This is a genomic window from Nocardia sp. NPDC051463 (genome assembly GCF_040681975.1).
In the GTDB taxonomy this organism is placed as follows: domain Bacteria; phylum Actinomycetota; class Actinomycetes; order Mycobacteriales; family Mycobacteriaceae; genus Nocardia.
The window spans coordinates 1-49,974 of the sequence record NZ_JBFBAB010000039.1 but is presented as its reverse complement, the minus strand read 5'-3'; the positions used below and the strand labels follow the sequence as shown (position 1 = coordinate 49,974).

The following is a 49,974-nucleotide window of genomic DNA, read 5'->3' as shown; positions in this document are numbered from 1 at the left end:
CAAAACGCTCGACTGGGATACCCCAGCCGAGCGCCTGCGTGATCTACTCACCGCCTAACACCAGGCAGTGTTGCGACGACCCCTTGAAACCGCCCCTCGGGGGGCCGGTTGCGCGGTGCTCGAAAGATGGGTGCCCACTCGAGATGACGACACCCACTGTGGCAGTGGGCGACTCGCTTGATCGGCTAGTGGCTTGCGACCTTCCGGTAGCGCAGCAAGGCCAGCGGGACAACGATGGCAAGAATCAGCAGCGAGCAGCCGACGGCGTACTCGATGCAATGCTCAGCGGCCCAGCCGGTCGGGGGGACGAACGAAGGTGGCGCGCCGTTGTCGAACAGTTTTCGGCCGGCGGCCGAGACCGCGGTGATCGGGTTCCACTCGGCGACAGTGCGCAGCGGGCCGGGCAGTGTCTCCGCGGAGATGAAGGCGGAGGAGATGAACGAGAGCGGGAAAAGCCAGATCAAGCCCGCGCTCTGGGCTACTTCGACGGTCGGTGAGAGCAGACCGGTGAGAGCCCCGACCCAGGACATCGCGAAGGCGAACAACAGGATCACCCCGAATGCCAGTGCGGCGTCAGCGATCCCGCCATTGATCCGCCAGCCGACCGCGTAGCCGCACCCGACCATCACGATCAGGCTCAGGACATTCACCACGAGGTCGGACAGGGTGCGCCCCATCAGCACCGCGAGCCGCGACATCGGCAGCGTACGCATGCGGTCGATAATGCCCTTGTGCAGGTCGCCTGCGAGCCCGACAGTTGTGAAAGCCGCATTGAAAGCGACCGTCTGGGTAAAGATCCCCGCCAGCAGGAATTCGCGGTACTGGCCGCCACCGAGCGAAGCACCGAAGATGTACGCGAACAGGAACACGAACATCAACGGCTGGATCGTCGCCGTCACCAGCAGTGTCGGAACCCGCAGAATGGTCAGCAGGTTCCGGTAGGCGACGATCGCGCTGTCCCGAATGATCCGAGCCCGCGGCTTGTGCGTAATCCCTTGGCTCGCTTCTTCTTTCGCCATGGACGGCGACTTCGGCGTTTCATCGAGCGCCAGCGTCGGGGTAGTACTCACCACGTCACCTCGCGAGTACTCGGCACGGCGGTTCGGTCACTCAAGACAGGATCTCCTCTTGTGCGTCATCGGTTTCCGGCGCGAGGCTTGCGGGACTGGGCGCCGCAGTGCCGGTGAGGGACAGGAATACGTCGTCGAGACTGGGACGGTGCACCGTCGCGTCCACGACGCACACACCGGCGTCATCGAGGCGCCGCAGCGCCTCGACCATGGTGCGCGAGCCGTCACCGACCACCACCGAGGCCATGTCGGCGCCATCGCCGCAGCTCGGTTCGCCGATGCCGACCTGGGCGAGCACGGTCAGCGCGGGCTGCACGTCCTGCCCGGCGGCCAACGTGATGGTGAGCCGGTCACCGCCGATGGAGGTCTTCAGCTCATCGGCCGAGCCACGAGCGATGACCCGGCCGCGGTCGATGACGGTGATCCGATCGGCGAGTAGATCGGCCTCCTCCAGATACTGGGTGGTGAGCAGCACCGTGGTGCCGTCATCGACGAGATCGCCGATGACGCGCCACATGTCGATCCGGCCGCGCGGGTCGAGCCCGGTGGTCGGTTCGTCGAGCACCACCACCGCGGGCCGGGCAACCAATGCCCCGGCCAGGTCGAGGCGCCGCGCCATACCACCGGAGTAGGTACCCGCCCTGCGATGCGCGGCATGGTCGAGCCCGAAGGCACCGAGCAGTTCGGCCGCGCGAGATGTCGCCTGGCGCTGCGACATTCCGTACAGCCTGGCTACCATGCGGAGGTTCTCGTAGCCGGACAGGTTGGCGTCCACCGCCGCGTATTGACCCGACAAGCCGATGCGCCGCCGTGCCGTCGCGGGATCGCGCAGCACATCGATGCCTGCAATCCGCACCGTACCCGCGTCCGGGCGCAGCAGCGTGGTGACGATGCGGACCGTCGTCGTTTTGCCCGCACCATTGGGACCGAGCAGGCCCAGCACCGTTCCGGCCGGGATCTGTAGGTCTATCTCGTCGAGCACCCGTACCCGGCCGTAGCTCTTGACCAGGCCGAGCACCTCCACCGCCAAACTCACGATTGCACCTCGCTTACGGTCGGCTCGCTCACCTGTGTGCCTCCTTCGCAGGGCCGCTGCCGAGAACCCGAGGCCGCGCATCGAAGTGCCTGCGCAACACCGGCCCGATCACGGCGAGCGACTCCGGTGTCGTCATGGCCGAGTGTCGGCACGGCAGGTGGTGGTCATGGATTTGCCCGGTGACGAACGGCCCCCAGGCCGCCGCACAGCGAGCGGAGTCGGTTCGGTTGATCTCGTCATCGGCGGCGGTGAAGAACAGCAGGTCGCCGTCGAAGGTGCGCGGCCGGAATCGGTGTGCCTGCACCGTGCCGTTGGTGTAGCCCGCGTAGAGGCGTTCCAGGTGTTCGACAGTGAGCGCCGCGAACGGGCCCGGCTGGGTCCGCAGGAGTTCCGCGGCGTCCCTCAGATTGATTGCCGGGTCGAGCTGCGCGCCGTCCGCGAGCAGGTCGGCGCCGAATTCAGCGATGATCTCGGCGACACCGGGGATGGCGTGTTCGAGCCACTCGTCGGAGAGTTGATAGCTGTCCATCATCGCCAGCAGCGCGACTTCGTCGCCCGTCTCCTGCAGCTGGACAGCCACCTCGTGTGCAATCAACCCACCGAGCGACCAGCCGAGCAGATGGTACGGGCCGGCCGGCTGGATCGCCTTGATGTGTGCCACATAGTGGCCTGCGGCCTCCGCGATGGAGGCGAACCCGTCCTCCCCCGCAACATGCGGCGCTTGCAGCCCGTACAGCGGCCGGTCCGGCGGCAGATGCGCGAGCAGACCCGAATAGCACCAGGCCAGCCCGATCGCGGGATGGATGCAGAACAGCGGCGCCTGCGTCGAAGCCGTGCTCGGGCGGATCGGCAGCACCGGCTCCAGCGCTGCGGCGATGGCAGTCGCGGCGGTGCCGGGGCCGTCCAGCCTGGCCGCGATGGCGGCCGGGGTGGACTCGCCGAACATCAGCTGCACCGGGAGGTCGATCCCGGCGGCGCGCAGCTGCGCAACGACTTTGGTGGCGAGCAGCGAATTGCCGCCGAGTTCGAAGAACCCGTCGTCGGCGCCCACCGACGCGACGCCGAGCACATCGGCGAAGGCCGTGCACAGCGCGGCCTCGGTCGGCGTCGCAGGCGCGCGGTAGTCATCCACCGCACGGAACACCGGCTCCGGCAACGCTTTTCGGTCCAGCTTGCCGACCGGGCTCAGCGGCACCTCGTCGATCAGCATGATCGACTGCGGCACCATATAATTCGGCACCAGCTCGGCGACATGCTCGATGAGGTCGGCGGCGGTGACGGCGGTCCCGGCGCACAGCTTCACATACGCCACCAGCGCGGTGACGCCCGCGGGTGTGCGATATCCGTTGGTGGTGGCGAATTCGACGGCGGGATGGCGGGCCAGCGCGGTGTCGATCTCGCCGAGCTCGATACGGAAACCGCGAATCTTGACCTGATGGTCGGTGCGGCCGAGGTACTCGATCTCGTGCGCCGTCACGGCCTGCCCGCTCCAGCGCACCAGGTCACCGGTGCGGTACATCCGTTCCCCCGGTTTGCCGTAGGGGTTCGCGACGAAACGCTGGGCGGTAAGCCCCGGCCGATTCAGATAGCCACGGGCCAGCGCATTGCCCGCCAAGTGCAGCTCACCGGTCACGCCGATCGGCGCGGGGTGCAGGCGGGTGTCCAGGATCGTCGCGTTGACGCCGCGGATCGGTCCGCCGATGGTGATCGGCCCCTGCTGCACCATCGGTTGCGAGATCGCCGTGAGGATAGTCGTCTCGGTGGGGCCGTAGGCGTTGTACAGGTTGCGGCCCGGCGCCCAGCGGGTGACCAGGTCCGATGGCAATGCCTCGCCACCGACCAGCACATGCGCCAGCTCGGTGACCCCGGTCGGGTCGACTGTGCCCAGTGCCGAGGTGGTGATGAATGCGTGGGTAATGCGCTCCTCGATAAAGACCTGTGCGAGTTCGCCGCCGCCGACGACGCCGGCGGGCGTAATCACCAGCGTGGCCGCGCCGCCGAGCGCGAGCAGCAGATCGAGCATCGCGGCGTCGAAGCTCGGCGTCGCGAAATGCAATACCCGGCAACCGGGTTGGACATCGAAGCGTTGCGCGGTCTCCGCAGCGAAGTTGGAGATACCGCCGTGGGTGACCACCACACCCTTCGGGGTGCCGGTCGAACCGGATGTGTAGATCACGTACGCCGGATTGTCCAGGCGCAGCGTGGACGTCCGCTCCCCTGCCGCGATCGGTGTATCCGAGGAGTCGAGCACCGTGGCGCGGAAATCCGGATCGTCGAGGACGATCCACTCCGCCTCGGGCAACTGTTCCCGATACTCCGCGAGCGTGATGCCCAGTGCCGCACCGGAATCCGACAACATGTGCCGGATGCGCTGTTCGGGGTACAGCGGGTCGATGGGCACGAACGCGGCACCGGCCTTGGCCACCGCGAGCACCGTCGCCACCGATTCCACCGAGCGTGGAATCCCCAGCGCCACCAGGGTTTCCGGCCCGACACCGCGTCCGATGAGCACCCGGGCCAGCCGGTTGGTCCACCGATCGAGGGCATCATAGGTCACCTCGGTGTCGTCTGCGCGCAGCGCGACCGCCTTCCGGTCGACCTCCACCGCCTGTGCGAACAGCTCCGGGAGGGTCACCGGACGGTCCGGTTCGCTCCCGCGCACGGGAGCGAGCTCGGACCACTCGGCGGGATCGAGCAGTTCCAGATCGCCGATGGCGGTGGTCGGATTGGCGGCAATGGCGCCGAGCAGGCGTGCCATCCGCTTACCGAGTCGGGCTGCGGTCTCTTCGTCGAACAGATCGGTCGCGTAATTCACCGACAGCGTGATGCCATCGGGTTCCCGTTGCGCGTTCCGCGACTCGACGAGGGTGAACTGCAGGTCGAACTTCGCGATCCCGGCGTCCACATCGACGGCCTCGATCCGGAGGCCGGGCAGCTCGAGCACCCGCGGCGGGTTGTTCTGCACGGACAGCATCACCTGGAACATCGGGTGGTGCGCCTGCGAGCGGGCCGGGTTGAGCACCTCGACGAGTCGCTCGAACGGCAGGTCCGCATGCGCGAAAGCGTCCAGGTCGGTGTCGCGGACATGGTGCAACAGATCAGTGAACCTGTCATTCGGATCGATGTGGGTCCGCAATACCAGCGTGTTGACGAACATCCCGACCATCCGATCCAAGGCGGGGTGGCCGCGCCCGGCGATCGGTGTGCCGACGGCAATGTCATCGGCTGCGGCAATCCGGTGCAGCAGCACCGCGAGCGCGGCGTGCAACACCATGAACATGCTGACGTTATTGCTGGTGGCGACGGTCTGCAGTTCCCGGTGCGTGAGCCCATCGATCGCGCAGTCCACGAGACCGCCGCGATAGGACGGCGTAGGCGGACGCGGCCGATCCGCGGGCACGGACAGCAACTCCGGCAGCCCGTCGAGGGCGCCACGCCAGTAGTCCAGCTGACGACTCACCACCGAAGCAGGATCGGACTCGGTGCCGAGGGTGTCCTGCTGCCAGAGCGTGTAGTCCACGTACTGGATCTCGGGGTCGGACCATTCCGGGCTCTGCTCGTCACAGGCTGCCCGGTAGGCCATCGCCACATCAGCGGCCAGCGGTTCCAGCGACCATCCGTCCATGGCGATGTGGTGCACCACCAGCACCAGGACGTTCTCGGTCGACGCCGCGGGCGGCACCGTGCCCTCGGCACCCACCGGATCGGTGTCGGAATCCACCGTGATCAATCCGGCCCGGATCGGCACCGTTTCGGCCAGATCAAATCCCGGCGCGGCGAAACGCCGCACCGCATCGGCTATGTCGTCACCTCGGGCGGACGCGACGAACAAGGTGACCGCGGCCGCCGCTGGATCGAGGACGACCTGTGACGGTTCCCCGTCGATCTCGGTGAACACGGTGCGCAGGGTCTCGTGCCGACGCTGGACCGCGTGCAGCGCGCGGACCAGTGCATCGACGTCGAGCTCGCCGTGCATCCGCAACACAACCGGAATGTTGTAGGCGCCCGCGGTGTGGTCGGCTGCCGCGCCCTCTGCACCGACCTGGTTGAAGCGGTTGAGGAACCACAGCCGACGCTGCGCCGCCGACAACGGAACTCGTTCCGGGCGGTTGCGCCGGACCAGCTCCGGCCTGCCCACCTCGCCTGCCGGACCGGAGTCGAGCAGTGCGGCGAGCTCGGCGACCGTCGGCGACGCGAAGACGGTGCGCACCTCGAGCCTGATATTCGTCGCCGCGGCCAGTCGGGCCACGAGTTGGGTTGCCAGCAGCGAATTTCCACCGATGTCGAAGAAGCTGTCGTCGGCGCCGACCGCGTCCGCACCGACCAATTCGCCCATCACGCCGGCGACGAGACGCTCGGACTCGGTTTCCGGCGCGCGATCGACGGTGTCGGCGACCAACTGTGGTTCGGGCAGCGCGGCGCTGTCCAGCTTGCCGGTCGGCGTCAGCGGAATCCGGTCCAGCACGGTGATGATCGCCGGAACCATATGCGCGGGCAGTTGTTCGGCGGCCTTGGCGCGAAGCTTGTCGATATCCACGCCCACCGCGTTGTCGGCTGCCTGCACGAAGGAGACGATCCGATCCACCCCCGCGATATGCCGCACCTCGGTGTGTGCGAACCGCACATACTTGCTCTCGGCGAGCGCCGCGGTGATTTCGCCGAGTTCGATACGGAATCCGCGCACCTTCACCTGGTGGTCGCTGCGACCGAGGTACACCAGCTCGCCGGTACTCATCCAGCGCACCACGTCACCGGTACGGTACATCCGTGAGCCCGCAGGGCCGCAGGGATCGGCGACGAAGCGGGATGCAGTGAGCCCGAGGCGCTCGAAATAGCCTCGGGTCAAGCCGAATCCGCCGAGGTAGAGATCGCCCGGCACGCCGACGGGCACCGGGCGCAACCGCTCGTCGAGCACCAGTGCCCGCGCACCGCGCACCGGCGTGCCGATGGTGATCGGTTCGTCGACCGCCATCGGGCTCGAGACCGTGATGACAACGGTGGTCTCGGTAGGACCGTACCCGTTGAACAGCTGCCGTCCCGGCGCCCAGTTGGCCACCAGATCCGGGCCATAAGCCTCGCCACCGACCATCAGCCCACGCAGGTTCGGCAGGGGCCACCGATCGTGATCGATGGTGGACAGCGCGGCCGGGGTGATGAACGTGTGTGTGACGCGCTCGCGCTCCATCAGCGCGGCGAGTTCGTCACCGCCGTAGATATCCGGCGGGCAGATCACCATCGTCGCACCGGATCCCATCGCGAGCAGCAGGTCGAAAATCGCGGCATCGAAACTCGGGGAGGAGAAGTGCAGCGTACGGGAATCCCGATCGACCAGCATGCGTTCGTGGATCTCGTCGGCAAAGTTCGACAGACCGCTGTGCGTAACGGCCACACCCTTGGGCTTGCCGGTGGAACCGGAGGTGTAGATCAGGTAAGCGAGGTCGGCGACCTGCACTGTCCGCAACCTCTCCAGATCGCCTACCAGGCTGTCGTCGAATCCGTCCAGCTCCGTGAGGAACTCGGGATCGTCCAGCAGCAGCCACTCGGTGCTGGGTGCGGTGCCCGCCGACAACTCGGCATCCTCGGCGGCGCTCGCCCGCAAAGCGTGGGCGTGTTCGGACACTGTCACGCCGACCGAGCAGCCGGAGTCGACCAGCATGTGCCGGATCCGGTCGGCCGGGTACTTGGGATCGATCGGAACGAACGCCGCGCCGCACTTTGCCACCGCCAACATGGTGGCGACCGATTCGATGGAGCGGGTCAGCCCGAGCGCGACGCGATCACCCGTGCCGAGGCCGCGCCCGATCAATGCGCGCGCCAAGCGATTCGAGCGCCGGTCGAGCTCGGCGTAGGTGAGGGAGGTGGCGCCGTAGCGCACCGCCGTACGGTGCCCGTGTACATCCACGGTCGCCGTGAAGTAATCGGCCAGGGTGCACGGCGGTGTGGTAGGACCGCCGTGAGCCGGTGCGAGCGTGCGCCGTTCGTGCTCGGTCCGCGCGTCGATGTCGCGCACCAGCACCCTCGGGTCCGCTGTGACAGCGGCCAACACCCTGAGGAAGCGGTCGGCCAGAGTCTCGATGGTCGACGCATCGAAAAGTTCGGTGGCGAAGACGAATTCGAACTCGCGGCCCGGCTCACCGGGCCCTCCGTCACGACCGAAATGCGCGACCCGCAACTCCAGGTCGAACTTGGCAAGCGCAATGTCCAATTCCTCGGCGCGCAGCGCGAGGCCGGGCATTTCCAGGCTGGGGGCCGCCGCGTCCTGCACCGTCAACGCCACCTGGAACAGCGGGTGACGACTGGTGGCCCGCGCTTCGCGACCCAATTCTTCGACAACACGCTCGAACGGAACATCCGCGTGTGCCATGGCGGCCAGCTCGGTGTCCCGGTCCGCGCGCAGCAGTGCCGCGAACGAGGTGTCGGGGTTCACATCCGAGCGCAGGACCAGGGTGTTGACGAACATGCCGACGAGCTCGTCGAGTTTGGTGTCGGTGCGGCCTGCGACCGGCGTGCCGATCACCACGTCACGACCACCGGTCACGCAGCGAAGCAGCACCGCGAGCGAAGAGCGCAGCACCATGAACAGGCTCACGCCTTGTTCACGGGCCAGCTCACCCAGTGCATGCTGCACCGGCTCCGGCACTGTGAAACGCACCGTGCCTGCCCGCAACGTCGGGTCGGCGGGACGCGGGCGATCGTAGGGCAGCGGCAGTTCGTCGGGCAGCCCGGCCAGCGCGGTGCGCCAGTACTCCAATTGGGTGCCCGCGACGCTCTGCGCGTCGGACTCCTCGCCGAGGCAGGCCCGCTGCCACAGCCCGAAATCGGCATACTGCACCGGCAGCGGTGCCCACGCGGGTGCACCACCGTCGCGTCGCGCCGCATAGGCGGTAGCCAGGTCCTTGGTCAACGGATAGAGCGACCAGCCGTCTGCGGCGATGTGATGCACCACGATGCCGAGCAGATGACGCTCGGATCCTGTGCTCAGCAGCATAATTCGCAGCGGCACGTCCTTGGTCAGATCGAAACCGCGGCGTGCGAGCTTGTGCAGCGCGAGGTCCGCGCCCGTCTCGTCGGTGACGGTCGGTGTGAGGGTGGGCATAACCCGCGAAGTCGGCAGCACGATCTGCTGAGCGCCGATGTTGTCCTGCGGGAACACCGTCCGAAGCACTTCGTGTCGGTCCATCACATCGGTGAGGGCCGCACGCAGTGCCCTGACATCCAGATCGCCGTCGATTCGAATGACGAATGCGATGTTGTAAGCGCTCGATTCAGGGGAGAATCGGTTGAGGAACCACAGTCGCTGCTGCGGCAGCGACAATGGAATGCGTCCCGGACGTGGGGTGTGTACAGCCAGCGCCATCCGTTGCGTCCGGGGCGCTTCCGTAATGCGCTCGGCGACGCCGGCGACCGTCGGCGCTTCGAAGATCTCCCGGACCGGCAGGTCGACACCGAATTCCGCGTGCAGCGCGGCGGCGAGCCTGGTGGCCAGCAGCGAGTTGCCGCCGACATCGAAGAAGCTGTCCTCCACACCGGTCACGGGCCGCCCGAGGATAGCGGCGAACACCGCCGAGACGCGCCTCTCCAGCTCCGTGCTCGGCGTGCGAGAGGACCCCAGCGCGGCGAAGACCGGTTCCGGCAATGCTTTTCGATCGAGCTTGCCCGCCGGACTGACCGGCATCTCGTCCAACACAATGACCGACGCAGGCACCATATATCCCGGCAGTCGCTGCCGCGCGGTCTCGCTGACGGCGGCAGCGTCTACCGCCGAATCAGTGGTCAGGTAGGCCGCAAGGCGGGGCTGCCCCTGTTCGTCGATGTGCACGACGGTCAGCGCCGAGCTCACCCCTGGATGCGCGCGCAGCACGTGATCGATCTCGCTGAGCTCGATGCGGAAGCCACGGATCTTGATCTGGTCGTCGGCGCGGCCGAGGAAGCGCAATCGACCGGTCGAATCGGCGACCACCAGGTCACCGGTCCGGTACATCCGTTCACCCCGCCGGCCGTGCGGATTGGCCGGAAAGCGTTGTGCGGTAAGGCTGTAGCGACCGTGATAGCCGCGAGCCAGGCCCGGGCCCGAAAGATACAACTCGCCGGGTGTCCCCGGCGGGACCGGATGCAACCGCCCGTCCAGCACGAACAGGCGCATGCCACGAACAGGATGGCCGAGCGGCACGGGCGCGCCGGCGACCATCGGCTTGCTCGCGGTCGCGGCGACGGTAGCCTCCGACGGTCCGTACATGTTGTGGATGCGGTGTTCGGCCGACCAGGTCTCGACCAGATCCGCTGCGCATGCCTCACCGCCGACGATGACCGCCTCGAGCTCGGGCAGATCTCCGGCCGGCACGGTCGCCAACGCGGCCGGGGTGATGAAGGCATGGGTCACCCGCTCCTCGCGCAGCAACGTGGCGAGTTCGGTACCACCGTAGATTCCTGCGGGCGCCACCACGATGGTCGCGCCCGCCGCGAAGCCGAGCAGCATCTCCAAGACCGACGCATCGAAGCTCGGCGAAGAGAAGTGCAGTGTCCGTGCCGAATCCGTCACACCGAACAGATACATCTGCTCGCTGGCCAGGGACGCGAGTCCGGCGTGGGTGACGATGACCGCCTTCGGCTGTCCGGTGGATCCGGAGGTGTAGATGAAATACGCCGGATGACTGGTGCGCATCGGGTGGTGTCGATCCGCGTCGGTGATCGGACCGGTGGAGTAGTCAGCGCATTCGGTTTCCAGCACGTCGGAGCCGAGCACCAGCCAGTCGACGTAGGTTTTCTTGTGGTGCTTACCACCGGCGGAAGGCCAGGCCGGCATGGCGGGCAGGCAGTCCGGGACGGTCAGGCCGAGCATTGCGCCCGAATCGGAGATCATGTGCCCGATCCGCTCGGCCGGATAGCTGGGGTCGATCGGCACATAGGCGGCGCCGGTCTTGGCGACGGCCCAGACCGCGGCGATCGAGTCGAGGCCGCGCGGCAGTGCGATAGCGACCACGACCTCAGGACCCGCACCGTGCTCGATCAGGGCCCGCGCCAAGCGATTGGACAGCTCGTCGAGTTCGCGATAGGTGGTGTCGACGCCGAGGTAGCGTACCGCGACCGCGTCGGGCAGGCGCTCGGCGATATCGGTGAACAGCCGGGCCAGGCTGACCGACGGCTCGGCGGGCGAACTGGCGATCGGCACCAGCTTCCCGGCTTCGCGTCGGTCGAGAATCTCCAGATCGCCGATCGGCATGGTCGGCGCGGCCACCACCGCGTTCAGCACGGCGACAAACCTGCGCGCAAAACTCTCGACCGTACGCCTGTCCAAAACATCCGTGGCATAACCGAATTCGACGTCCAGTGGCCCATCGCCGACGCTGTCGTGAATCTCGAGCTGCAGATCGAACTTGGCGACATCGGAGTCGATCGGCAGCACCTCGGCCCGAACGTCGGGCAGATCGATGCGCAGCTCCGGCGCACGGTCGTAGGACAGCATCACCTGGAACAGCGGATGGCGCGCTGCCGAGCGCTCCGGGTTGACGACCTCGACAAGACGTTCGAACGGGACGTCGGCGTTGGCGAAGGCGTTGAGGTCGGTCTCGCGCGCCACATCCAGCATCCGGTCGAAGCCGGCGGCCGGATCCACTTCGGTGCGCAGAACCAGGGTATTGACGAACATGCCGACCAGGTCGTCCAGCGCTGGGTCCGAACGGCCCGCGATCGGCGTGCCGATGGCGACATCGGTTGTCGCGCACAGCCTCGCAAGCAATGTCGCCAGCGCGGCATGCAGGACCATGAACATGCTCACGCCTCGTGCCGCCGCGAGTTCGGCCGCGGCACGTCGGGTCTCGGGGGCAATCGTGAACTCCACCCGATCACCGGTGGTCGACCGGCGCAGCGGGCGCGTCCGGTCCAGCGGCAGATCGAGCTGATCGGGCAGACCAGTCAGTGCCGTGCGCCAGTACGTCAACTGGCGGCTGAGCGCGCTGGCCGGATCGGCTTCCTCACCGAGCAGCTCGCGCTGCCACAGTGCGAAATCGGCGTACTGCACCGGCAGCGGTGTCCACTGCGGCGTGATGCCGCTCGATCGGGCGGCAACGGCCGTCATCAGATCCCGTGCCAGCGGCGCAATCGACCAACCGTCACCGCAGATGTGGTGCAGCACAACGAGAAACACATGCTGATCGGGCCCGGTGTGCCAGAGCGCGACCCGGATCGGCGCCTGACTGCGCAGATCGAAACCGTACCCGGCAAATTCGGCGGCGAGCGCAGCCACGTCCGCACCGACCGCACCGATCGGGTCGAGGGTGAGCGGGATTTCGGCGGCCGGATGCACGACCTGCCACGGCCCCTCGGTCGAGTCGGGGAAGGTGGTGCGCAGGCTCTCGTGGCGTTCGATCACGTCGACGAGTCCGGCCCGCAGTGCCTTGTGATCCAGCGGGCCGTCGATCCGGACCGCGAGAGGCATGTTGTAGGCGGCGGCGTGTTCGGCGAATCGGTTCAGGATCCACAGCCGCTGCTGGGCCAGCGAGAGTGGGATCCTCGCCGGGCGGCCTGCCGCGACCAGTTTCGGGGAGAACGTGTCCGGGTTGTGCGTGGCGAACCGCTCGGCCAGTGCGGTGATGGTCGAAGCCTCGAACAGGTCGCGGATGGTGAGACCGGTGCCGAGCGTGGCATTGATTCGGGCCACCGCCCGCGCGGCGATCAGCGAGTTGCCGCCGAGGTCGAAGAAGCTGTCCTCCACGCCGATATCGTCGGTATGGAGAACCTCCGCGAAGATGTCCGCGAGCACCCGTTCCACCTCGGTGCGCGGCTCGGCGGCGGTCCTGCCCGTAGGACGATGGGCGTGAGTCGGCGCAGGCAGCGCCTTGCGGTCGATCTTGCCGTTCGGGCTGAGCGGCAGTTCGTCGAGCGCCACGAGCACCGAAGGCACCATGTAGCCGGGCAGACTACGGCGCAGCACCGCGAGTAGTGCACCGGTATCCAGGCCGGCAGCGTCGATCTTCGCCGCCGGAGCAGGCACGACGTATCCGAGCAGTTCGTCACCGGTTCGTCCGGCCCGCGCCACGCATACCGCGCGGGCGACCCGGTCATCGGCGAGCAGCGCCGCCTCGATCTCGCCGAGTTCGATGCGCAGACCACGGATCTTGACCTGGAAGTCGCTGCGCCCCAGGTACTCGAGGACACCGCGGTCCGTCTCGTCGGCCTGCCATCGCGCGAGGTCGCCGGTGCGGTACATCCGGGCGCCCGGCGTGAACGGATTGGCCACGAAACGATCGGCGGTCAGCCGCGGCTGACCGAGGTAACCGCGAGCCAGCTGAACACCAGCCAGATAGAGCTCCCCCGCCACGCCCGGCGGTACCGGTTGCAGTCGCGAATCCAGTACATAGGTCTGGGTGTTCCACACCGGTGATCCGATGGGCACACTCGCCGGATCGGCCGGGCACGGCCAATAGGTGACATCGACCGCGGCCTCGGTGGGTCCGTAGAGGTTGTGCAGCCGAGTTCCGGGCAGCACCGCGTGGAAATCGCGGACAGTGGCCGCGGGCAATGCTTCACCACTGCAGAAGACCCGACGTAACCCGGTGCAGCCGCGCACATCGGTGTCGGTGACGAACACCGACAGCATGGACGGCACGAAATGTGCTGTGGTGATGCTCTTTTCGGCAATGGTGTGTGCCAGATAGGCGGGATCTCGATGCCCGTCCGGTGCCGCGATCACCAGTCGGGCACCGATCTGCAAGGGCCAGAAGAACTCCCACACCGACACATCGAAGGTGGCGGGGGTCTTCTGCAGCACCGCATCAGTGGCGTCGAGCGGATATTCGTGCTGCATCCAGCGCAGGCGGTTGATGATCGCGGCATGAGTCACGCCGACGCCCTTGGGCTTTCCGGTCGAGCCCGAGGTGAAGATGACATATGCCAGGTGATCGGCGCGCAACGGCACGCGCCGGTCGATATCGTTGATGGGGCGCGGGTCGTAGTCCGACAGCTCGACGGTGTCGATGGCCAACTGTGGGGTGTCCGCGGGCAGAGTGAGCTCGTCACGGGCGGCGATCAGCACGCAAACCGGTTCGGCCTGATGCAGGATCTCCTCGATCCGCTCGGCCGGGTGGTCGGGGTCCAGCGGCAGGTAGGCCGCACCGGCCTTGACAATCGCGTACATACCGACGAGCAGTTCCATGCTGCGCTGCAGGCACAGTGCGACCACGGATTCCGGACCCGCGCCACGCGCGATGAGCAGCCGGGCCAGCCGGTTGGTGCGCTCGTCGAACTCGCGGTAGGTCAATGCCTCGTCGCCGAATTCCAGCGCCGTCGCCTCCGGGCAGATCGCAGCGCGGTCATCGAACAGGCCGGCGAGGGTGCCTTGTCGGGCCGACGTCGCGGTGGCATTCCATGAGGTCAGCACACGTTCGCGTTCGGCATCGGTGATCGCCGCCAGCGACAACGCCGGAGTGCTGGGATCGACCGTGAGGAACCTCGTCAAGAAATCGAGGAAGCGGCTGTGGTGGGTGGCCACTTCGGCATCACCATAGAGCCGGGGGTTGGCCTCGAAGTCGACATGGATGCGGTTGCCTTCGCCGTTGTACAAGTTGATCGACAGGTCCTCGACCGGACCGGTCGCCAGCACATGCAGCGAGCCGAGCAGGCTGCCGAACTTCAGCTCGGAATGGAACAGCATGATGTTGACCATCGGTCCGAAGAATCCGCGGGCGTCGCGGGAGTAGCCGCAGTCTCGGCGGATGTCGTCGTGCTGATAGCGCTGATGCCGCAACGCGCCGGTGATCTGCAGTTCGGCGGCACGAACCGCGTCGCGCACGGTGGTCTCGGGACCGAACTGCAACCGGATCGGCACCACATTCGACACCACACCGGCCGAACGACGCAGCGCGACGGTGGTGCGCGCGGAGACCGGCAGGCTCAGTACCACGTCGGGATTACCGGTCACCGACCGCACATAACTGGCCAGCGCCGCGACGAAAAGGGTCGAGTTGTGCGTTTCGCACGCGGCCATCGTCGCGTCCATCGCCGCCGAGGTCTGCTCGTCGAGGACAGCCGTGGCGCGCCGCCTGCCCGCTTCGAGCCCGGCGGTGGTGTCGTTGACATTCGACAACGTCATCGGCTCGCCTGCACCCGCCAGCTGCTCGAGCCAATAGTCGCGATCGGTGCGGAACCGGCTCGAATCGCGGTAGGTGGACGCGTCGGCGTAGATCGTGGCCAGTGGCGTTGCCCGCGAGACCACCGGTTCGGTGTGGCCCTCGATCGCGGTGTAGATCTCGGCGGTGCGGGTCAGTGCGTTCATCGCACCGTAGCCGTCGATAACAATGTGATGGCCACGTGCGTACCAGATGTAGTCCGAATCGCCCGTCCGCAGTACCACATTCGTAGTGAGAGGATCGTGTTCCAGATCGATCGGCGAGCTGGCATGCTCGTTCATCCAGCGCATCGCGGCCGCGCGCGGATCGGCCTCCTCGCGCAAATCGATCCTGGCCCAGCCTGGACGCCGCTCCGGATCGATCACCTGGTGTGGAACTCCGTCGATCTCGACCAGCCGGACGTGGCCGACCTCGGTTTCGGCCCCGAAACGTTCGATCGAGTAGAGCAGCATGCCGACATCGAGATCACCGTGGAGCTCGACGTACTGAGCGATCGTGAGCGGCACATCGGGGCGGATCCGCTGCGCGTACCACAGGGCCGTCTGCGCGGGCGAGAGTGCAAAGGGCTGGGCCGAGAATTCACCGGAAGAACATTGGGCTACACGGTCCGTGGCCAATGAACTCATCAATCACTCCATTTCTGCCGCTGTTGACGCACTCCCCAAGCACCGCCACAGCAGACGCGCACGCGCCAGCCGTAGGACGTGATCCACGCCCTATGATTCGGAGCATCACATCGGCCGGATGGCCGACGTTTTGGATTTGTTTCACATCCAACGCCGTTGGCGGCAAGCCACTTTCATCAGCTACGTCTCCGCAAACTCGACGTTTTTGACGAAAATAGGCCCGATACGGCGGGATATGGCGACAAGCGGAGCGGCGACCATCAGTTCTAGCTACATACTGGCGAATGATGCGCAAAGCCAAGGGGCGGGCATCCGCCAGTCACACCAGCCCCAAAAGATACCGAACGTTCGGTTATGGACGTGTTATAGCAACGTAGAGAAGATCAACCGCCGCGTGGAGCCATCGGCGGCCGCGTGGATCGAACGCGTGCCAAGATCAAGCGACCGGCTCATCGAGGGAAGTATCCGCACCGGTCGCTGTGCTACCGCGGGCCATGCGCCGCCGCGTAGTAGTGAACACTACAGCGGCAGCGGTCAGGATAACCGAGAGCAGTTCCGGCGCGGGTCCGATTCGGGTGGCAAATGTCATCGAGCTGCGCAACGGTAGCTCAGCGACCAGCGCGGCGGGCACAAATTTGGCGGTCTCCTGCTGCACCACACCGTCGGCACCGATGATCGCGCTGACCCCGGAGGTCGCAGCGACGACCAGCGCGCGGCCGTGCTCGACCGCGCGCACGCGCGACATGGCCAGCTGCTGGTAGGTCATCTCACTGTCACCAAAGGTCGCATTGTTGGTCGGCACGGTCAGCAATTGAGCGCCTGCCCGCATCGAATCACGGAAAGCCCGATCGAAGGCCACCTCGTAGCAGGTGGCGACGCCGATCTCGACGCCATCGGCGCGCACCACACCGTCACCGTGACCGGGCACGAAATATCCGGCACGATCGGCGTATTCGGAGAACAGTCGGAAGAAGCTGCGCATCGGCAGGTATTCACCGAACGGCTGGATGATCTTCTTGTCGTGCCGCTCGCCCGGACCGGCCGCGCTGTTCCACACGATCACCGAATTGGTCGTCGTGCGGTCGGCGTTCACCAGCACCGCGCCGACCAGAATCGGCGCATCGATCTGCTGCGACGCCTGAGTGATCAGCGCGCCCGCGTCGGCGTTGCGCAATGGGTCGATGTCCGACGAGTTCTCCGGCCAGATCACGATGTCGGGCTTGCGCACCCGCCCCTGCGCGACTGCCCGAGCCAGTTCCTCGGTGCGCCGGACATGGTTGTCCAGCACGGCGCGCCGCTGTGCATTGAAGTCCAACCCGAGCCGCGGCACGCTGCCCTGGATCGCGGCGACCGTGATCATCCGGTCGCCATCCTCCGGGCCGGGCAGCGCGGACCGGAGGATCGCTCCGGCGCAAGGCATGCTGGCCAGCGCCACTGCCACAGCGATAATTCCGAAGCGAGCGGGCCGGTCACGGGTTGTTTCGGTGTCCGCACGCGCAGCCGACCGCAACTGGAGAACAAGTGCTGCCCCAGCAGCGCCGGTCAACGCCACCGCGAAACCTATCAACGGAGCGCCACCGAGCATCGCCAACGGCAGATACCATCCGTCGGCCTGACCGAATGCCACACGGCCCCAAGGAAATCCGCCGAAGGGAAAACTGGATCGGACCCACTCCGTCGACGTCCACGCCAGGGCCACCCACAGCGGCCAAGCGGGCAATGTGCACAGCAGGCGCGCCAGCAGCCCGAAAAGTCCGATATACACCGCGCACACCGTCGAAAGCGTCAGCCACGGCACCGGGCCGACGTATATCCCCGTCCACGGCAGCAGTGGGATGAAAAACCCGAGGCCGGCGAGGAATCCGTAGCCGAATCCGCCACGCAGCCTGCCACTGCCGCGCACCGTCAGCGTGAGCACCGCGATGCCGAGCGGCGCGAGGAACCACCACGGGCGCGGCGGGAAGCTACCGAACAACACCACACCCGCAAGCACCGCAGACACCGACCGCCACCACACCGGATGCCGTCCGATACCGGTCGTGAGCTGCCGCCATCGCGCAGCGCACCACTCGCGATTCACCGGTGGCCACCTTCCGCCACCACGCCCATCGGCCCGTCTCCCACCGGTTCCCTACTGGTCATCGACCACAAATCCGGCCGCGTCGACCCGCGGCCCGCTGCGCGTGTCACGGTCGCGCACTCCGCGATGCGGGCCGCGCGGCGGCATCGAGATCCGATGTCGTTGCGATACTGCCGGTTTCACGCTTCATGAATCGTCACTCCGCGGTGCACGGTCCGCAGACAGGTCGGCAGTGCCGCATCCAGCTCCAGCGGAGGCAGTCCGGGGACCCGAGAACGCGGGTCGGTGGACCAACGCTGCACCGTATCCGCGGCTGCGGCGACGACGAGTTCGTCGGCTTCCCACACCGCGTAGGAGGCGGGAGCTCCGGGTACCAGCGTGCCGGCGATGCCGTCGCGGACCCCGCCTGCTCGCCACGCTCCCCTGGTGGCTGCGGCGAAGGCGGCGCGTGGGGACAGGCCGTGGCCTGCCGTACGGTGCTGGACGGCTGCGCGGACGGCCGACCAGGGGTCCACAGTGGTGACCGGTGCGTCCGATCCGATCGCCAGCGCGATACCGGCAGCGGCCATCGCGGCGAAGGGATTCAGGGTGGCGGCGCGTTCACCACCGAGGCGGGCGGCATACATCCCGTCCTGTCCACCCCAGGTCGCATCGAAAACTGGTTGCACGCTGGCGATCACACCCCAGGCGGCGAGTTGGCCGATCTGCTCGGCATCGATCATCTCTGCATGTTCGACCCGGTGCGCGCGCGCGGCGACGGCCGGTCCGCCCAGAGTCGTCACCACCCGCTCGAATCCGGCGACGACCGCGTCCATGGCAGCGTCGCCGATAACATGGAAGCCCGCCTGGATGCCTGCCTCGGTACACGCCTGCACGTGTGCTGCGATCGCATCGGTGTCGATGTAGCCGATGCCGGAGCCGGTGGAGTCAGCATACGGCTCGCGCAGCCAGGCGGTGTGCGAGCCGAGCGAGCCGTCGACGAACAGATCGCCACCCAGCGCGTGCACACCGAGTTCACCGACCAGAGCACGCGCCTCGTCCGCGGTGCGTACCAGCTCACCCCAGTACACACGAACGTCCACGCCGTGCTTGAACTCGAGCAGTTCGCGCACGTCGGTCCGGCCCGCGATCTCCGGCCCCGCGCACTCGTGCACCGCGACGATGCCATGAGCAGCGGCGGCATCCAGGGCCGCCCGGCGAGCCCGATCACGGTGGGCCCGATCCAATCCCGTGAGCACGGTCGCGCGCACGAGGTGATGAGCGGTGGCGCGCAAGGGCTCACCCCTGGTGAATCCGGTCGCTCCGGTCAGCTGGGGCACGGCGTTCAACAGCTCGGTGGACACCACCGCCGAATGCGCGTCGATCCGAGACAGATAGACCTGACGGCCCGGCCCGACCGCGGCGTCGATCTCCTCGACAGTCGGCGGCCTGCCCTCGGCCCAACGCGTCTCGTCCCAGCCGTCACCGAGTATCGCCCCGCCGGGATGCACGGTCGCGTAATCGCGCAGCAGCTCCAGGCAGTGGGTGAGCGAACGCGCGACCGACAGGTCCAACCCGGTCAGCTTCAAGCCGAGCGCCGTCACATGCACGTGCGGATCGACGAACGCCGGTGCCACGAACGCTCCACCGAGGTCGATGATCTCCGCATCGGGATGCAGCGCCCGGCCCGGTTGCTCGGCGCCGAGCCACACGACGGTCCCGTCGGTCACCGCCATCGCCGTCGCGTCGGGTGAACTGGAACTGTAGAAGCGACCGCCGATCAGCAACTGGGTACTCACGGGAGACCAGTCTGCCGTATGTGGCTCGTCAGCCTTTCAGCGCCGCTTGCAGTGACTCGTCGGGCGGCAATGCCAACAGCGCCATGACTTCGGCATATGCAGGCGGCGACGCACCATGCCCACTGCCCGACGCGCGGCAACCCGCCGCCACGGCTATGAGCTCCAGCCGCAGCGCTGCGGCCGTGAATCCGGAAATAGATTGTCCCGCAGCCGCTGCCGCCTGTCTCACGGCTGCGGCCAGCTCCTGGCTCACCGTCACGGTGAGCTGCTCGGTGGCCATCTGGGCACGATAGCCCTTCGGACCGCCGTGCGGAAGTAGGTATCGGCCCAGCGGTCGAAAGCTCTACGTGCCGACCCGGTCGCGAATCGCGGCCTGCTCCGCCAGTTCGAGTTCGATGAAGGCGCCGATCATTGCCCGCCATACCGATTCGGCGACCACGGGCGACAGCCCCGCCGCTGCGGCGCGCTCCTGAGCCAGGGCGACTACCTGCTCTACCCGGCCCGGCGCTCGCACGGCTTGCTCGTCGGTCTTGTGCGCGGCGGCCATGCGCACCAATTTCTGGCGGTCTGCCAGTAGCCGCACCAGGTCCGCGTCGATCGCGTCGATGAGGGAGCGGACCTGGGCAAGTGACATCGGATCGGACATAGCGCAAGACGCTAGGGCACGGCACGCCCTTCGGCAGACCGACCTCGACCGATCAGTCGCCGATCGCACGCCGAGTCGACGGCGGTCCGTCGTCGTACCACTCGGAGACGACGGCGCCATCGACGACATCGTCACCGTCGATGACTACACCGCGATAAGGCATCGCCGCGGCCATGCGGCCCAGGCGCCGAGCGCCGAGCGTGGTCACGAACGGCCGAATCACGAAGCGGGTCGGTGGCAGTAGAAATAGCAGGCCGACAACCGAGGTGACCAAGCCGGGGATGGAGATCAAGAAAGCGCCTGCGGCGACGAGTACGCCGTTGGCGACAGCGGCACCGGGGACAGCCTCACCTCGGCCCGCGCGACCGAGCTGCGCGAACACGCGCCGCCCCTGGGAGCGGATCAGCAGCACGCCTGCGGCCGATACCCCGATCAGCACCAGGATGGCGGGAAAGGTGCCGATCAGTTGGCTGAGACCGAAGAGCGCGGCGAACTCGACGACCAGATAGAGCACGAACAACACGGCAGGCATGGTGCCCCTTTCGGACGATCTATGTCATTCCAACGCACCAAGGGCCTGCTTTTCTCCCGAACCAGCCCGATATCTCGCTGAGATCGCCTGCTTACCCGCCCGGCCGGACGAGACCGGTCTCGTACGCCAGCACGACGGCCTGGACTCGATCGCGCAGACCGAGCTTTGTCAGCACCCTGCCCACGTGTGTCTTGACAGTCGCCTCCGAAAGGTACAACTGTTCGGCGATCTCCGCGTTGGAGCGACCGGCGGCAATCTGCTCGAGTACCTCACGCTCCCGCGCGGTCAACACGTCGAGGATGCCGGGGTCACGCATTCCGCCCGGATCGTCGGCAATGAGCCGGTCCAGCAGCCGCTTGGTCACTTTGGGCGACACGACGGCATCCCCCGCCGCCACACTCCGAATGGCGGAGATCAGATCCTCGGGTGGGGTGTCCTTGAGCAGGAAGCCGCTCGCCCCCGCCCGCAGGGCCCCCAAGGCGTGCTCGTCGAGATCGAACGTCGTCATCACCAGCACTCGGCTGCCGTCGCCCGCGCCGACGATCCGCCCGGTCGCGGTGACACCGTCGACGACGGGCATCCGCACGTCCATCAACACCACGTCCGGCCGCAGTTCCTTGGCTCGTGACACCGCCACGGCGCCGTTCTCGGCCTCTCCGATCACCTCGATGTCGGGATGCGCACCCAGCACCATCTTCAACCCCATGCGCATGAGTTCCTGGTCATCGACAACGAGAACGGTGATCGGCACCTGCCCAATCTATCGTCCCTGCGGGCCTGCCCCGCCGGGCCCGCTTCGTCCATCTTCCGATCCCGCGGCGCCCTGTTTTATTCCCTGACCGCCATTCTCGCCTGCGACAGCGCGAAAGCCGTTGCACTGCTGGATGATTCCGGCCCCGCCTCAGGTCGCGTCGGAGATGCCGAGCGGAATAGTCGCGCACACGCGCCAGGCACCGTCGGTAGTGCGGCCCGTTTCGAGGGTGCCGCCGAGAACGGCCATGCGTTCACGCATTCCAGCCAGCCCCATACCGCCGCCCTTGATCGCATTGCCGTTCAGTTCCTGGACCGGGCTGCCGCCGGAGTCGGTGACCTCGATCAGGACATCGGACTCGCGCCGAAGCACCCGGACCCAGGCTTTCGGGTGCGGGCCCGCATGGCGCAGGGTGTTGGTCAGTGATTCCTGGACGATGCGGTGCACACCCAGGCTGACCTCGGGCGGGATGGTATCGAGTTCCCCGGTCAGCTCGAGTTCTACGGCGAGGCCGGTGCCGCGCATCATCTCGACAAGCTTGGCGATGCCGGCAGTCCCGTGCTGCGGCACCTGCTCGAGTGCTGGTTCGACGCGCAGCAGCGCGACGGTGCGGCGCAGTTCGCGCAGTGCCTCGCGGCCGGTGCTTGCGATGGTGGTGAGGGCTTGTTCGGCGGCGTCGGGGTCGCGGCGCAGTGCGTACCTCGCGCCGTCGGCCTGCACGATGATCACGCTCACCGCATGCGCGACGACGTCGTGGAGTTCACGGGCGATACGGGTGCGTTCGAAGGACACCGCGTCGTGCGCACGTCGTTCCCGGTCGTAGTCGGCGACCGCGAGTCGCGCCGCGACCTCGGTGTCGTAGGCGTGCCGTGCACCGATGAACTCTGCGAGCGTCCAGCACAGCGTGAAGAACATCGCGGTGAAGAGGGCGTCGCTGCCCGCGGGCTTGTGTAGCAGCAGGAAGGAAAAGCTACTGTCCACCGCGAGTCCGACGGCGAACCACAGACCCTCACGCCTGCCGACATAGGCGACCAGTGTGTAGAGCATGATGCCGAGCCCGAACAGTGCGATGTGATCGGCTTTGTCCTCGGACAAATATCCGACCACCGTGGAGGTGATCGACAGCGCCAGCATCGCCGCGGCCATCGCACGCGGATACAACCGACGCAACGCCACCGGACCAGGCAGTAGCACACCGATTCCGAGGTAGGCGAGCTTGTGATCGGAATTGGCCACGCCCAGCACCTCGAGCAGCAACAGCGCCATGGCCAGCGCCGAATCTGCGACTAGGGGCCTATCGCGGAGCCACAAACTGAATCGGCGCACGAATATCAGCCTATGTCGGGGTCGGGATCTCCCGATGGGCCCGTCGGGAGATCCCGCGTGTCGGCCGGCCGAGATCGGCTCGGCGCGCCGGTTCGAACCTTTTACCCATGTCGGCCCAACTCGCACAGACCGGCGCGGCCGCCGATCTCATCGATGCGGCCGACCCCGGCTCGGGCCTGCCAGGTGATCCCAGCTCCCACATACCGAGCGTATGGAGATCCGCGCACAGCGGCAGGCCGACCGCGGGAGCGCATGGGTGGTGACGATCCGACCCGCGTCCATCTGGTTTCCTGACCGCGTGGATTTTGCAGACTGGGCGGCCTTGCTGGTTGCCGCGACCGCCGCGGGTTGGGTCGACGCGGTGGTCGGCGGCGGCGGATTGATCATTTTGCCGACCCTGTTCCTGGTCTCGCCCGGAATCGTGCCGCAAACCGCGCTCGGCACAAACAAATTCGCGGCCGTCGCGGGCACCGGAGCCTCGGTTGCGACCTTCGCGCGGAAGGTTCCGATGCGCTGGCGGGTGCTACTGCCCGCCGCAGGCATCGCCGCGGTGGCCGCGGCGACCGGTGCTGCCGCGGTCTCCCTCATCGACCGCGACCTGTTCATTCCGATCGTGATGGTGGTCCTGGTCGGGGTCGCGATCTTCGTCACCCTGCGCCCTGCGATCGGTGTCACGATCGCGACACATCCACCGACGCGGCGCAAATTCATCTTGGTGGTCGCGCTGGCCGCCGGGCTCGTCGGTTTCTATGACGGCCTGCTCGGACCGGGCACCGGCACGTTCCTGATCATCACCTTCGCAACACTGCTCGGCACCGAGTTCGTGCGCGCGGCGGCAATGGCGAAGGTGATCAATTGCGGGTCGAACGTCGGCGCGCTGGTCTTCTTCGGCGTGACCGGTCACATCATGTTCGGGCTCGGCGCGGCCATGGCCGTGTGCAACGTGGCAGGCGCCATCGCCGGCTCGCGCATGGCCTTGCGCAAGGGCGCTGAGTTCGTGCGGATCGTGCTGCTCGTGGTGGTGATCGTGATGGTGATTCGGTTGGGCTGGCAGCAATTCGGCTGACGCAGGGCGCGCGGTTCAGCCGACCGGATGAGCGTGCATGGTGGAGTTCGAGGCGAGCCAGGGTTGTAGGACCCGCGAGGTCGTTTCATGGATACGTCGGTGCAGTCGCTCGCCGTCCTCCGCACCGACATGCGGACCCTGGAACAGCACGGTCAGCGCACCGGAGACCGCACCGACGACCGCACCGACCAGCGCCGCGGCGCCGACCTCGTCCAGTTCCGAGGCAAACGCGTGGTGCAGTTGCCTGGCGATCTCCCGCTGGGCAACCAACTGCGCATGCGCCGCACGCCCGCTCACCGCGGGCACAGTCCGCGAGACCTGTGCGCGCAACGCGGCGATCCGCGCGCTCAGATCGTCGACGAGATGTTCGCCGGGATTGTCGCCCGCCGCGCGCAGCGCACGCAGCAGCACCTCCACCGGACGTTCGCCGTGGCGACGGCTGGCAATGGCGGCCACCGCCGCGCGCACGCGCTCGTCCTGCTCGGGGAACAGCAGTTCTTCCTTGCTCGCGAAGTAATTGAAGAACGTGCGGGTGCCGACCTCCGCCGCGGCGGCGATGTCGGCCACCGTCGTTTCCTCGTAACCTCTGTTCTCGAATAGTTCGACGGCTGCCTCGAGGAGGGCGCGGCGGGTACGTTCTCGTTTGCGATCGCGGAGGGCGGATGGCGGCACGCGGGCACAGTACGGCATTTGACGACTCGGGTACGGTAGGCAACGGTTTCGCGCGTGCCGTCACCCATTTGCGATGGTCGAAGCCCGATCTGCCCCGATTTGCGGCGACCGGCGCGTCGTCCTGCGGCCTGCGCCTCCGATCGCAGCGGACCTCCGATCCCGCGCGTCGCGGTTCACCGGGGCGTGGCCGAACATTCGCCCGTTCAAGCGTTTTGGGCGGTCGCGATACGGGCATCGCGCAAGCATCGTGTGCCGCTTTGCAGTTCATGCAACATTGCGCCGTGGGCATATTCGCGCGGCGTGTACTCGCGGTGCTGCGCCGCGGCACCGAGGGGAGCGACTAAGTTGGTGCGGGTGAGCATCGCGACTTCCAAGGATGTGGACGCCGAGTTCCTTTCGCTGCCGCTGACCGCGCTCGCCGATGCTGCGTTGTCCGCGGCGAAGGCGGCGGGGGCCGAGCACGCGGATCTGCGAGTACACCGGCTGGTCACCCAGTCGATCCGCTTGCGAGACGGCCGGGTGGAGGCGATCAGTAATGCGACCGACCTCGGTTTCGCCGTCCGCGTAGTGGTCGCCGGCACATGGGGCTTCGCCTCGCACGCCGCCCTCACCACCTCGGCCGCGGCCGAGGTGGCCCGCCGCGCGGTAACGGTGGCAACGACACTGCGCGCGCTGAACCGTGAGCGCGTCGAGCTCGCCGCGGAACCCCGCTACGACAATGTGCGGTGGGTGTCGTCCTATGACCTCGACCCGTTCGCCGTGCCGACCACCGACAAGGTCGCGCTGCTGCAGGACTATTCCGGCCGACTGTCCGCCGCCGACGGGGTCGACCACGTCACCGCCGCGGTGCTGCAGGTCAAGGAACAGACCTTCTACGCTGACACCGCGGGCTCGGCCATCACCCAGCAGCGGGTGCGGCTGTATCCGCAATTCGAGGCGATCACCGTCGATTCCGCAGCGGGCGTCTTCGAAACCATGCGCACCCTTGCGCCTCCCGCCGGACGCGGCTGGGAGTACCTCGCCGGTGCGGACCGCATGTGGGACTGGGGCGACGAGCTCACCCGAATCCCCGAGTGGCTGGCCGAGAAGGTAAAAGCCCCGACCGTGCAGGCAGGCCCGACCGATCTGGTCATCGACCCGACAAACCTATGGTTGACCATCCACGAGTCCATCGGCCACGCCACCGAATACGACCGCGCCATCGGCTACGAATCCGCCTACGCAGGCACCTCGTTCGCGACGCCGGACAAGCTCGGCACCCTGCGGTACGGCACCCCGATCATGCACGTCACCGGCGACCGCACGCAGGAGCACGGTCTTGCCACCGTCGGTTACGACGACGAAGGCGTTGCCGGGCAGCGCTGGGATCTGGTGCGTGACGGCGTTCTCGTCGGTTACCAACTCGACCGGGTGTTCGCTCCGCGTCTCGGGCTGGACCGCTCGAACGGCTGCTCCTACGCCGACTCGCCACACCACGTTCCGATCCAGCGCATGGCCAACGTCTCGCTACAACCGGACCCCACCCGCGACACCACAACCGAAGAGCTCATTTCGCGCGTCGAGAACGGCATCTACATCGTCGGCGACAAGTCATGGTCGATCGACATGCAGCGCTACAACTTCCAGTTCACCGGCCAGCGGTTCTTCCGCATCCGGAACGGCAAGCTCGACGGCCAGCTCCGCGACGTCGCCTACCAGGCGACGACCACCGACTTCTGGGGCTCGATGGAGGCGGTGGGCGGCCCGTCCACCTGGCGGCTCGGCGGTGCTTTCAACTGCGGCAAGGCCCAGCCGGGTCAGGTCGCCGCGGTCAGTCATGGCTGCCCGTCGATTCTGGTGCGCGGCATCAATATTCTCAACACCCGGACGGAGGCGGGCCAGTGAACGCGATCGGTACCGGCCAGATGCCCGCAGGCGCGGTCGTCGAGCAGGCCCTCTCTCTCTCACGGGCGGACGAGGCGATAGTAATCGTCACCGACGCCAACGAGGCCTCACTGCGGTGGGCGGGCAATTCGATGACCACCAACGGCTCCTCGATTTCCCGCGACTGGGCGGTGATCTCGGTCTTCCGCGACGGACCGAACTCCGCGCGGGTCGGCAGCATCAGCTCGACCAGCGTCGACCCGAACGACATCGAGGCCGTGGTGCGTGCCAGCGAGGCAGCCGCCCGCACCGCCGAAGCCGCCAAGGACGCGATGCCGTTGCTCACTCCCGATATCGACGACGCAGCCGACTGGGCAGCGGCGCCGGGCAACACCGGCATAGAGGTTTTCACCGACCTCGCTCGCGACCTGTCCAAGGGATTCGACGGAACCGATCGCCTCTACGGTTTCGCCCACCACCAGATCCACACCACGTGGCTGGGCACCTCCACCGGTATCCGACGCCGATTCGTGCAGCCCACCGGTTCGGTGGAGATCAATGGAAAACGTGGAGAGGGTACCGATCTGGCCAGCGCCTGGGTCGGTGTCGGCACCGCGGACTTCACCGATGTCGATATTCCCCGCCTCCTCACCGAGCTCGCACGTCGCCTCGATTGGTCCAAGCGTCGCGTCGAGCTGCCCGCAGGCCGCTACGAAACACTGCTGCCGCCCTCGGCAGTCGCCGACCTGATGATCTACATGGCCTGGGAGATGGAGGGCCGCGGGGCGCAAGAGGGCCACACCGCCTTCGCCCGCGCAGGCGGCACCCGAATCGGCGAGCGGCTCACCGACATTCCGCTGACCCTGTACTCCGACCCGTGGGCCGATGGTCTCGAATACCGTCCGTTCGTCGCGACATCCGCCTCCTCGGAGACGCTCTCGGTCTTCGATAACGGTATGTCCGCGCAACGGGTCGACTGGTTGCGCGACGGCGTCATCGAATCTCTCGCCTATCCGCGCGCCACCGCCACCGAATTCGATGCGCCCACCACACTGCCCGCCGAGAACCTGCTGCTGACCGGCGGCTCCGGCGCCGATCTCGACGACATGATCGCCCGTACCGAACGCGGCCTGCTGCTCACCACGCTCTGGTACATCCGCGAGGTCGACCCGGCGACACTGCTGCTGACCGGACTCACTCGTGACGGCGTCTACCTCGTCGAGAACGGGGAAGTCACCGCTGCTGTCAATAACTTCCGCTTCAACGAAAGCCCCATCGATCTGCTGCGCCGCGTCAGCGAGGCGGGTGCTACCGAGACCACGCTCCCCCGCGAATGGAAGGACTGGTTCACCCGAACGGCCATGCCGCCGTTGCGGATTCCCGACTTCCACATGTCTTCGGTCAGTCAGGCCACCTGACCGGCACAGGAGGTGGCCGACGGCTGACCGTCCGACCGTACCCGGCGATGGTCAGGCGACGGGCGTGATTTCGATGCCGATGGTGGCCGCTTTGCCACGGCGCAGGCTGCTTCCGAGAATGACCAGCGGGCCGAGCAGCCAGTATTTCTTCTTGAGCAGTTTGCGGACCCGCTCGGTGCCCTCCGCATCGAGCACCCGTCCGGTGCCCTCGATCACCTCGCCGCGCGGCTTGCCGGAGGCGCTGCACGGCTGCACGGTGACGGCCGCGTTGCGGCGCAGCCGCTTCACCTTCCAACTGTCGGTCACCGTCCACACATACAGCTTGCCTGCGTCGGCCGCCGCCCACACGGCGGTGCCGACGGGTGTGCCGTCCTTACGGAACGTTGTCAGCAGAACGTAATCCGCCTTGCCGACGGCCCCGAGCGTGTTCGTCATGAGGGCAGCGTATTCGGTCGCTCCGACATCCGGTATTCGCCCGCTTCCAACCGTTCGAGCAGGCCGTCGGTCCAGCCCGCCAGGTGGCCGAACACTCCGCTCCACAGTTCGAGCAGGTCGGTGGCGTGTGGCGGTTCATAGCGGCCGGGGAACGAGGGGATCATGGCGAGCAGGTCATTGCGGACGGCTTCGCTGCGACGGCGCTGTTCGCGCAGCTTCTCGATGACGTGCGCACGCGGCAACGCGTCCATGAACGCGATGGCGGCGCCGAGTTCTTCCATATCGATGCTCACCAGCGCCTCGTCCATCAGCGCGCGGAACTCCGCCTCACCAGCTTCAGTCACTTCGAACAAGGTGCGGCCAGGGCCCTGATCGCTGCCCTCGGTCCCGAAGGCGCTGAGTTTGCCTTCCTGGGTCAGTTGCCTGAGCGCGTGGTAGATCGAGCCCGGTTTGACGTTCGTCCACGTTTCCGCACGCCAGGACAACAATTCGCGGCGCACCGCATAGCCGTAGGTGGGTTGACGCAACCGCATCACACCGAGGACGAGCAGCCGCACGGCCGACATCGACGAACTCCTTTCAGCACAGAACAGCGATGCTACTCAAACTTGACTTGCGCCAAAACACCACCCTAACCTCAGGTAGTCAAATTTGATTACAGCAGTGCGGAGGCAGACATGGGAGACACGGCGGTTCCAGTGCTCCAAAGCGGCAACCTGGCCGACACCCTGGACTTCTACCGAACCCTCGGATACACCGTCACCTACCAGCAGACCCGCCCCTACAACTACGGCGCCGTCGAGGCCAACGGCTGCGCCCTGCATTTCGCATCCGAACCTCGAAGCACCGAACTCCCTACCGAACAGGTCGCCTGCCTGGTCATGATCGACGATGTCGCCGCCAGACACCGCGCCTTCACCGAGGCGCTGCGCACCCGCTACGGCAAGGTCCCGGCAAAGGGCTGCCCGCGCATCACCCGATTTCGGCCAGGCCAGAGCAGATTCACGATGGTCGACCCGGTGGGCAACTCGGTGATCTACATCCAGCGCGACGAACCGATGGAGGTCGAGTACGGCGGTTCGCGTGAACTCGAAGGCCTGGCACGAGTGTTGGACAACGCGCGCATTCTGCGTGATTTCAAGAACGACGACGAGACCGCCATTCGCGTACTCGAGGTCGGACTCGGGCGATTCGGCGCCGAAGCCCCGCGCCCGGACAAGGCACGGGCATTGTCCGCATTGATCGAACTGTCCGTTGCCACAAACGGATCTGCCCGTGGGGAACAGTGGCGGGCCGAACTGCGGGCGATGAAGCTTTCCGAGGCCGAGCGCACGTCGGTAGCGAAAGAACTGCGCGCGGCCACCGATCTGGCCGACTGGCTATCCGAAGAAGGCTGACCCGCGCCGCGTGTCAGCCGACCAACGTAAGGATCTCCGGCCCATCGGCGGTGATCGCGACGGCGTGCTCGGAATGCGCGGTGCGCGATCCATCGGCCGACCGAATCGTCCAACCATCGGGATCGGTGTAGATCCGGTCGGTCGTGGCCGCGAACCACGGCTCGATGGCAATCGTCAGCCCCGGCCGAAGCCGGTATCCGCGCCCGGCGCGCCCCGCATTCGGTATGTGCGGGTCTTCGTGCATGGTGCGCCCGAGGCCATGCCCGCCGAATTCGGTGTTCACCGGATACCCGTAGGCATGCGCCACATCCGCGATCGCGGCGGAGATATCTCCGATCCTATTGCCGGGCAACGCCACTGCGATTGCCGCGGCCAAGGCATCCTCTGTGGCCCGCACCAGTTGAACATCCTCCGGCGCAGCCGTACCGACGATCACGCTGACCGCCGAGTCCGCCACCCAACCGTCGACGCCGATTGCCAGATCCATGCTCAGCACATCACCATCACGCAGCGCGTAATCGAACGGGAGCCCATGCAGCACAGCGTCATTGACCGATAGACAGACGGTGTTACGGAACGGGCCCCGCCCGAAGGACGGCACGTAATCCCAGTAGCACGACTCCGCTCCCCGCTGCCGAATCCGTTCCCGCACAATAGCTTCCAGCTCCAGCAGATTCACGCCGACCTGCGCGCGTTGCCGCAACTCGGCCAGGATCTCCGCGACGAACTGCCCCGCGACCCGCATCCGCGCAATCTCGTCGCGACTCTTCAGCTCCACCATCAACCTGCTCCAATCGGTATTTAAATACCACCCTAGCCGGTGCGGTATTTTAATACCAGCCACTTGCGGTATTTAAATACCGCCCATACGCTCGTGCCATGGTTCGCCTCCCACTGACGCCCACACAGGTCGAGGCCGGTCGCCGCCTCGGCACCCGACTGCGCGCCGCCCGCGCGGATCGTGACCTCGTTGAAACCGCTGCCGCAGCGGGCATCTCGCCGGAAACTCTCCGCAAGATCGAAACCGGACGCCTTCCCACCCCCGCCTTCGGCACCGTCGTGTCCGTCGCTGCCGTCCTGAACATTCCGCTGGAAGAACTCGCGAACGTCTGGCGCTCCACCGGCCTAGCCGAATCTGCGTGACCACGGCATACCCGAGGCTTTATGGTTCGGGGGGCACACGGCGTGATGGCAATGCCAACCGACGGGTCCGCGCCCTCGGTCGCCCTGCTGCACATCCGGCGGAGCCATCCAATCGAGGCTGGAAGCCGCCACCCGGAAAGGAATTGCGCGGCAACGACGCCACCGCGAGTGCACCAGTAGATGCCGATGGCAGTCAGCAGCGGGTTGCGATCGTCGTGACCGCCGGCTCCTCCCCCGAGCCGCAATCACCCGGTTCCCCGACGTTCCGATCTGACGAAAGATCAACTCCACGCTCGCCGGGTCGAATCCATGGAGCCGAATCCCGGCCGCGCCGATCACGCTCATGTCACAGCGGCAACCCGGTGCAGGTTGCGCTACTTCAAGTCGTCGATGGTGGCGGGTTCAATCGGACAGCTCACGGTGCGTGGCACATCGATCTCCGCACTTCCGGACGCGGGTGAGCTCGACGCATTATTCGAGACGGTGGCTATGCGGACAGTGTCGATGGGAACCGATTGATCGCCGAGAATATCGAGTGCCCCGACCCCGGCCAGAATCATGCCAGCGGTAGCCACAATGAGCTTCGAACGTGTCATGACCTGCTCCCGCTGGTTGGGCGAACTTACCTACCGAGCCCGAGCCGTCTCGTGGATGCCTCGTGCTCCGTTGATCGCTAGCGGTTTGCCATTGAGTTAAAACCGTAAGTCGCGATTCATCAGTTGATCAAGACACAGATGGGTCACGAATACGAGAATTCGGAGTGTCACTGCCCGAGATCCGGCGCGATCCGCAGTATTACGCGGTCTCACGGTGCAGTCCCTTCACGCCCCCGGGGCACCGTCTTTGCCATGGACGACAGCGAACTGAAGCCCGCCGACAGGTCGCCCCTACGCCGGACCGGGCTCGTCCCGAGCGTCGACATCAGGCCAAGGACGCGGCCGAGGACGAGAGATGCCGGTGAGCCACCTTTATCCGGCGAGTCGATATTGCCACAGAGTTGCCCACGCCCGCCCCGCACGATCGGGCAATGACAAACTCGACGCGCCCCGCTGTCACCGCTCGCCGCGCTCCACGACCCGGCCAGCCGTACCTATGACGCCCGACAATGCGCGCAGCGCAAGAACCACAACGCCGCCCTCGTTTGCCTGGCCCGACGCCGCTACGGTGTCCTCCGCGGTTCGACGGATCGTGAAAGCAGATCAGATGAGCGAGAAGAAGAGCGTGTCTTGCGTGTACCAGTCGATCTCCCTGGTGGCGTAATTCCATTCGCCGTGTTCGAATTCGAGCTTGTCGATGAGTTCTTGGATGTCGTACCGGAAGTCCGGGTTCATCCGGTCCAGGACAGCGCGATAGGCGTCGGCGGCGGGCTTGGCCTTGACCAGCGGCAGGTGGCCGATGGCCGGGTAGCCATCGACCGAATGGGGAATGAACGGGAACTCATCGGGCGGGCCGCCGTAGAGGTAGCCGTGTGGAAGAAGGTCGGTAGGCACCCCGAGGCGGCGCATCTCGTCGTCGACAAGACTGAAGAATGTGCTGGGCTTGGAGTAGGTGCCCAGCTGAGAGGGGTCGGAGCCGTTGCGGTCGATGATGTGTTGCCGCGCGGCGTGGTAGGCGTTGCCTGCGCACTCCGCACCCGAGTCGATGTGCCCGGCGATGAGGTGATCGAGGGCGTCGGGGATCGACAGGCCCCAGTCGCAATCCTGGCGGTCGAGATCGCGCTGGTGCGCCTGCGCGTTCTTGCGCATTTCCTCGAGGTTGCGCAGTTGGGTGTCGCTCAGTGCTCCGTTGCCGCCCAGGTAAGCCAGGATGCCTGCCTTGTCAGCAGTAGAGTACGAGATGTTGTGGCTCATGCGACCTAGGATCGCAAACCCCCTGACAATCTCGCGGGCTGCTTCGCGCTACGCCGCGGGCATAGCGGTGCCGATTGCGACCTCCGGGAGACATATCTCCCAACAGGTACTACACACGATCGGCGTCGCCGAATGTCCCGCGCCGCACCGGGTCTCCTCCGACAGCCGCACGATATAGGGACATTGGGCCGTAGAGGCGAGCAGAGTCTCTGTCGCACAATCCGCCGCTTCCACGGTGGCGGCCACAGCGCTCACCATCGCCGCCGAGACACACACGGCGTCGCTCATAGCGGCCGGAAGGTCCGCGCCGCGCCGGAATCCATTGCCGCGCCGGCGATCTCGCCCAACACGGCACGCACCGTCGCAACCTGGTCCGCGCCCACTCGCGCGACCAGTCTTCGCTCGTACTCGACGTGGAATTCCCGCACAGCGTCCAACGTGTCGCGACCCCGGTCCGATAGGTGCAGCAGTTTGGCGCGTTTGTCCGTCGGATCCGGCCGCCGCTCCACGTAGCCGTGCCGCACCATTTCGTCGACGACCTTGGCCGCACCCTGCGCGGTGATCCCGAGACGCTCCCCCAATTGGCTTGCAGTGAGTGCGTTCTCGGCCAGTGTGCGCAGCACGTATCCATAGGAGGCACCGAGCATGCGATGGCCGCGCTCGGCCATATGCGCATGCAGCTCCGAGACGAACGCCTGATACGCCTGCCCGAGCATGACGCCGAAATCCACTTGACTCTCCTCCCGGCAATATGTACAACTCTAGTTGTACACCATAGTTGAACACCTTGGTTTAGCGCTAGGAGCCACAGCATGCCACTCATCAAATCCGCCGACGCACCCGTCTTCGAAGCTCCCCTCATGACCGCCGGCGGCCTGGCCGCACCCAGCCGTGGCTCCACCGAGAACAGCGTCTGGCGCTTCACCCTGCACCCGGGCAATCCCGGCCACGAGCACGCGGTCTCACGGGAGGAGATCTTCATCGCCCTCGCCGGCAAGGCCCGCGCCACCATCGACGGCGAGACCCACGACTTCTGCGCCGGCGACGCACTGGTGATCCCGGCCCACACCGTCTTCCGCGTATCCGTACCCGGCGACGAACCGTTCGAGGCGGTGGCGATCCTGCCGGTGGGCGCTTACGCCCAAACGCCCGGCGGCGACCGAGTCAGCCCACCCTGGGCCCAATAGTCAACGCGCACAATTGATTACACAGGAGAGTCATGCCGCACATCACCGCCGACCGCGCCCCTCGCTTCGAGAACGACCACGCCGAGTTCGTCGGCCTGGCCGCACCCACCCGCGGGTCCACCGAGAACAGCGCGTGGCGACTGACCATCAAACCGGGCGTCGACGCGCCGGCGCATGCCCTGGATCGCGAGGAGATCTTCATCGCGTTGTCCGGCACGATGACCGTCACCATCAGCGGCGAAGTCCTCACAGTGGAAGCCGGAGACGCACTCATCGTGCCCGCACACGAGCTGTTCGCCATGGCTAATCCGAGCGATGAACCGTTCGAGGCCGTCGTGGTTCTGCCCGTCGGCGGGCGGGGGCTCATTCCTGGTCAGCCGCCAGTCGTCGCGCCCTGGGCGCGTTGACCCCGCAATCGCCGGCCGAGTAGGTCGCGAATTCGCGGACAGATCCGAACGGCCATCGGCGCTGACCAATGAGCCGAAACATGGTGGGATGCTTGCGGATCCGATTGTGTCGGTGCGTGCCGCTAGTCTGCTGTCATGGTCGGACCGGACTCGGCGCTGCGCCGACTGATGCGCGAGACAGGAAAGCTGCTGCAGCCATATGGCTTTCACGGCTCGGAGGCAACGTGGGTACGCGTCGTGCCGGGTGGTGTGGCGTCGGTCGGTCGCACCCGGACACTACGCACCTGGACCGGAGGGCAGCAGGTGCTCAGATTCGGACTGAGCCTGAGCGCTACACCGACCGCCTGGTGGGAATTCCGTAACTGGCGCAGTACGCAACTGGGTCTCCCGCTCACGCCGCTCGAGCAGGCGACCGGCCCCGGCCTGATCGACGACCGCGGACTGCCGCATGACCTCACCGAGTTGTGGTCTCTGCGGGTCGACCCGACGCAACCGACCCGGCACGCGCTGCAGGCAGACATCGACGCCATCCGCGCCGATCTGCCTCGGCGCGTGCACACCTACGCGCGCCGAGCGCTACGGCTACTGGAACCGGACCGGTACCTCGATGAACTATTGGCCGACCCCACCCCACAGATCGAAACCTGGGAGGCAATCATCGTCCTGCTCGCCGACGCTGGACCAGGACCGCGACTAGACGACGCATGCACCCAATTCCGGGCGTGCCTCACCAAGCAGGATGCGGCGCACGCAGAGAATCTCATCGCGTACGCACAAGGCCGCGCCGCCCTCGTGTGAGAAGCCTCGCGCCGCACCATCGGCGGGATTCCGACAGTACTGTTCACCGAGTTGACGCCACCGATGCACAGTAAGACAACCACTTTCGCTACACAATCGCCGTAGGCAGCGTCCGACTCAACTTGCGCAGCAGGTCGGTCAGAGCAAGCCGCTCATCAGTGGTGAGGCCGGAGATCAACCGCGCCTCGTTGTGGACATGTTGCTCGACCACCTCGTCGATGACTTCGCGGCCACGGTCGGTCAGCTGGACCCGTCGACCGCGAGCGTCCACTTCGGCCGCGCGCCTGCTGACCAGTCCGGCGCGCTCCAGTCGGTCGACGCGCTTGGTGACCGCCCCAGAGGTCACCATCATCGACTCACACAACTCACCAGCGCTCAGCTCGAACGGGCGACCGGAGCGCCGCAGGGTGGCGAGCACATCGAACTCCCCCCGGCCCAGGTCGTAGTCGCTGAAAACTCGACAGAGCTGCTCATCCAGCGCCGCGTGCAGGCGGGAGATTCGGCCGATCACATGCATCGGGCTCGGGTCGAGGTCAGGCCGTTCGCGACGCCATTGGTCGACGATGCGATCGACGGCGTCGGGTTCGGGTGAAATGCGGGCCGCAGTCATCCATTGACTATACCTTCCATGGAAGATAGTTTACCTTCCATGGAAACTAACCTCTCCTCTAGACCTTGCTCCAGCATGGCGACCAGCCGTTCAAGTCAGGGATCACCACACTCGCGCACGCTTTAGGTCGACTACGCATTCGTTGAACGGCGAACTGCCGCAGCCGGATCGGCCCTCACCGACCTGGCATGAAGAGCAGCCGGCAACTCCTTACCGTGAGCGCGCCACGGCGTCGACGCCTGCGATCGAGGGAAGCGCCTGCCCGATAACGACCGAGCGATTGCCGCCGAACCGCCCATTGGCGGCCACCACGGTGTAGGCACTTCCGGCGGGCCTGATTCCACTGACGTTCACCCGCGAATATCACCGGGACTGCAAGAACCTCAGTTCGTCCTTTATCCGTAAGCCATAACCCGAAACATCAGAGAGAAGAAATTGGCCACACAAGATGCACACTCCTACTCGGCCGTGAGATCATGGCTGGGCGTTTCTGCAATCACAGCCAGCTTATTCGTCTTCGTCACCACAGAGCTGATGCCCGTCGGCCTACTTACTCCAGTGAGCACGAGCCTGAGCATATCGGTGGGAGTTGCCGGGCTGATGGTTACTTTGTACGGAATCTCAGCCGGGCTGGGCGTACCGTTTATCGTGGCATGGACCAGGCGCGTCAACCGACGAATTCTACTGTCCGCATTACTGGCGATATTGGCGCTGGGAAACCTGATCACCGCCATCTCACCGAACTATCCGCTGGTCTTGACGGCGCGGCTGATCATGGGATTTGCCAATGGGGTGTTCTGGGCCATAGGCGTAGGCATGGCGATGCGCCTCGTTCCAGGACGCCACGCGAGCAGAGCCGCCGCGGTCGCACTGTCCGGCATCTCGATCGCCACCGTGGTCGGCATGCCGCTGGGAACATTCCTTGAAAGCCTCACGAGCTGGCGGACCACGTTTCTCATCTGGAGCGCCCTCAGCGCGCTGGTATTCGTCGCGGTCGCCGCCATAGTTCCATCGCTGCCATCGGATAATTCGATTTCGGTCAAGGATGTCTTCAAGCTTCCGCTCGAGAACGTGCGACTACGTTTGGTGATGCTTACCGTCGTATTGTATGTACTCGGCCATTTCGGGGCATACACTTTCATACGCCCCTTCTTGGAGGACAATTCATCTGCCACGCCCGCCTATGTCACCGGGTTGCTGATAATTTATGGCGCCGGAGGGGCGGCCGGAAACTTTATCGCCGGATATACCGCGACTACGAATTTGAAAGCCAGCTTCATCGTCGCCTGCACCGGACTCGTGGCGTCCTTGTTCTTATTGCTCACGATCGGTCACGGACAGGCCGGTCTGATTATCTCGGTGGCCCTCTGGGGAGTGTCCTTCGGTGCCATGAACCTGTGCCAAATCAACATGACGCTCGCTGCCGCGCCCGACACCTTTGAAGCCGCTATGTCACTCAACACCTTGGGATACAACACCTCTATCGCGCTCGGAGCACTTTTCGGTGGGCTGTTCGCCGATCATTCAGGTGTCCGAAGTGTCTTCTGGTTCGGCGTCGCGCTGACATCGGCCTCATTGCTCGTCACACTCACCAGTCGCCGGAAGCCCGCACCCACCGTCCTCGATGACGCGTCGGCCGACAGTGATCAGGCGGTCCTCCAATCCTGACGAAGGAGTGACAGACACCCGTCGATCCTCTTGCCGAACAACCAGCAGCGCTGCTCGGCGTGGATCGGCGCCCTCGCTTGTGCACGCATCGACGGATGCCTTATCGACCGGGACGCTCGAGGTCGTTCAGCTCCTGCTGGAGCCGCTCGAGGGCCGCCCGGATGGCATCGATCTGCGCGTTGAGTTCGGCGATCTTCGCTTGATCCACGGTCTGCGGGGATCCTGCCTGTGGGGGCGGCGGTGCTGCGGGCTGCCTGCCCGGTGGCGGTGCGGGCGCGGCGCCGTCGCCGGGTGCGGTGGCAAGTCTGCCGGTGTCGGCGCCGAATACCTGGTCGAGCGCCTCGACCAGGGTCGGGGCATAGCCGACGCGGACGCCACCGGTGCCGGGGTCGCGGTAACTGAGGAGTACTCGTGCCAGTTGCGGGAACGTCGATCCGTTCGGTGTTGTCGAAATCCGCTCGGTGAAGAGTGGTTCAACGTAGAGCACCCCGCCGTCCGCGATCGGGAGGGTGAGCAGGTTGCCGTACTGGATCCGGTTCGAACGCTCGAGCAGGGTTCGCTCGGACGCCACTCTGGTGTCCGAGATCATCGAATTCTGGATCTGCTGCGGTCCCTGGGTGAGCGTGTCGGTGGGAAGTTGCGAGACGCTGACCTTGCCGTAGTTCTCGGGGTCGGAATGGGCGGAGACGTAGGCGGAGAGGAATTCCCTGTTGAACCCGACCATCGCGCTGGCCAAGCGGAACGACGGCTCAGCGTTGTCCGGGTCGCCCAGCAGGACGTAGAACGGCGGCTGATGCGGGTTGGCGTCAACGGTCGGGTCGCTGGGCACAGACCAGAAAGCGCAGGCTCGGACCGTCGCGTGCGCTCATCTCCCACACTCCCGTGGCCGCGCCGAGCCGAACGGTGTATAGCCGACGCATGACCGTCTGGTCTGATTCTACCGGCGCCGGGTGATCCCGCCGCGGGTCTACTTCGCGATCATGTGGGCAGGTACTGTCGTTCGGCAACCTCGAGCCAACTGAGGATCGCGCTCGAATCGGGTACGCATCACCACCGGCCTCACGCACCAGTCGAGGCCGGCGGATCGATCAGATTCCACCCATCATGTACCGCTCGGCCGTGTCAGAGGAGAATGGTGTGGAGTCCAGGCGGAGGTTGTGATGGCCAGTGCGGGAGTCGACTATCGGTTACATGGGGTGCGGATCGTGCATGCCGACGAATTGGATCCGAATACGCCGCAGACGCCGGGAATGAACCGTGCCGCGGCAATCAATGCGGCGCGGGCCGGCGCGCAGCGGCTCTGGGCCGGGACGGCACTGATTCATCCCGATGCCAAGACCGGCGCGCACCACCATGGCCATGTCGAGAGCATCATCTATGTTGTAGCCGGTCGGGCCCGGATGCGGTGGGGCAACCGGCTCGAATACACCGCGGAGGCCGGGCCGGGTGACTTCATCTATGTCCCTCCGTTCGTACCGCATCAAGAGATCAACGCCAGTTCCGACGCGTCCCTGTCGTGCGTCGTGGTCCGCAGCGATCAAGAACCGGTAGTGGTCAACCTCGACCTGCCCGATATCGAATCGGATCCCGAGCAAGTGACCTGGATCGATGACTTACATCCGCCACGCTGACAGTGCATCCGTTTCCGCCACAGGCCGTCGCTGATTTCTCGATCTTGGTCCAATGGCCGGTGTTATGTTGACGATGCGCAGTGCGTTGTCTCAGCTTGTGTTGTTCCGTTTATCGGCCGTCGATGCCCGCATCGGCGAATGGGTGTTTGTGCGTCACCGTCAGGTTCGAGCGCAATACCGATCGCGAGGACAGGAGCACGGTTGTGAGCAAGCCTCGATATTTCCGGGCGAGTACTGCAGTGGTCGCCATGGCAGCGGCGGCGGTTTTGGTGCTGCCCGGATGTAGCGACGACGCGTCCGCTACGAAGAACACCACGAATATGAGCGAACAATCGGGCGACAGCCCGCCGCGAAACCCGAATCTGGCCGCGGAGAAATACGCGGTCACCCACCTGGACTCCGGGCAATCCGACAGCTTCCCGGACCCGGTGCCGCGCGGTACCTTCCACATCGACCCGAAGCAAATGCCGCGCGTGGCGACCGGGCCGGTCAACATCATGACGCTGGCGTCGACGGACTCGAAGTACCGGTGGATCTCCTCGACCTCCGGTGTGCGATACGTCGACGTATCCGACGGCGGGTTCCGGCAGGTCGCATCGATGGATGCACCCGGGGTCGCGCCGATTCCGCCCCGAGCGCTGGATCAGGTCCTGGATCAGAACTTCTCCGACGTAGGTCAGATCGAGACCGCCATCCGCGATAATTGGGGCGGGGCGACCTGGCAGCGGATCGCCAACGGCGTCTACAGCCTGGTCGACAAGGACAACAACGTCTATTACGTCACCCAGAACTCCGAGATCGTGAAGTTCGGGCTGAAGAACAAGGACAAGCCCGAGGACGGGATCGAGATCGTCGCGCAGTTGGACTTCAAGCCGTGGCTGGGCGCGGGGACGACAACGCTGGGGACTCCGGAAAACATCGTCGGCGTCAACATGACCTACGACGGACATCTGACGGTGCTCGGATCGCGCGCACTGTTCGTCATTGATCGCGCGCTTGCCGGTGAGCCTCAGCAGGTCCGGTTCGGAGACGACGAGACCGTCTCCAACTCGATGGCCATCGACGAGAAGGGCGGCATCTACGCCGCATCGGACAAGATCATGCGCAAGGTGGTGTGGACCGGAAGCAAGCTGTCCACGGCCGAGGCCGACGGCGCTTGGTCGTCGCCGTACGACTTCGGCCGCCAACCTCCCGCTGTGAAGTTCGGCATCGGCACCGGTTCCACACCGACACTGATGGGGTTCGGCACCGATGCCGACGAATTGGTGGTGATCACCGATGGCGCCGACCATATGAAGCTGGTCGCTTTCTGGCGCAACAAGATCCCCGCCGGGTTCACACAGAAGCCCAACACCAAATCCGATCGCATCGCCGACCAGATCGAGGTGACGGCGGGCCTGTCCGATCCCAAGCCGGAATTCATCCAGAGCGAGCAGTCGGTCGTCGTGAACGGCTACGGCGCGTTCGTGGTCCAGAACATCGGGGCCGAAGGCGTACCCGATCGCCTGGTGGATGTGATCGCCAACGGGCCGGTTTCCCAGCCCCCGCACGGCATGCAACGATTCGAATGGGATCCGAAGGCCGACAAGTGGACCTCGGCATGGACCCGCGGCGATGTCGTGTCCACCTCGATGGTGCCCGCGGTATCCAGCTCGGGCGGGATCGTCTTCGTCAACGGCTACAGCAAAGCCGACGGCTGGGAGGTCACCGGTATGGATTGGCAGACCGGAGAAACCGTGCACCGCACCATCTTCGGTCAATCGAACCTCGGCAACGGCGCGTACGCGATCGTCGAAGCCCTCCCCAACGGCGACTTGCTGTTCAACAGCATCGGCGGCCCCTTCCGCGCCAAGATCGTCGAGTAATTACGCGGGCCTCGGGCTGTAACAGTGGCGAAGCCGTGCACTGTTGCAGCCCGACCACGCGAGAGTTCGGCGGGGTGATCGGGCCTGTTCTGACGCCGGACGCCGACGAGCGGCATGCTCAGCGATGGATCGCCGAATCATCCTGTCCATAGCCTAGTTTCACGTCGTGGACAACTTCGCCACCGATCACCGTCACGCTGCTGGACACCGGCGGGTAGCCGCGAGCCACCACGGTGTACTGGCCCTCGGGTAGATCACTGACCACGTAGCGGCCGTTCTCGTCGGTGCGAGCCGTGGCGGTCAGGTCGCCGTCGGCATCCAAGATGGTGATCTGGACGTCGGGAACAGACCGGTCGCTGTCCGACCACGCCGATCCGGCGAGCACTGCCATCGGAGCCAGGTCGATGTCCTGGCGCAGCAGGCCGCTGTCGGGCATGGTCAGGGTGGCCGCGTTCGGACGCATATGGTCGGCGACGGCAACCAAGGTGTAGGTGCCCGACACCACGCCATGACAAACATAAACGCCGTCACCTGCCGTGATGGCCGCGCCGACGACCTCGCCGCGCATGTCGGTCAGCGTGACGGTCGCGCCGGCGAGCGGTTCGCCGCGCCGGGCCGATCTGACCACGCCCGACAGCTCGCCAGAACCCATGAGCGTCAGGTCCAATTGCACGGTCCGATGACCGACGGCGACGCTCACTGCCTCCGGCTGATGCCCCGTCGCGGACGCGATCAACACATAGTTACCGCCCTCGGGCACGCCGATGACGTACCCGCCGTGCGGATCGCCGGTCGCCCGGGAAACCTGGTGCCCTCGGTGGTCGATCAGGGTCAGCGCAGCTCCTGGCACCGGCCGACCGTCTCCGTGCCCAATGCGACCTCGGATCGAGCGGCGATCGGGCTCGGGTCGGATGTCCATCGAATCCGGCTCTGCCGCTGCCGTTCCCGACACCGAGACCTGATACACACCGTTGCCCTGATGGTCGATCGAGAGGTGCCCACCGGCCAGCACCGGCGCAGGCTCGGACACTGCCTGGGCGGCGCCGTCCCACACCCGCGACTGGGCCCACGTCGAGTCCTCGCCTACCGACTGTGCGACGAGCTCGGCGTCCACAGGGGCGGCGGACCCCGGAACCGGATCATCCTGCAGCGGAATCTCCTTCATGAAAACCAGCACCACCGCACCGAGCAGCGCGACCGCGGCAGTGACATAGAAGACTCCCGACATGGAACTGGTGAATCCGGTCAGGATCGGCACCCGCAGTTCCTCCGGCAGCTCCGCGATCCCACTCGTATTGCTCTGCATGCTGCTGAGCTGGGCCGCGTCGAAGCCGTCCGGCAGCTGTCCACCGAACGCGTCGATGATCTTGTGCGGCAACAGGTTGAACAAAATCGTCAGGAAGACCGCGACCCCCAGCGTCCCGCCCATCTGCCGAAAGAATGTCGCCGCAGCCGTCGACACGCCCATGTCCGAACGCGGACCGGCGTTTTGTGCGGCGATGATCAGCGTCTGCATACAGCCACCGAGGCCGACCCCGATGATGCCCGCGTACACCAGCGGCTGCCACAGCGGGCTGTCGTAGAGCACACGCGCGTGCAGCGCCGCACCGACCGCCATCACGAAGGAGCCGAGCACCGGCAGCGCTCTGTAATGACCGGTGGCCTTCGTGATCTGCCCGGCCACCTGAGAGCCGATCATGATGCCGAGCACCAGCGGCAGCATCAGCAAGCCCGACTTCGTCGGCGAGTAGCCGCGTACCACCTGGAAATACTGCGGCACCATCACGATGGCGCCGAACATCGCGATACCGACGATGAGGCCACCGATGATAGCGACGCTGAAGGTCGAATTCTTGAACAGCCGCAACGGGATCAGCGCCGCGTCCTTCATCAGGAATTCGATGAGTAGGAACAGCACCAACCCGGCGGCGCCGATGCCGTAGCAGATCAGCGCACGGTCGGAACTCCACCCCCAGTTCCTGCCCTGTTCGGCGACGATCAGCAGCGGCACCACGCAGATCGTCAACGCCGACGCACCGAACCAGTCGATCCGGTGCCGCTGGCGCTGATGCGGCACATTGAGCACCTTGGCGACCACACCGAGCGCCAGCACACCGATCGGCACGTTCACCAGGAACACCCAACGCCAGCCTTCGAGCCCCCAGAGGTTGTCGTAGTTGGAGAAGAAACCGCCGAGCACCGGGCCGAGCACGGTGGCCGAACCGAAGACCATCATGAAGTAGCCCTGGTAGCGCACACGTTCGCGGGCGGGCACGATGTCACCGATGATGGTGAAGGCCAGCGACATCAGGCCACCGGCGCCAAGGCCCTGGAAGGCCCGGAAGCCTGCCAGTTCGTACATCGATGTGGCGAAGGTACAGGCGGTGGAGCCGAGGACGAACAGGCCGATCGCGGTGAGGTAGAAGGGCTTTCGCCCATAGATGTCGGCCAGCTTGCCGTACAGCGGCGTAGTGATTGTGGCGGTGATCAGATATGCCGTTGTCGCCCAGGCCTGTTCGTCGAACCCGTGCAGGCTGTTCGAGATCTTGACGATCGCCACGCTCACGATGTTCTGGTCGAGTGCGGCCAGAAAGATGCCGAGCAGCAGGCCGGACAGGATGGTCAGGATCTGCCGGTGCGACAGCGACGCGTCCTCGCCTGCTTCCAGGACCGGCGGCGCCGCCGGTGCCTGAATCGTGGAATTCGTCATATAGGGGCCCTACTTCTGATCGGCTAGCTGCAGTGGGGTATTCCGACACCTGTTGCGCACGGGCCACGAACAGTCGACCCGACACTCGACGAGGCCATGCGCCTTACGATCTCGGCATGCGGTAGCTCGACGAGCTTGACCGGTGCACTGCGGGCCCGTCGACAACGAGGCAGCGCGACACGGTGGCGGCCAGTAATCGATCTCGGCCAGACTTCATTAGCACCTGAAACTATTTGCGACCGCACACTATACAGACGCGCCACCAACACGTCACAACCGATCACCCACTGTATCTGCTACCCCTGCTGTCGCTACTGCCGCTGCACAGGGATTGGACCGAGCCCACCTTGGCCGAACGGCTCGGGGTGTCGACATAAACCATTCGCACGGACGTCGAGTGTGGCGCCACCTGCGCTGTCCCGCGGGCGCACTGCCCGCGCCCCCGGCGGGTATCGGCTCGATGCCCGGTCCGCGCTATCACCACCGTTGCTCGATGACGACGAGGCAGTCGCCGTCGCGGCGGGGTCGGCGACTGCCGCCAATAAAGCGGTGACCGGTCTCGAGGAGACCTCGGTGCGCCGCATGGCGAGCGACGGCTGAGCGGTTCCGGAAAGCGGCAGCTGCTTGATGAATTCGTGGTGTCGAGATTTGAACAACAATGTCCCCGACCGGACGGCGATTGCCTATCGAGTCCGGTCGAGGATGTCCACCTATGGCTTATTCAGGCCTGCACCGAGGGATCACTGGTTGGCGCCGATGATGCCACCGACGATCGCGCCGACGATACAGCCGGGAATGGCCGTGACGACGAGGAAGATGAGCCCGATGAGCGCCCCGACGACGCAACCGATCGCAATACCCGCAATAGTGGTGCCCGCGTCACCGATGTTCTGCAACGCACCGGGTTCCGGCGCCACGGCGCCGACGGGCGCCAGCGTCAAAGATGTTGCTGTGCTGTCGATTTGCGGTGTGACCTGCACCTGTCGACCTGCTACGGTCTGCGCCGCCGTCGGCAGCCAGCCGACCACCGACCCGTCGGGTGCCAACACCGTGATCACGCCCGTAGTGGGCGTCACCTCGAATGTCCCCGACGCCAATGTGACCGTCGCACTCGAACGGTCGGGTGCGACCGCGGCCGTGTACACGACACCGCTGTCCACCCCTTCGAACTCTGCGCCCGGCGCCACCGGCTGACCGTGCGCGGTCGCCGCGGTGATGCCGGTCGCGGCGACAGTGAACATCGTTGCCGCTATCAATCTCTTGATCATCATAAGACTTTCCAATCATCCGGCCGATTCGATTGACGTACCCCGAGAATCGGCAAATGGGACACGGATTATCATGCGCCTCGGACGCTCTCGATGTCGAGAGAATGATGAAATTGAATTGCTCTGCAAGATCAATAAATTCGCTCGCCCGATAAAATGTTCGGTCGAAATTTCCGCAAATCTATTACACACCAAAAGAAGCCGGAGTCGGGCATTGCTGACAACTAAACCGACATGTCGGTACACAACCCGGTCATACCCTCGGCGACAAGCGTCGGCAGGAAGACCTCGAACGATCCAATCACAGTGCTCCGCAACGGATTCGGCCGCGTTCGCAAAGTCCGAGATCGGACGATCAGCCGCAAGCCCATCCCGAGATCGACGCCTCACGGCGCACAGAAGACGAACACCATGAGGGAACTCGCCGATCCCCAGCAGGGCACCAGCGAAGGTGGCCAGGGTGGGTCCCGGGTTGAGCACTCTCGCGCAGAGGCCCACTCGGACGATATCGAGCCGGATCAGCCGACCGGTCCGAGCAGAGCTACTCGAGTTCGCCCTCGGTCTCCAGGTAGACCTCTCGCAACCGGTCGAGTGTAGCCTGCTCCGGCTTCTCCCACAGGTCCCGCTCAGCGGCCTCCAGCAGTCGCTCGGCAATTCCGTGCAGCGCCCACGGGTTGGACTGCTCCATGAATTTCCGGTTCACGTCATCGAAAACGTAACTCTCAGCGAGCTTTTCGTACATCCAGTCGGCGACGACATTGGTGGTTGCGTCGTAGCCGAAAAGGTAGTCGACAGTGGCCGCCATTTCGAATGCGCCCTTGTAACCGTGGCGGCGCATCGCCTCCAGCCAGCGCGGGTTCACCACGCGAGCGCGGAAGACTCGGGAGGTCTCCTCTGAGAGGGTGCGAGTGCGTACCGCGTCGGGGCGGGTGCTGTCGCCGATGTACGCCTCGGGGTTCTTACCGGTCAGCGCGCGCACGGTGGCGACCATGCCGCCGTGGTACTGGAAGTAGTCGTCGGAGTCGGCGATGTCGTGTTCGCGAGTGTCGGTGTTCTTGGCGGCCACCGTGATCCGCCGGTATGCGGTGCGCATGTCGTCGGCCGCGGGCGCGCCGTCGAGGTCACGGCCATAGGCAAAGCCGCCCCACGCGGTGTACACCTGCGCGAGGTCGTCGTCGGTGCGCCAACTCTTGGAGTCGATCAACTGCAGGATGCCCGCACCATAGGTGCCGGGCTTGGAGCCGAAGATGCGGGTGGTCGCGCGGCGCTGGTCGCCGTGCTCGGCGAGGTCGGCCTGTGCATGCGCGCGTACGTAATTCGACGCCAGTGGCTCGTCCAGCTCGGCGACCAGCCGCACCGCGTCGTCCAGCAGCGCAAGCACGTGTGGGAACGCATCGCGGAAGAATCCGCTGATCCGCACGGTGACGTCGATACGAGGGCGGTCGAGCTCCGTCAGGGAAATGACCTCGAGTGTGGTGACGCGGCGGCTGGCCTCGTCCCACACCGGCCGGACACCGAGCAGCGCGAGGACTTCGGCGATGTCGTCGCCGGAGGTGCGCATTGCCGAGGTGCCCCACACGGAAAGTCCCACCGAACGCGGGTATTCGCCGTGGTCGGCCCGGTAGCGGTCCAGCAGCGAGTCGGCCATGGCCTGCCCGGTTTCCCAGGCCAGTCGCGACGGCACCGCCTTCGGGTCGACGGAGTAGAAGTTGCGGCCGGTCGGCAGCACGTTGATCAACCCGCGCAGCGGCGAACCGCTGGGGCCAGCCGGGATGAATCCACCGTTGAGCGCGTGCAAGACGCGGTCGATCTCGATGCCGGTCCGGCGCAGCCGCGGCACCACTTCGGTGGCGGCGAACCGCAGTACCTGCCGCACCGTGCCGTTGTCGGTGAGCGTGTCCACGGCATCGACGGACCAGTCGGTCGATTGCAACGCCGAGACCAGCTCGCGCGCTTGGGCTTCCACCCGGTCGACGCGCTCACGGGCCTCGGTTCCGGATTCGTCGAGCCCGAGCGCCTCGCGCAGCCCCGGCACATTCCGCTCGCCGCCCCACAGTTGCCGCGCGCGCAGCATGGCGAGCACCAGGTCGAGTTCGCTCTGCCCGGTCGGCGCCTGCCCGAGAATGTGCAGGCCGTCACGAATCTGCACATCCTTGATCTCGCAGAGCCAGCCGTCGACGTGCAGCAGCATGTCGTCGAAGACGTCCTCTTCCGGACGCTCGGCCAACCCGAGATCGTGGTCCATCTTCGCCGCGCGCATCAGCGTCCAGATCTGTTGCCGGATCGCAGGCAGTTTGGCGGGATCGAGAGTGGAGATATTGGCGTGCTCGTCGAGCAACTGCTCCAGACGTGAAATGTCGCCATAGCTTTCGGCGCGCGCCATCGGCGGGATCAGGTGATCGACCAGGGTGGCGTGTGCCCGGCGCTTGGCCTGGGTGCCCTCACCCGGATCGTTGACAAGGAACGGATAGATCAGCGGCAGCTCACCGAGCGCAGCGTCGGTGCCGCACGAGGCGGACATACCGAGGGTCTTGCCCGGCAACCACTCCAGATTGCCGTGCTTGCCGAGGTGCACCATCGCGTCGGCGGCGAACCCGTCCGGCGCGGCGATCCATCGGTAGGCCGCAAGATAGTGATGGCTCGGCGGCAGATCCGGGTCGTGGTAGATGGCGACCGGGTTCTCACCGAAACCACGCGGCGGCTGCACCATCAACACCACGTTGCCGAAGCGCAATGCGGCAATGACGATTTCGCCGTTGGGATCGGCAGAGCGATCGACATACAGCTCGCCCGGCGGGGGGCCCCACGCCTCGATCACAGCCTCGCGCAGGTCCTCGGGCAGCGTGTCGAACCATGCCGCATACTGCGTCGCGCCGATCCGGATCGGATTGCCTTCGAGCTGTTCGGCCGTCAGCCAGTCCGGATCTTGACCACCGGCGGCGATGAGCGCATGAATCAGCGCGTCGCCATCGCGCTCCTCGAGCCCGGGAACCTCCCCGCCAGGCCCCAGATCGTAACCAGCCGAACGCATCTCGGTGAGCAATCGGATCGCGCTCGCCGGCGTGTCCAAGCCCACCGCGTTGCCGATGCGGGCGTGTTTGGTCGGATAGGCCGACATCATCACGGCGACCCGACGCTGCGCGGCCGGAATGTGACGTAGCCGCGCATGCCGCACCGCGATACCCGCCACCCGCGCCGCACGCTCGGGGTCCGGCACATAGGTGGACAGACCGTCGGCGTCGAATTCCTTGAACGAGAACGGCACCGTGATGATCCGGCCGTCGAATTCCGGCACCGCCACCTGAGTGGCCACATCGAGGGGCGAGAGCCCGTCGTCGTTGGCCTCCCACTGCGCGCGGCCGCTGGTCAGGCACAGGCCTTGCAGGATAGGCACATCGAGCTCGGCCAACGCCGCGACATCCCATGCCTCGTCGTCGCCACCGGCGGACGCGGTCGCGGGCTTGGACCCGCCTGCCGCGAGCACCGTCACCACCAGTGCGTCGGCCTGCCGCAGTGTGTCGAGCAATGCGGGCTCGGCGGTGCGCAACGACGCACAGTAGAGCGGCAGCGGCCGCGCTCCGGCGTTCTCGATTGCGGCACAGAGCGCATCGACGTATCCGGTATTCCCCGCGAGGTGCTGCGCGCGGTAGTAGATGACCGCGACGATCGGTCCGTCGACCGTCGCCACAGTGCGCTCCAGCTCGCCCCAGCTCGGCAGCTGCACAGGCGGCTCGAAGCCGTGCCCGGTGAGCAGCACCGTATCGGACAAGAAGTTGTGCAACTGACGCAGATTCGTCGAACCACCGGCCGCGAGGTAGTTGTGTGCGTCGGCAGCAACGCCGCCCGGCACCGTCGAGCACTCCATCAATTCGGCGTCGGGCGCGAGCTCACCACCGAGCGCCACCATCGGCACCCCGCTGGCATGTATCGCTGCCAAGCCGTCTTCCCAGGCCCGCTTGCCGCCGAGGATTCGCACGATTACCAGATCGGCGCCGTCGAGCAGGGCGGGCAGGTCCTCGACCAGCAACCGAGCGGGATTGCCCCATCGATAGTCCGCGCCACTCGCGCGCGCGCTCAACAGATCGGTGTCGGACGTGGACAGCAGCAGAATCACAGGTGACGGCCTTCCTCGGGTTACGCGCCCATCGGGTTCGTTGCTCGCCGGAGAGGGTCTGGCTTGTGACAGTGGCGCGACCGCACCGGAGTTTCACCGGTTTCCTCGTCACCCGCCGAGCATCCAGATGCTACCTGTCGGGGCGGCACGCACCTGCCACCTGTCTGTCTGCCGGATCGGGCAGACTTGTCGAGGCACGTTTCCTTCCGATACGAACCGAGCGGAACGGACGCGCGAGTCCCCGTTCTACAGACGCGGGTCGAAGACCAGCCGGAAGTCCGTCAGGGACTTCCGATCTCCCACGGCACTGAACTCCCTGCCCGGCAGCTCATTCACCGGCAACCCGGCCTGCTCGGCGATCAATGCCGCGGGCACCCACATCGGGTCCCGCGCCGAATGCCACGGTGTGTCTAGCTGCGCACGATCCCCGAAGACAAGAATCACGCGAACCTGAACGCGATCGGACGACATACCTCCATGATGACCGTCGGAGAACGCCACCGGATAACGATGACGGCTCATCCGCGGCAACGCGGCCATCCGGCAGCAGAACGGAAGTCGTCGACAATGCGGGCGCAGTCGGTATAGCGCGGGGTTTCACAGGCCGGTGCATCCGGAGAACGAGCGGGCCGACCAGCTGCGGCTGTGCGAGCCCGAGGTCGAATCATCCGAGCTGCGTTCCGATGTCCGGGCGGCCGAACAGTTCGTCGAAAGGTGCCGGTAGATCTCGATGAGGTCGACGCGCAGGTCGGGCAGGAGGTCCTCGGCGATCACACCGGCGCCGACCGTCGTCAGTAGCACAGCTAGGTGTACTGACCTGAGAGGTTGGGAACGCGGCTGGCTGGTGGATGTCCGCCGAGTGCGGTGTGGCCGCGGTGATGATTGTAGGTGTGTAGCCAGGTA

The 49,974-nt window shown here is 65.9% G+C and carries 34 protein-coding genes, 2 pseudogenes and 1 riboswitch; of the genes and pseudogenes, 13 read left to right on the top strand and 23 right to left on the bottom strand.

Annotation, left to right across the window (positions count from 1 at the left end; all coding sequences use genetic code 11):
- Positions 1-185 precede the first annotated feature (185 nt).
- The 10 genes from AB0M74_RS32320 to AB0M74_RS32275 form a co-directional block, all read right to left on the bottom strand.
- Positions 186-968: an ABC transporter permease gene (locus AB0M74_RS32320; RefSeq protein WP_366530099.1), complete on the bottom strand. Its 783-nt coding sequence runs from the start codon at positions 966-968 to the stop codon at positions 186-188.
- A 142-nt stretch (positions 969-1,110) separates the two neighbouring features.
- Positions 1,111-2,106: an ATP-binding cassette domain-containing protein gene (locus AB0M74_RS32315; protein WP_366530096.1), complete on the bottom strand. Its 996-nt coding sequence runs from the start codon at positions 2,104-2,106 to the stop codon at positions 1,111-1,113.
- Positions 2,107-2,134: 28 nt separating this feature from the next.
- Positions 2,135-15,856, bottom strand: coding sequence for an amino acid adenylation domain-containing protein (locus tag AB0M74_RS32310; RefSeq protein WP_366530095.1), 13,722 nt, complete (start codon positions 15,854-15,856; stop codon positions 2,135-2,137).
- Positions 15,857-16,292: 436 nt separating this feature from the next.
- A complete protein-coding gene (gene lnt, locus AB0M74_RS32305) occupies positions 16,293-17,873 on the bottom strand; it encodes an apolipoprotein N-acyltransferase (RefSeq protein ID WP_366530098.1) in 1,581 nt (526 codons plus the stop codon).
- Between the two features lie 242 nt (positions 17,874-18,115).
- Positions 18,116-19,714 carry an amidohydrolase family protein gene (locus tag AB0M74_RS32300; protein WP_366530094.1) on the bottom strand — a complete coding sequence of 533 codons (1,599 nt, stop codon included), beginning with the start codon at positions 19,712-19,714 and terminating at the stop codon, positions 18,116-18,118.
- A gap of 28 nt (positions 19,715-19,742) precedes the next feature.
- Positions 19,743-19,994 carry a hypothetical protein gene (locus AB0M74_RS32295; RefSeq protein ID WP_366530093.1) on the bottom strand — a complete coding sequence of 84 codons (252 nt, stop codon included), beginning with the start codon at positions 19,992-19,994 and terminating at the stop codon, positions 19,743-19,745.
- Positions 19,995-20,057: 63 nt separating this feature from the next.
- Complete coding sequence (locus AB0M74_RS32290) at positions 20,058-20,360, bottom strand: chorismate mutase (RefSeq protein ID WP_366530092.1); 303 nt, start codon at positions 20,358-20,360, stop codon at positions 20,058-20,060.
- Between the two features lie 52 nt (positions 20,361-20,412).
- Positions 20,413-20,892, bottom strand: a complete 480-nt coding sequence (locus tag AB0M74_RS32285) for an FxsA family protein (RefSeq protein WP_366530091.1) — start codon at positions 20,890-20,892, stop codon at positions 20,413-20,415.
- A 91-nt stretch (positions 20,893-20,983) separates the two neighbouring features.
- Positions 20,984-21,643, bottom strand: a complete 660-nt coding sequence (locus AB0M74_RS32280; RefSeq protein WP_366530090.1) for a response regulator transcription factor — start codon at positions 21,641-21,643, stop codon at positions 20,984-20,986.
- A gap of 150 nt (positions 21,644-21,793) precedes the next feature.
- Positions 21,794-22,969 (bottom strand): sensor histidine kinase, encoded by a 1,176-nt coding sequence (locus AB0M74_RS32275; protein ID WP_366530089.1) that lies wholly within the window; start codon positions 22,967-22,969, stop codon positions 21,794-21,796.
- 298 nt (positions 22,970-23,267) lie between these two features.
- Here AB0M74_RS32275 and AB0M74_RS32270 point away from each other — a divergent pair, with 298 nt between their 5' ends.
- Complete coding sequence (locus AB0M74_RS32270) at positions 23,268-24,035, top strand: TSUP family transporter (RefSeq protein ID WP_366530088.1); 768 nt, start codon at positions 23,268-23,270, stop codon at positions 24,033-24,035.
- A 15-nt stretch (positions 24,036-24,050) separates the two neighbouring features.
- Here the strand turns inward: AB0M74_RS32270 and AB0M74_RS32265 are convergent, their stop codons facing one another.
- On the bottom strand, positions 24,051-24,707 hold the full coding sequence (locus AB0M74_RS32265; RefSeq protein ID WP_366530087.1) for a helix-turn-helix domain-containing protein: 657 nt from the start codon (positions 24,705-24,707) through the stop codon (positions 24,051-24,053).
- Positions 24,708-25,061: 354 nt separating this feature from the next.
- Between AB0M74_RS32265 and AB0M74_RS32260 the strand changes: the two genes are divergently transcribed.
- Positions 25,062-26,591, top strand: a complete 1,530-nt coding sequence (locus AB0M74_RS32260) for a TldD/PmbA family protein (RefSeq protein ID WP_366530086.1) — start codon at positions 25,062-25,064, stop codon at positions 26,589-26,591.
- A gap of 20 nt (positions 26,592-26,611) precedes the next feature.
- Entirely contained in the window at positions 26,612-27,988 is a 1,377-nt protein-coding gene (locus AB0M74_RS32255; RefSeq protein WP_366530097.1) for a metallopeptidase TldD-related protein, read from the top strand.
- A 51-nt stretch (positions 27,989-28,039) separates the two neighbouring features.
- Here AB0M74_RS32255 and AB0M74_RS32250 read toward each other — a convergent pair whose 3' ends face one another.
- Both AB0M74_RS32250 and AB0M74_RS32245 read right to left on the bottom strand, forming a co-directional pair.
- Positions 28,040-28,423 (bottom strand): PPOX class F420-dependent oxidoreductase, encoded by a 384-nt coding sequence (locus AB0M74_RS32250; RefSeq protein WP_366530085.1) that lies wholly within the window; start codon positions 28,421-28,423, stop codon positions 28,040-28,042.
- Positions 28,420-28,989, bottom strand: a complete 570-nt coding sequence (locus tag AB0M74_RS32245; protein ID WP_366530084.1) for a helix-turn-helix transcriptional regulator — start codon at positions 28,987-28,989, stop codon at positions 28,420-28,422. Before AB0M74_RS32245 ends, AB0M74_RS32250 begins: the two co-directional genes overlap by 4 nt.
- A gap of 111 nt (positions 28,990-29,100) precedes the next feature.
- Here AB0M74_RS32245 and AB0M74_RS32240 point away from each other — a divergent pair, with 111 nt between their 5' ends.
- Positions 29,101-29,820, top strand: a complete 720-nt coding sequence (locus AB0M74_RS32240; RefSeq protein WP_366530083.1) for a glyoxalase — start codon at positions 29,101-29,103, stop codon at positions 29,818-29,820.
- Positions 29,821-29,833: 13 nt separating this feature from the next.
- Here AB0M74_RS32240 and map read toward each other — a convergent pair whose 3' ends face one another.
- Positions 29,834-30,601, bottom strand: coding sequence for a type I methionyl aminopeptidase (map, locus tag AB0M74_RS32235; RefSeq protein ID WP_366530082.1), 768 nt, complete (start codon positions 30,599-30,601; stop codon positions 29,834-29,836).
- Positions 30,602-30,699: 98 nt separating this feature from the next.
- Here map and AB0M74_RS32230 point away from each other — a divergent pair, with 98 nt between their 5' ends.
- Together AB0M74_RS32230 and AB0M74_RS32225 are read left to right on the top strand one after the other, a co-directional pair.
- Complete coding sequence (locus tag AB0M74_RS32230; protein WP_366530081.1) at positions 30,700-30,963, top strand: helix-turn-helix transcriptional regulator; 264 nt, start codon at positions 30,700-30,702, stop codon at positions 30,961-30,963.
- A 1,011-nt stretch (positions 30,964-31,974) separates the two neighbouring features.
- Positions 31,975-32,135 (top strand): annotated as a pseudogene (locus AB0M74_RS32225) (IS110 family transposase); the annotation flags it as partial.
- A 27-nt stretch (positions 32,136-32,162) separates the two neighbouring features.
- Here the strand turns inward: AB0M74_RS32225 and AB0M74_RS32220 are convergent.
- Positions 32,163-32,813, bottom strand: a complete 651-nt coding sequence (locus AB0M74_RS32220; RefSeq protein WP_366530100.1) for a hypothetical protein — start codon at positions 32,811-32,813, stop codon at positions 32,163-32,165.
- 284 nt (positions 32,814-33,097) lie between these two features.
- Positions 33,098-33,544 carry a MarR family transcriptional regulator gene (locus AB0M74_RS32215; protein WP_366530080.1) on the bottom strand — a complete coding sequence of 149 codons (447 nt, stop codon included), beginning with the start codon at positions 33,542-33,544 and terminating at the stop codon, positions 33,098-33,100.
- An 81-nt stretch (positions 33,545-33,625) separates the two neighbouring features.
- Between AB0M74_RS32215 and AB0M74_RS32210 the strand changes: the two genes are divergently transcribed.
- The 3 genes from AB0M74_RS32210 to AB0M74_RS32200 all read left to right on the top strand — a co-directional run bounded on the left by AB0M74_RS32210 (position 33,626) and on the right by AB0M74_RS32200 (position 35,205).
- Positions 33,626-34,000, top strand: a complete 375-nt coding sequence (locus tag AB0M74_RS32210; protein WP_366530079.1) for a cupin domain-containing protein — start codon at positions 33,626-33,628, stop codon at positions 33,998-34,000.
- Positions 34,001-34,032: 32 nt separating this feature from the next.
- Positions 34,033-34,407, top strand: coding sequence for a cupin domain-containing protein (locus AB0M74_RS32205; RefSeq protein ID WP_366530078.1), 375 nt, complete (start codon positions 34,033-34,035; stop codon positions 34,405-34,407).
- Positions 34,408-34,542: 135 nt separating this feature from the next.
- Positions 34,543-35,205: a hypothetical protein gene (locus AB0M74_RS32200; protein WP_366530077.1), complete on the top strand. Its 663-nt coding sequence runs from the start codon at positions 34,543-34,545 to the stop codon at positions 35,203-35,205.
- An 88-nt stretch (positions 35,206-35,293) separates the two neighbouring features.
- Here the strand turns inward: AB0M74_RS32200 and AB0M74_RS32195 are convergent, their stop codons facing one another.
- On the bottom strand, positions 35,294-35,815 hold the full coding sequence (locus tag AB0M74_RS32195) for a MarR family transcriptional regulator (protein WP_366530076.1): 522 nt from the start codon (positions 35,813-35,815) through the stop codon (positions 35,294-35,296).
- A gap of 435 nt (positions 35,816-36,250) precedes the next feature.
- On the opposite strand from AB0M74_RS32195, the gene AB0M74_RS32190 reads away from it, so the two are divergent.
- Positions 36,251-37,483, top strand: a complete 1,233-nt coding sequence (locus AB0M74_RS32190; RefSeq protein ID WP_366530075.1) for an MFS transporter — start codon at positions 36,251-36,253, stop codon at positions 37,481-37,483.
- A gap of 100 nt (positions 37,484-37,583) precedes the next feature.
- Here AB0M74_RS32190 and AB0M74_RS32185 read toward each other — a convergent pair.
- Positions 37,584-38,324 (bottom strand): annotated as a pseudogene (locus tag AB0M74_RS32185) (UPF0182 family protein); the annotation flags it as partial.
- 319 nt (positions 38,325-38,643) lie between these two features.
- Between AB0M74_RS32185 and AB0M74_RS32180 the strand changes: the two are divergent.
- A complete protein-coding gene (locus AB0M74_RS32180) occupies positions 38,644-39,114 on the top strand; it encodes a cupin domain-containing protein (RefSeq protein WP_366530074.1) in 471 nt (156 codons plus the stop codon).
- 203 nt (positions 39,115-39,317) lie between these two features.
- A complete protein-coding gene (locus AB0M74_RS32175) occupies positions 39,318-40,979 on the top strand; it encodes a hypothetical protein (protein WP_366530073.1) in 1,662 nt (553 codons plus the stop codon).
- Between the two features lie 118 nt (positions 40,980-41,097).
- Here the strand turns inward: AB0M74_RS32175 and AB0M74_RS32170 are convergent, their stop codons facing one another.
- A complete protein-coding gene (locus tag AB0M74_RS32170; protein WP_366530072.1) occupies positions 41,098-43,689 on the bottom strand; it encodes an MFS transporter in 2,592 nt (863 codons plus the stop codon).
- Positions 43,690-44,088: 399 nt separating this feature from the next.
- Between AB0M74_RS32170 and AB0M74_RS32165 the strand changes: the two genes are divergently transcribed.
- Entirely contained in the window at positions 44,089-44,289 is a 201-nt protein-coding gene (locus AB0M74_RS32165; RefSeq protein WP_366530071.1) for a hypothetical protein, read from the top strand.
- 140 nt (positions 44,290-44,429) lie between these two features.
- Here the strand turns inward: AB0M74_RS32165 and AB0M74_RS32160 are convergent, their stop codons facing one another.
- The 4 genes from AB0M74_RS32160 to AB0M74_RS32145 form a co-directional block, all read right to left on the bottom strand.
- Positions 44,430-44,960, bottom strand: a complete 531-nt coding sequence (locus tag AB0M74_RS32160; protein WP_366530070.1) for a hypothetical protein — start codon at positions 44,958-44,960, stop codon at positions 44,430-44,432.
- A 538-nt stretch (positions 44,961-45,498) separates the two neighbouring features.
- Positions 45,499-49,071, bottom strand: a complete 3,573-nt coding sequence (gene cobN / locus AB0M74_RS32155; protein ID WP_366530069.1) for a cobaltochelatase subunit CobN — start codon at positions 49,069-49,071, stop codon at positions 45,499-45,501.
- 32 nt (positions 49,072-49,103) lie between these two features.
- Positions 49,104-49,213, bottom strand: a riboswitch (cobalamin riboswitch).
- A 104-nt stretch (positions 49,214-49,317) separates the two neighbouring features.
- Positions 49,318-49,542 carry a hypothetical protein gene (locus AB0M74_RS32150; RefSeq protein WP_366530068.1) on the bottom strand — a complete coding sequence of 75 codons (225 nt, stop codon included), beginning with the start codon at positions 49,540-49,542 and terminating at the stop codon, positions 49,318-49,320.
- A 126-nt stretch (positions 49,543-49,668) separates the two neighbouring features.
- Positions 49,669-49,872, bottom strand: coding sequence for a hypothetical protein (locus AB0M74_RS32145; RefSeq protein ID WP_366530067.1), 204 nt, complete (start codon positions 49,870-49,872; stop codon positions 49,669-49,671).
- Positions 49,873-49,974 lie beyond the last annotated feature (102 nt).

Excerpts from the sequence above, each read along its gene's own strand:
- AB0M74_RS32160 (WP_366530070.1), bottom strand. The coding sequence starts at position 44,960 with ATGATGATCAAGAGATTGATAGCGGCAACGATGTTCACTGTCGCCGCG.
- AB0M74_RS32240 (WP_366530083.1), top strand. The coding sequence starts at position 29,101 with ATGGGAGACACGGCGGTTCCAGTGCTCCAAAGCGGCAACCTGGCCGAC.
- map (WP_366530082.1), bottom strand. The coding sequence starts at position 30,601 with ATGGTGGAGCTGAAGAGTCGCGACGAGATTGCGCGGATGCGGGTCGCG.
- AB0M74_RS32255 (WP_366530097.1), top strand. The coding sequence starts at position 26,612 with ATGCCCGCAGGCGCGGTCGTCGAGCAGGCCCTCTCTCTCTCACGGGCG.
- AB0M74_RS32150 (WP_366530068.1), bottom strand. The coding sequence starts at position 49,542 with ATGTCGTCCGATCGCGTTCAGGTTCGCGTGATTCTTGTCTTCGGGGAT.
- AB0M74_RS32250 (WP_366530085.1), bottom strand. The coding sequence starts at position 28,423 with ATGACGAACACGCTCGGGGCCGTCGGCAAGGCGGATTACGTTCTGCTG.
- AB0M74_RS32210 (WP_366530079.1), top strand. The coding sequence starts at position 33,626 with ATGCCACTCATCAAATCCGCCGACGCACCCGTCTTCGAAGCTCCCCTC.
- AB0M74_RS32170 (WP_366530072.1), bottom strand. The coding sequence starts at position 43,689 with ATGACGAATTCCACGATTCAGGCACCGGCGGCGCCGCCGGTCCTGGAA.
- AB0M74_RS32195 (WP_366530076.1), bottom strand. The coding sequence starts at position 35,815 with ATGACTGCGGCCCGCATTTCACCCGAACCCGACGCCGTCGATCGCATC.
- AB0M74_RS32180 (WP_366530074.1), top strand. The coding sequence starts at position 38,644 with ATGGCCAGTGCGGGAGTCGACTATCGGTTACATGGGGTGCGGATCGTG.
- AB0M74_RS32295 (WP_366530093.1), bottom strand. The coding sequence starts at position 19,994 with ATGGCCACCGAGCAGCTCACCGTGACGGTGAGCCAGGAGCTGGCCGCA.
- AB0M74_RS32205 (WP_366530078.1), top strand. The coding sequence starts at position 34,033 with ATGCCGCACATCACCGCCGACCGCGCCCCTCGCTTCGAGAACGACCAC.
- AB0M74_RS32220 (WP_366530100.1), bottom strand. The coding sequence starts at position 32,813 with ATGAGCCACAACATCTCGTACTCTACTGCTGACAAGGCAGGCATCCTG.
- AB0M74_RS32310 (WP_366530095.1), bottom strand. The coding sequence starts at position 15,856 with ATGAGTTCATTGGCCACGGACCGTGTAGCCCAATGTTCTTCCGGTGAA.
- AB0M74_RS32285 (WP_366530091.1), bottom strand. The coding sequence starts at position 20,892 with ATGCCTGCCGTGTTGTTCGTGCTCTATCTGGTCGTCGAGTTCGCCGCG.
- AB0M74_RS32290 (WP_366530092.1), bottom strand. The coding sequence starts at position 20,360 with ATGTCCGATCCGATGTCACTTGCCCAGGTCCGCTCCCTCATCGACGCG.
- AB0M74_RS32245 (WP_366530084.1), bottom strand. The coding sequence starts at position 28,989 with ATGTCGGCCGTGCGGCTGCTCGTCCTCGGTGTGATGCGGTTGCGTCAA.
- AB0M74_RS32200 (WP_366530077.1), top strand. The coding sequence starts at position 34,543 with ATGGTCGGACCGGACTCGGCGCTGCGCCGACTGATGCGCGAGACAGGA.
- AB0M74_RS32230 (WP_366530081.1), top strand. The coding sequence starts at position 30,700 with ATGGTTCGCCTCCCACTGACGCCCACACAGGTCGAGGCCGGTCGCCGC.